The sequence below is a fragment of the Pseudomonas sp. BF-B-15 genome, from assembly GCF_019946675.1.
GTDB lineage: Bacteria > Pseudomonadota > Gammaproteobacteria > Pseudomonadales > Pseudomonadaceae > Aquipseudomonas > Aquipseudomonas migulae.
On record NZ_JAGYFZ010000027.1, the window covers coordinates 1 to 57,671 of the forward strand.

Here is a 57,671-nt window from a genome sequence, read left to right on the forward strand (position 1 = left end):
GTTCGGGGTTGGGGTCGGGGTGGGAGAAGTGTCACAAACGCGCTGCCAAGGAGTGCAAGGGCGCTGGCTACAAGGTGGTCACGAGATCTGATGACGCCAAAGACGAAGATGAGTATCCCTTTGGCTTCAACCCGGCAGGTTATGTGACACGCACCATGCTGGTTATCTGCAGATGAGCAGGTCGGGCTTGATCAGGCTTCTGTTCTGAAATCGGCATCCCATTGCTGGCGAAGATATGTCAAAGCTCGGGCTGTTCAAATTCCTTCGGGCATGCTAAAACCTTTGAAGCGCTTTTCCTAGCTGCTTGAAAAAGAAGGGAAAAATATGACGAAGTCGGAGTTGATCGAACGAATTGTCACCCATCAAGGGCTGCTCTCATCAAAGGATGTGGAGCTGGCTATCAAGACCATGCTTGAACAAATGTCCCAATGTCTGGCCACCGGTGATCGCATCGAGATCCGTGGATTTGGCAGCTTCTCCCTGCACTACCGCGCACCGCGCGTAGGCCGCAATCCGAAAACCGGTCAGTCCGTGAGCCTTGACGGCAAATTCGTTCCCCATTTCAAGCCGGGGAAAGAGTTGCGGGATCGGGTAAATGAAGAAGAGGAAGAAGTTTGAAATCCAGACAGGGAGGGGCTCATGAGTAGCTTGAAGCGCGTGCTGGTTATGGTCGTTCTACTGTTGCTGGTGCTGGCGATACTGGCTTTTGTGCTTGAGAACCAGCAGTCGGTTTCCTTGCTGTTCCTTGGATGGGCTGGGCCGCAGCTACCAGTTTCCGTTGTCGTGGTGGTTTCATTGCTGATAGGGATGGTCGCAGGGCCTGCGATTGGCTGGATCGTTGGTCGCACCGCAAGAGCGCGGCGCAAGCGTCTGGTTTGATCTACAACGATGGAAGCGTCACCGGTTACTTCCAGTGGTTGGCCGGAGGAGGGGGCTAGTGCCATCCCCCATCCCCCATCTCCATTTTCTGACTCGGCTGTTAAGCCTCTTTTTCCCCAGCCTTGAACTTGACGGCTAAAACTACCAACGGCAGATAAGCCAGGCACACTCCCGACAGGCCATCCAGTTTGCCGCTCCCGACCACCAGGGCGATCGGTAACAGCCAGCACAGATTGATCGCTGCGACCGTCAGGGTGACTGGCAAGTGCTTGCCAAACTGGCGGGAAGCAAATTGATAGGCATGGCTACGGTGGGCTTCATAGACCTTGTCACCCCTGAACAAGCGGCGAAGCAGAGTCCACGTAGCATCAACAATGAATACGCCGAGCAAAATCAACCAGCTCCAGAGAAGCTGTGGTGCCGTCCAGGCAGCCTGCAACGACAGTACCCCCAAGGTAATGCCCAGGAAGCCGCTGCCGGCATCACCCATGAAAATCCGCGCCCTGGGGAAGTTCCAATACAGGAAGCCTGCTACCGCAAAAGCCAGTAACAGAGGCAACAGCGCCGCCAGTTCATTCCCCGCCAGCCAGTACAACAGCGCACCGCTCAGGCATACACAGATAGCTTCGACACTGGCAATGCCGTCAATCCCGTCCATAAAGTTGTACAGGTTCAGCAGCCACACCAGATAAACGGCAGCCAACGCATGACCGATCCATCCCAGGTCGAGCGCGAATCCAAACAGTGTCAGCGGCGGCAAGCCACCTATCCAGAACAGCGCCCAGGTGGCTGCAATGAAGTGGCCCAGCAAGCGCCAACGAGCGCTGATATGGCCGTGATCATCCAGAAACCCCAGTACCGCAATACCGACGCCTGCGCCCAGTAATGCCCAGGTCAGAGGCCAGGCAACGAAGCCCAGACTGGCCGTCCACATCAATGCCAGCAGAAAGCTCACTACGATCGCTACACCACCACCTCTTGGTGTCGGCACGACGTGCGAGCTGCGCGCATTCGGTATGTCGATCAGGCTTCGAGCCAATGCGTACCGGCGCAGGGCGCCAGTCAGAAAAAGTGCGACAACGGCCGCAGCCGGTAACAGCCACCACATATTCATTGAGTGTGTAGTTCCAAAAAGTGTTTAGCCGTGTTGCGCAGCGCTTCGTCGACGCTGACCGGCGGTTTCCAATTCAATAGTTCACGAGTCTTGCTGATATCGACCTGAAGTGAACCGCACAAACGCTGGGCCAGTGCTTGCTTGCCCAGGAGTGTCGCGCCGGTTTCAAGCATCCAGCTCGGCACCGGCAGCAAGCGCGCAGGCTTGCCCAGGGCCGTCGCCATTCGACGCAACAACATGGTAGTCGAAAGATCCTCACCATCACTCACGAGGAAGGTCTGGTTTGCTGCTGCGAAGTGCTCGGTGCACGTCACAATCAGGTCAACCAGGTTATCCAGGGCAACGAGGCTGCGTTGGTTGTGAATGGCGCCAAACGGCAGGGGGACGCCTTTGTCCAGCCAGCGCATCATGCTGAGGAAGTTGGCTCGCACGCCAGGCCCATAAACCAGCACCGGACGAATAATCACCACTTCCATGCCGGTTTCAGCCGCCAGCGCTCTCAGGGCATGTTCCGCTTCCATTTTGGAAATGCCGTAAGGGTCGCTTGGCGCCTCCTCTCCATCGGCAACGTAAGGCTTGCCGAGAGCCGTGCCTTCGCCATTGACCTTGATTGAGCTGAGAAAAATGAAGCGCTTGACCCCGGCGTCAGCGGCCTGCCGAGCCAGATTGAGCGTTCCTTCGACGTTAACCTTGCGATATTCGGCAAGGGGGTCGGAGGATTCGTCACTCATGACGTGTACGCGAGCAGCCAACTGGATGACCAGATCCTGGTCCTTCAACAATCCCTGCCAATCCTGATCGGCCGACAGCCCATTGACCAGGCTCTGTGTCACACGCGAGTCGAGATCAACCTTCAACTTGCGTACGGCGGCGGTAATTTCGTGGCCACGCTCAAGCAACGGAGCGACCAGCCCGCTGCCGACAAAGCCGCTGGCCCCTGCCAGAAGAATGCGCATGATTAACGAGCCTCCTTCAGGGAAAGAATGTCTTGCGACATTTCGCGCATGATATTGCCGCGGGCAAAACGCTCGACGAAGGCATGCCGCGGGCTGGTCAGAATATTCAGGTTCTCGAAAGATCTGGTTGCAGCATCCACATCGCAAGGTTCGAAGACGGCTGTATTTTCGATATGTTCAGCGACAAAGCTTGCCGCGTAACCCGAAATACCGGCCCAGATCGGTTTACCCAGCGCGGCGTATTCAAACAGTTTGGACGGCAAGACCTTACGGAACGCGTCGTAGTCATTGAGGTGCAGGAACAGCACATCTGCCGACTGATAGACCTGAATCAGTTCATTGCGCTTGACCGGGTTCAACAGCTCAACGTTAGTGCAGCCGGCTGAACTGATAGCCTCCTTCAGGTGAGCGAGTCTCCCTCCATCACCGATCACTCGAAATCGCAACTTCCCCTCAAGGCGTTTGGCTAGCGCAGGAATGATCGTGTGCAGCCCTTGGCCTTCACCGATGTTTCCGGCGTAGACCACGTCCAGGACCGGATTCAGACTCGCAGAGCTCTCGACAGGCTGGACATCCAGGAACTCGTCATCGATACCGTTTGTGAACAGCGAGTAGTGCTGGTCCGGATACCGGGATTTGAAGTAAGGGAGAAAACCGGCGGAAACCAGATTGACCTTCTTGGCCGACTTGATGGTAAAACTTTCAAGTAGCGAAAGCATGGGCTTGAGCAGCCAGATCAGCTTCTTCGGCAGAATATCCTTGATCGTGTCGACAAAAATATCGCGAATGTCCAGATAAAGCGGAGTCTTTTTCTGGCGGGCGATGAGGGCGCCCAGCGACGCGGTCATCAGGCGCGAAGAGGTCGCATAGATAAGGTCATATTGTTTGTTCTGAACAATTTTGCGCACGCCGTTCGCGTAAACCAGAAAAGCCTTGGCTTGATCTGCCATACCGCTTTTGTGGGCCGGCAATGCGATTCGGCGAATGGTCAGGCGAGGATGCTCTTCCAGTTCCGGCGCTTCGCTGCTGAACGAGCTGTAGCGGTTTGGCAAGGTTGTAATCAGCTCGATATGCGCGTGCGCTGGCAGTTTCTCGAGAAGCGCCTTTACCAATGCCGTCGTACGAAACGATCCGGCAGATAAATCAGGCTGGTAGTAAAAGCTCAGGATTAAAAGTTTCAAATAAACCTCACCAAGTTATACGGGTGGTCAGCGTGTTCGACGACAGCTCAGCGACGATGCACTGGTTCGGAACAGACTTGCCAAATTCTGGATGCCACGTTGAAGTAACTACGTTGATCTTGGTTGCACCCTCCAGGAAAACGGAAGCAACCTGGCCGCCGGGAAGGGTGATCGTCAATTGCCCGCCATTTTGAACAACCAAGGCCTCGGGGTGTACAAAAAACCTGGCTTTCGCTCGGTTAAAACTTCCTGTGAGCGAATCCGTGATCTGCAACTCGTCAACTTTTGCGAGCCATTCACGGGTGTGCAGGTTTTTCCCTTTCAAACGCTTGTAACCATCATGACTACAGCGGACGCGGACGATGCCATCGGCCTGGTCGAACGTATCCAGCGCAACACGCGCACGCCGGGCAACCCTGAAGCCGGCCCAGACTTCGGAGGAACTCTCGCCGTCCACTTCGACGGTGTTGTGTGCTGCTGTACTGCGTTGGCGGTGACGTTCGGAGTCTTCGCCGTACTGCGATGTTCCGGAGTTAACGAAGACGCGCTGACCAAAGAGGCTGAGTTCGAAACTCAGGGTATCGGCATGGGTATGCCCCGGTTGGTAGTCGGGGGCCACCTGCGCAAGGTTCAATAGCGCCTTGCATTGATTGCCAAAATCAATCGAGACGTAGCCGCTTTCGACGTGATGTTCGACCGAGACAGTAGTGGCAGTGCTGTTTTTTTGCTCTGGCAGGCAATTGAGCAGGCGTGCGTACGTTTCGATATCGTGCAGCGCGGGAGCGATGCCGAACGCCGAATCGTTAAAGAAAGGGATGCCACCGTCGGGGTGCTGGAGGCTGCGTAGCCAGACGATGCCTCGTTCGACAACGTGCTTCCATTCGTCCAGTCGGTTTCTTAGTGGTGCAAGTTTGGTATGGGTGGCCAGGTTCACCAGGTCGCACATGTCCCACAGCAGGGAGGCGTGGTACATGGGGGACAATTCAAAGTGCGCGCCGTCCGCCAGAAACTGCTCCTTGACCTCGCTATCCAGAATCTCCAGTCCCAGCGACTGCCAGCGTTCAGCATGAGCGCCTTCCAGGAAGGTGCCGGCAAACACGAGCGCCTTGCCGTTCACGAACAGATGGTTTGCCAGGATGTGATATTCCACCTGTTCGGACAGGGCATGGGTTTGCATGGCCAGGCTGTCCAGCCAATTGCCTTCCAGGCTCGGCTGTCTCTGCAGCCACTTCACCAGGTTCACGATGCGCAGAGAGAGCGTATAGGGTTCCCATCCGCAACCGCCGAAGGGAGGGTTATTCACAATCCAGCTGTTGACCAGGCGGGTGTCGAATGCAGTGGATGCCTGGTCGGATGCTGCCAAATGGTCGAGGTAATGCAGGTTGTATTGCCAGATTTTCGGGAGTGTCGTGTTGCTCCACTCGATGGGCGCTTTCATGCCCATGAAGTCGAACTGCTCGTCCGTCGTAAAGCGGGACGCACTCCAGCCAGGGGCTTTTGCCAGATCAAAGGCCGATCGCTTGCCGAATCCGGTTGCCGTAAAGGGTTTTACTTTGGCGAAACGGTAATAGATCCGGTAGAAAATCTGCTTCAACCGTAACATTTTGGCTGTGTGGTAGAGCTTGAAAAGCCGAGATGTCAGCGCATTGCCCATAAAAATCACTTAAATAATGAAAGATGTCGTCGTTTACAAGCGGACCTGGAAGCTTTTACGCAAAGTTCAGTTTCAACCAACGTTCAAAGTACAGCACCTGCCACAGCTTGTACGTGTTGTTGATTGCGCCCGAAAAATGATTCGTCACCAGCTTTTCCACTTCTTCGCGCTCTAGATACTGATAAATCCGCTCGAACTCGCTGAGCAATCGCTCCGCCCCTATCCGACGGATAATGCCGTCGAGGGGAGGGTTGAAGCCGGTTTTCGGGCGATCCACAAGAGCGGCTGGAAGCAGGCTTTTCAATAGGCTCTTCAGAGGGGCCTTTGGCGCGCCATCCTTCAGCAGTTCTGCACTTGAGGTGGCGAAACCATTAGCAACGACTCGCTCATCGAGCAAAGGCACACGCAACTCGATACTGGCGAGCATGCTCGCTTTATCGGAAACACTGAGGTTGTGGCTTAGAAAGCCTGTCAGGTCAAAGTGTTGTGCACATTTTACTTTGTCTGCGGGATCGCCCTTGTAATTGACGAGCACGGACTCAAGGCGTTGCTTGTAATGCTGTTCCCGTTTCGAGTAATCGGGGAAAAAGCCTTTCAACTCCTGCCTGGAGAAATATCCCAGCATTCGTGAATACGCCAAAGGCCAGTAACTTTCCTGGGCATAGGACACCAGTCGTTCGAATTTTTTGTCGAGCTGCTTGGGAAACAGCTTGAATTTCAGCAGAGCATTCAGCACTGGGTAGAGCCGCCGAATCAGCCCGTGATGCTTCAGGACTTTGTAGCGTGGATAACCGGCGAATGCCTCGTCCCCACCCATCCCGCTGAGCATTACGGTGTAGCCGCTCTTCCTGGCTTCTGTTGATAACCGATAGGTAGCCCAGAATGTGTAATCGGAAACCAGCTCTTCCGTATTCGCTGCGACGAAATCGATCGACTCGAACACGTTGGTGTTCGAATCGAGAATCTCTGTCACCACAAGTTTCTTGCCCAGGTGTTCAGCGATATCAGCCGAGAACTTCATATCGACAGCAGAATCTTCCGTCGCTTCGTACTTGGCGAAGAACAGATCTGCCTCACCCGTGTAACTGGCCAGAATACTGGAGTCAGCGCCGCCACTGAAAAATACGCCAACCGGAACATCCGCCTCCAATTGCCGTGTCACCGCGCTGCTCACATCTGCGGCGAGGTTTTGCTCGGTCTTGAAGTTCATCACGGTCTGGTAACGCTGGGTCTCGCAAGCGCCCGTGAGCAGATCGAACTCAAGGTAAGTCCCGGGCATCAATTTTTTGATGGCTTTGTAGCCGGTGTTCGGTTCGTAGAGGAAACCGTTATTGAAGAACTCGAAAACGTCATCGTGATCAATATCGGCGGTGACCTCCGAATAACTCTTGAGGCCGCGTATTTCCGAGCAGGCGTAGATGCCGTTCGTGCTGGAGTAGCAGTACACAGGCTTGATCCCGATAACATCTCTTACCAGGAAGAATTTATTTCTGGCTTCATCCAGGATGACAAAAGTGAACATGCCTTCAAGCAGTTTGAAAGCGTGTTCCTTGTGCTCAACATAAAGCTGAAGAATGACCTCTGTATCCGAGGTGCCCTTGAATGAGTAGCCTTTTTCGATCAGCTGATTACGCAGTTCATGATGGTTGAATACCTCACCATTGAATACGATGCTGACGCCATTGCCGGCGAACATTGGCTGACTGCCGGTCGGCGAAAGGTCCAGGATGCTGAGCCTGTTATGTCCGAGGCCTACCTGGTAGTCCCCGACACTGGCGAAGTAAGTACCAGACGCATCCGGGCCGCGATGTTTGGTGACGGCCAGGCTTGATTCCAGCTGGCTCTGAACTCCGAGGACCTCGCGTTTAACAGCAAAAAAACTTAGGCCGCACATTATACAGATAGCTCCACATTTTTTTGATCGGCAGGCTCATGCCCAACAGGCTTTTCTTTGGTTTGAGTCGAGGCCGTGTGTGAATGTACGGCATGGGCGCTAGACGCAGGGTTCTCTCGGGACCACTTATGCGCGAAGACCACTCCCCAGGCAGCAGCAAGCAACAGGTTGAACGAAATCAGACGGAATACCGCGAAAAACAAACCATAGACCGCCAGTGTCATGACGGCTGCACGAACAACTGTTAAATGTGCAGACTCAGATCTGAGGGACGTAAGACGATAGAGAACGGGGCCTGCGATGACCAACGAATAAACCAGAAAGCCCAGCAGTCCGCCAACCATCAGCATGTAGAGCGGCCAGTTGTGTATGTACGCAACCATCTCGGTGAAGGAGACACCTTCAGAAGTTTCCCAGCGCATTCCATGCTTGATACCCATCCCGTTGCCCAGCACTGGATGGCTCAAGAACATTTCCCAGGCGATTTTGTATTCTTCAAGCCGGGACATTACGTTGAAGTCACCTTTTCGTTTCCAGGCGGCCCCCGATAACAAACTCAAGCGTCCGAGCCAAACCTGATCCATGCCAGTGGAAAAGATGAATGCAACGCCAAATACGCCCTGAGTGGCCAAATTGGCCGACAACTTCACGCGCAAGTTTTTATGGGCGAAAAATGCATAGAGCGAAAAGAGCAGCATGACCAAAAGGGCGCTGATCAGCATGCTTCTTGTGAAGGTGATCAGTACGGCTGCCATGCAAAGCATGGCCACCAAAGCGCCGACAATAGTAATCCGCCGGTCTCGTGCCAACGTGCTTACAACGAACCCCACAACCATGCCGACAGGCAGCAACGCATCTGTTGCCTGTGCCAGCAGCATGGTGATCCGGTCGCGCATCGGCCCCATGGCGTTGACGTTGTTCAAGGCCGCTTCTTGAGAGATTTTGACTTCCTCTCCGTTAGTCAGGATGAGCCAGTACGGTTGCCACATGTCGTGGTAGAAGTAGTAGAAAACGATGTAGCCGGCGGTCAGGAAAATCAGGGTTCCCACTGAAGCGCCGACCCAGCGAATCTTGCTTTCGTCACCGCTGACCAGTGCGCAGACAGGTATCAGTGCATATATAAACAGAAAGGGAATGACGCCCCTGATCCAGTCCAGCATCGGCACATGATTGTGCATGGCCACGGCCAGGTTGATGCTCAATATTCCCGCGCCTATAAGCAGCGGGATACCGAAAAGGCGCAGTACGGACCTGATTCCGCAAGTGCGAAGCAACTTGATCAATGCAGCAATGAATATCACTGCCAGCAAAGCGGCGAACGATATTTCTTGAGCCCCTACTGACGGTGGGGCCGGGCGCAAGGCAAAGGCCAGCGGGAATAGCGCCAACAGGCCCAGCCAAGGCGAAATAATGGCCGTCAGCACAAGCAGGGAAACACCAACAATGCCGGTGTAGAAAAGAACGCCAGGATCCTGCATAAGCAGAATGGAAATGCACGCGGCCGCTGCAATTGCCATGCTGTTTTTCATGCAGTCGTTACTACTCATTGCGATACTCCGTTCGCCATTTCAGGGGCGTATAGCTTTATAGTCTACAGAGGTCTGTCCAATCACTCGGGCTGGAATGCCGACAACGATTGAATTGTTGGGTATGTCTTTCAGTACTACGGCCGATGCTCCAATCTGGCAGTTATCCCCGATTGTAATATCGCCAATGATCTTTGCACCCGCACCGATGTAGCAGTTGTCTCCAATCACCGGGCACTTGTTGATCTCGCTGGTGACATAGCCTTCTGCAGCACCAATCGTAATTCCTTGGCCTAATACACAGCCCGTCCCGACTTTAGCGTTCGCGTGAAGTACGACACCAATGGCGCCGTAAGCGAAAATGGTGCCTTTTCCAAGATTGGCGGACACCGGAATGTATGAATTGAACAAAAGAAAAATCAGGTTGCGAATCAGGCCAGGTACGACGGGTACACGACGCTGATAAAACCAGTTTCCTACGCGATACAACTTAACTGCGTTCATTGTCAAAACCTCAAGGTGCGAAAGTCAGCCGGACGAAGCCGAAGTATCCCAACCGCAATGATCAAAAGAGAAAGCATATAAAGAACGCCCCAGATCAAATTGACGTCTTTCAATACGATTGCGAAAGGGGAGAGTACAGAGACCCAGAATATGACCGGTAGACGGATTCCTGGTCGGCACAGCAAGTGCAAAAACAATAAATAGGCAGAGAACCCAAGCGCATAAAACAGTTCTGCCTGTTTCAGGCCTTGAACGAACAGGATCATCCCGGCCACAGCCAGTGCGCCCAGGACGAGGTTGGCGATGATTACTTTACGATGAAGCCCGGAAGCAACGAGATACCTTTCTGTCACCACGGCCCAGTACAGGACTGGCAGGCAAGGAAGCATCGCCAGGTAAGCGGAGTATTGCGGGAACAGCCATCCCATCGCATAGCCGGACAAGCCAACCAGTGCGAAGTAGAAAAGGGCGACGGACATGATGATTCTGTATTGCTCTTGACGCTGCCCCCCGGAGACAAACGCAACAAATACAGCCCTGACATTTATAGGAAACAGGCTCGTCGCTGACTGAATGATCGACACGATCACCCGGAAGAGTCCAAGGTCCCGAACGGGCAGACTCTTCGAAAGAATGTAGGGCAGGATATTGGTAAACAGATTGAAGACCAGAGTGATGGATACCATTCTAGGCAACAAAAACAAGACGTTCTTGCAGGTGGACAATAACTGCCTGCCCACTGGCAGTTTTGCGCCATGGCTAAACAGCACCGCCACGGCAAACAGGCACGGTATCAAATTCGTCAGCAGCAGAATGTCCACGATACTCAGCGGCAGGATCTGTTGATAACTGATGAACAAGAGGACGAAAAAAACACACAGGAAGAGAACGAGGTATCCGACTATCCAGCGTTGCAAACGTAGCCCGAACAGGGAAAGCAGGCACGCTGAGCTGAGCAGCATGACACTCAGCAATAAAGGATTACCGATGTCGTCTACCAGGCTGACCACACTGAACAGTAAAAAAATCAACGTCGCCATAAATAATGAGGTGACGAGGATGTACTCGGCTTCGACACTGGCAATAAGCTGCTCGTTAACGATGTCGAGAAGTTTTTGAAATAAAAATACAAGCACATTGGCCTTGATGAACGCGCCATACGCATCCAGTCCATACAGGCCAGGAATAACAAAGTTTACAACCAGGCCACTTATCAGCGTCAGCACCTGAATTAGTAGATTGACCATGCCGGAACCTCTTAAACCTCATCATGACAAATTCGAGCACACGATCATCTAGAGTAAAAATCGCTGTCGCTTTATAGCGCAAAAAAATCAGGTGAGTGTATGACCCACCTGATTTCTGTACGCAATCAAGTTACCCCTGATTTTTCAGGTCCAGACTCCGCGGGTATCGATAACTTTCAGCGATGACAAGCGGGTTTTCGGGATGGTTTTAAATGCACTGTGATCTACGAGCAGAACGATGACGTTGGCCGAAGACAGGGCCTGATCGACTGGGCTCAGGGTTGCGATGCCTTCCAGGCGAGCAGGGAGGCGCTCGATGTTCGGCTCAACGGCCAGAACGGTGCCCGGATGATTTTTTGCAATCTGCACAGTGATCTCAAGGGATGGGCTTTCGCGCAGATCATCGATGTCCGGCTTAAACGCCAGGCCCAGACAGGCGACAGTGACGTCCTTCGCTGTTTTAGCCGGGTTCTCTTGCAGATACTTGCCGATTGCGAGCGCGACCTGATCGAGTACCCATTGCGGCTTGCTGTCGTTGACCTCCCGCGCGGCGCGAATCAAGCGCGCTTGATCCGGTGTCTTGCTCACGATAAACCAAGGGTCGACAGCGATGCAGTGACCGCCTACACCAGGGCCAGGTTGCAGGATGTTGACTCGCGGGTGGTGGTTTGCCAGGCGGATCAGTTCCCATACGCTGATGTCGAGCTTGTCGCAGATGATCGACAGTTCGTTGGCAAAAGCGATGTTGACGTCGCGGAAGCTGTTTTCGGTCAGCTTGCACATTTCTGCAGTGCGCGCGTCGGTGATGATGCATTCACCTTCCACGAACGTTTTATACAGACGCATTGCAGCATCCGAGCACTTGGCGGTCAGGCCGCCGATGATGCGGTCGTTCTCGATCAGCTCGCGCAGCACGTGACCCGGCAAGACGCGTTCAGGGCAGTGTGCAATACGAACGTCAGAGTCTTCGCCATGCGTTTGCGGGAAGCTCAAGTCCGGACGCGCTTCAGCCAGCCATGCGGACATTTGTTCGGTTGCGCCGACCGGAGAAGTCGATTCAAGGATGACCAGATCGCCTTTCTTCAAGACTGGAGCGATGGCTTTGCTGGCTGACTCGATGTAAGACAGGTCCGGTTCGTGGTCGCCCTTGAAAGGGGTCGGTACCGCAATAAGGAACGCATCGGCCGGTTCGGCAGTGGTGGTTGCGCGCAGATAACCTTCGGTTACCGCTGCCCGCACGACAATGTCCAGATCCGGTTCGATGATGTGAATTTCACCGCGATTGATCGTTGCAACGGCGTGAGGATTAACATCGACGCCTATGACTTTTTTCTTGCGTGCGGCAAAAACTGCGGCAGTGGGCAGTCCGATGTAGCCGAGGCCGACTACGGAAATGGTTTCAAAGCTCATAGGTTAGCCTCTTTTAAATTGGGAAAGAGTTTCAAGAATCCGCGCGCACGCCTTGCCATCACCGTAGGGGTTGTGAGCGAAGCTCATCTGGCTGTAAGCGTTGGAGTCCGTCAGCAGGCTGCGCAAGTTGCTCGTGATAACGTCGATGTCAGTGCCAACCAGTTTGACAGTGCCTGCCTCGACGGCTTCCGGGCGTTCAGTGGTGTCACGCATGACCAGAACGGGTTTGCCCAGCGAAGGTGCTTCTTCCTGGATGCCGCCCGAATCGCTGAGGATCAGGTAGGAGCGGTCCATCAGGTACACAAAAGGCAAATAATCCAATGGTTCAATCAAGTGAACGTTGTCGATGCCGGCCAGGAGTCGATTGACGGGCTCGCGAACATTCGGATTGAGGTGGACGGGGTAGACGATTTCGACGTCGGGAAATTCTTTCGCCGTCGTGAGCAGTGCCTGGCAGATTTTTTCAAATCCGTCACCGAAGCTTTCGCGGCGATGGCCGGTGACCAGGATGATTCGCTTCCCTTCACCCAGGAAGGAGAATTGTTGGTGAAACTGTTGCTGCAGGGTGGCGCTGTTTTTAATTCTCGCCACGACGTCCAGCAGGGCATCGATCACTGTGTTGCCCGTGACGTGAATGCTTTGAGCGGCTACCCCTTCCCGGAGCAGATTCTGACTGGAGGTGTCTGTCGGGGCAAAGTGCAGGGCTGCCAGAGCGCCGGTCAACTTGCGGTTGGCTTCTTCTGGCCAGGGCGAATAGAGATTGCCCGTGCGCAGGCCGGCCTCGACATGAGCGACAGGGATCTGTTGGTAGTAGGCCGCCAGGGTAGTGGCGAACGTGGTAGCAGTGTCGCCATGCACGAGGACGATGTCGGGCTTGAACTCGGCGAAGACCGATTTCATGCCTTGCAAAATAGTGGTGGTGACGTCCGTCAAGTCCTGGCCAGACTTCATGATGTTCAGATCGAAGTCAGGCGTGATCTCGAAAAGATTCAGTACCTGGTCCAGCATCTCGCGATGCTGGCCGGTTACACATACCTTGGCTTCGAAGCGTTCGTCCGCCGCGAGGCTTAACGCCAAAGGGGCCATTTTGATTGCTTCGGGGCGCGTGCCAAACACACACAAGGTTTTCAAAGTCATAGCTACACCGCTATTAAAAAATAAAAAAAATTATTGCGTGCACAGGCCTATCACGCGAATGAGAGAAGGGCGAATTCGATTGGTTTTTGCACTGTTTCCTTGTGCTGCACAGAACCGCTATTTACCGCTAACGGAGTAGCGGCGCAGGCACGCAGGGTTTTGCCGGGAGTCTGATCCACAAGCAGCCCGGTGTGCGGGCGCAGGATCATTGTCTGGCGCAGATTGTCTCTGGTTGCCAAGCGGCCATCGCCGAACCCTTCCAGTATCAGAGGAGCAAAAAACATGGGCGTCGGCGAGTGTAGGAGATGGATATCATTGTCCTTTGGGGCGCGCTGTTCAATCGATCTAATCCACCCCTTCCTGGAGACAGCCTGATCCCTCTCGAGAAGGTGCTCGCAGCGGGTCTGTTTACTTCCGCTGGCATGATCTCGATCGCGGAGTGACATCTTTGTCATCGGGGGTCAACCGTTCAGTTCGTGTTAGCCGGGTCTTTCGTCGGAGACAGAAGTTTCTTACAGCGTGTCCCTGCTCGCTCTTCTTTATCGCTAAGAACTGGAAAGCTTTTTAGGCGCCGCGGATTATAGCCTTCTTTGTTCGATGCTTTCCAAGGTTGCAGCTTGATGCGTCTTCGATGCAGTGAATTTTCTTCCGGATTGGTTGTCAGGGTGCCGGCCGATTGCCAGATGTGCCTCGCCAATCGTGAAAGGCCTGATGGCGAGAGACTATTCCTTGTGGTCATCTTGATCAGTTTTGATACAACACCGGAGGGGTGTAGCTGCGATTCTTATAGGCTGCGTGCAGTTCGGGGCATTGTATCAGGTAGGAACCGCGATTCCGGCACGTTCGTCATTTTTTACCGGCACCTGCCGGGGTAACCGAGGCCGCCCGGGTTGCCCTTGCGTTTGATGGCAGTAATTTTGCCTGCAATCAGGGATTTCTGCCGCAACACAGGTATTATATCGGGATTGCCTTCGGTAGCCTGTCAGGCCCTGCCTCCCTCCAGCTGTTTTGGTACAAGGGTGCCTGATCGAAGTTTATTTTTTGATGCAGTCCTTACGCTGGTGCGGCATTTGCCCGCGCTGGTATTTCATCGTAAATCGGCCGGTTTTCTTTGCGGGTTCAAAGGCAATAGTTTATTTTTTGATTTCAGGAGCTTGGTGAGGTGTTCGATAGGGTTATGGATAAAATAAGAGCTTTTTTGTTGAGCCTTCCGCGCCGACACAAGCGGGTCCTGCAGGTAGTTGCCGATGTTGGTTTGGTTTGGGTCTCGTTATGGATGGCTTTTGTCGTTCGTCTAGGGATCGACGAAATGAACAGCCCTGTTCAACAGCACCTCTGGTTATTTCTTAGTGCTCCCGTCGTTGCCATCCCGTTGTTTATTCGATTTGGCATGTATCGCGCCGTGATGCGTTATTTCGGTAATGATGCACTTATCGCGATAATTAAAGCCGTCAGCCTTTCTTCGCTTATTCTTGGCGTCATCGTCTATTTATATAGCAATCATCAAACGGTCGTGCCCCGCTCGATTATGTTCAACTACTGGTGGTTGAGCCTGATCATGATTGGTGGCTTGCGTTTGGCAATGCGCCAGTACTTTTTGGGTGATTGGTTCGCGGCGGCGCAACATGTGCCTTTTGCCAATCGTGATAATGGTTTGCCGAAAGTGGCCATTTACGGCGCTGGCGCCGCAGGCAACCAGCTTGTTGCGGCGCTGCGCATGGGCAGGGTGATGCGCCCGGTTGCGTTCATCGATGATGACGGAAGTATTGCCGGTCGTGTCATTTCCGGGTTGCAGGTGTTCAAGCCCAAGCATATCCAGCAACTGATTGATACGACAGGCGCCCAGGAAATCCTGCTTGCAGTCCCTTCGGCCAACCGTGGGCGCCGCCGGGAAATTCTGGGCTACCTGGAGCGCTTCCCGCTTCATGTGCGCAGCGTGCCCGGATTCATGGATCTGGCCAGTGGCCGGGTCAAGGTCGACGATATCCAGGAAGTGGACATTGCCGACCTCCTTGGGCGTGATGCGGTACCGGCTCAAGAGGACCTGCTGGAGCATTGCATCACCGGCCAGTCAGTGATGGTTACCGGTGCGGGCGGATCAATCGGTTCGGAGCTGTGCCGGCAGATACTTGCTTTAAGGCCTACGACCCTGTTGTTGTTCGAACACAGCGAGTTCAACCTTTACAGCATCCTGTCCGAGCTTGAGCAGCGAATTGCGCGTGAATCGTTGTCCGTCAAACTGCTGCCGATCCTGGGTTCTGTCCGTAACGAGAACAAGTTGCTGGACGTCATGAAGACCTGGCATGTCGATACGGTTTACCACGCCGCAGCGTACAAACATGTACCTATGGTCGAGCACAATATTGCAGAAGGCGTGTTGAACAATGTCATGGGCACGTTAAATACGGCCCAGGCTGCACTTCAGGCCGGAGTTGCAAACTTTGTACTGATTTCCACCGACAAGGCTGTTCGCCCCACCAATGTAATGGGGAGTACCAAGCGACTTGCAGAGTTGACATTGCAGGCGCTCAGCCGTGAAAAAGCACCTGTGTTGTTTGGCGACAAGTCCAGCGTGTCTCGCGTCAACAAGACCCGTTTCACCATGGTCAGGTTCGGTAATGTGTTGGGCTCGTCAGGTTCCGTGATCCCGCTTTTCCACAAGCAGATCAAGGCTGGCGGACCGTTGACCGTCACACACCCGAAAATCACCCGGTATTTCATGACCATTCCCGAGGCCGCTCAGTTGGTGATCCAGGCCGGGTCGATGGGGCAGGGCGGGGACGTTTTCGTGCTGGACATGGGCGAGCCGGTAAAAATCATCGAGTTGGCAGAGAAAATGATTCATCTGTCAGGGTTGAGTGTCCGGTCGGACAAAAATATCCACGGTGACATTTCGATCGAATTCACCGGCCTGCGCCCGGGTGAAAAGCTCTACGAAGAGCTGCTGATCGGCGACAACGTTGCGGCGACCTCGCATCCGATGATCATGACGGCCAGCGAAGATTACCTGACCTGGGATGTGCTGAAGGCGCGGTTGGGCGAATTGCTGGCAGCGGTTGATCAGGATGATTATTCAAGAGTCCGCCAGCTTCTGCGCGAAACGGTCAGCGGCTATACCCCTGACGGCGAGATCGTCGACTGGATCTATCAGCAGCGTCGCCTCGAGCCCTGATTGTTTCACATCCTGTAACTGACACATTTTTGACAGGCTCCAGACATCGCCTAAGTTTGGAAGGCAGCTTCGGAAAAGCTGCTTTCCCAATTGATGTCATGGAGCTTCATTTATGCGTACTGGCTACTTCTACTCTCTGATTTTTGCCCTCCTGAGCACTGCCTCTGTCGCCGCTATTGCTGCACCTGCGGCCAAGTCGGAGGCGGGCACTGCACCTCTGGTCATGGAGGTCGCTCCCAAGGTTCAGTCCGAAAAGGTTGATTTGAATCAGGCCGACGCGTCGACCCTGCAACGGGAGTTGTCCGGCATCGGGGAAGCCAAGGCCAAGGCGATTGTTACCTATCGTGAGAGTAATGGGCCGTTTGCATCGGTGGACGAGCTGCTCGAAGTGAAGGGAATCGGCAAAGCCATTCTGGATAAGAACCGCGAAAAGCTTGAGGTGAACTAAGCTTGTAATTCAGCGCCATGGGCCGGTCATTGACCGGCCTTTTTGCATTCTGGCGTACGTGGTGATTTAGCGCCTTCCGTCGGCAGGTGAAAAATTACGGCTATCATATTGTTATTAAATTATGCCTATAATAAATTCGTCATCCGGCTTGGCGCTCTGAAGCGCAAGCGCTTTTCTTTTTCCTTACGCATTCCAGGAGCACGTCATGAATTCTGTCCAGACCCAAGGTACGGCTCTTGTTACCGGTGCTTCATCCGGGATTGGTGCCATTTACGCTGAGCGCTTGGCCGCGCGCGGTTTTGATTTGTTGCTGGTCGCACGTGACGAACAGCGTCTTCAGGCCGCGGCGAGCAAGCTGCGCGCCGAGCATGGTGTTCAGGTCGAGGTGCTGAAAGCGGATCTCACGCAAAAGGATGATGTGCTGAAACTTGAGCAACGCCTTCGCAGCGATTCGAGTATCAGTCTGCTGCTGAATAACGCGGGTGTCGCGGCAGATGGCTTGCTGGCCAACGCCGATCTGGACCAACTGGAACGTTTGATTCAATTGAACGTAACGACGGTCACGCGCCTGGCTTCGGCGGCGGCCGCCAGTTTTGCCAAAGCCGGCCGGGGTACGATCATCAACATCGCCTCGGTGGTGGCGTTGTTCCCCGAGCGCTTCAACGCCACTTACAGCGCCAGCAAGGCTTATGTGTTGAGCCTGACCCAGTCGTTGAATGCCGAGCTGGATGGCACCGGGGTCAAAGTGCAAGCGGTGTTGCCAGGCGTGACTCGCACCGAAATCTGGGAGCGTTCCGGTATTGACGCAAGCCAGATCCCGGCGGACATGGTCATGGAAGCGGGCGAGATGGTCGATGCATCGTTGTCGGGGCTGGACCAGGGAGAACTGATCACCATTCCTTCGTTGCCGGATGCCTCCGACTGGGATGCGTTTGTCGCGGCGCGTCTGGTGATGGCGCCGAATCTTTCCAAAAGCAAGGCCGCTTCGCGTTACAAGTGAGGCACCCTCCATTGGCTTGAGGTAGTTGCGGTATGAGTGAACGTCGAGTGGTTGTAACGGGCATGGGTTTGGTGTCTCCGCTGGGTAGCGGGGTCGAAGCCGTCTGGGAGCGTCTGTTGGCCGGACGTTCGGGATTGCGCAACCTGCCGGACGAAGTCGTGGCTGATCTGCCGGCCAAGGTCGGTGGCGCAGTGCCGACGCTGGCCGAAGATGCCGAGGCGGGTTTTGATCCGGATCGTGCGACGCCACCCAAAGAGCAGAAGAAGATGGACCGCTTCATTATGTTTGCCATGGAAGCGGCACGTCAGGCGCTTGAGCAAGCCGGTTGGCAGGCACAGGACGCCAATGCCCAGGAGCGTACGGCGACCATTATCGGTTCGGGGGTCGGTGGTTTCGGCGCGATTGCCGATGCGGTCCGCACCACCGACAGTCGTGGCCCGCGGCGTTTGTCGCCTTTCACCATTCCCTCCTTTCTGGTCAATCTGGCCGCGGGCCATGTGTCGATCCAGCACGGATTCAAAGGCCCCCTGGGTGCTCCGGTAACGGCGTGCGCGGCCGGGGTTCAGGCGATTGGCGATGCGGCGCGGCTGATCCGTTGCGGGGAGGCGGACATTGCGGTGTGTGGCGGTGCGGAGGCGTCGATCGATCGTGTCAGTCTCGCCGGGTTCGCTGCGGCTCGCGCGTTGTCCAGTGGATATAACGAAACCCCGGAGCGGGCTTCGCGTCCGTTCGACCGTGACCGCGATGGTTTTGTCATGGGTGAGGGCGCAGGCCTTCTGGTGATCGAATCCCTGGAGCATGCACTGGCCCGTGGTGCGCAACCGCTGGCGGAACTGGTCGGTTACGGCACCAGCGCCGACGCCTATCACCTGACCGCTGGCCCCGAAGATGGCAGTGGTGCGCGACGGGCGATGTCACTGGCGCTGGCTCAGGCGGGCGTTGCTGCGGCACAGGTGCAGCACCTCAATGCTCACGCAACCTCGACGCCGGTTGGAGATCTGGGCGAGTTGGCTGCGATCAAATCGTTGTTCGGCACGGATAACAAGATTGCGGTCACGTCGACCAAGTCGGCCACCGGGCATTTGCTCGGCGCGGCGGGCGGGATCGAGGCGATCTTCACGCTGTTGGCGATCCGTGATCAGATCGTGCCGGCCACCCTCAACCTGGATAACCCGGATCCGGCGGCGCAAGGCGTGGATATCGTCCGTGGTCAGGCGCGACCGATGGCCATCGAGTATGCGCTGTCCAACGGTTTCGGCTTTGGTGGGGTCAATGCCAGCGTGCTCTTTAAACGCTGGCAGGGTTAATCCCGAGGCTTTTTGAGAAAATCGCGCGTGACGTCGAGAATCCGCTGGGCCAGATCGGCGCTCTCGACACTGCGCGACAACAGCAGCGCCCCGACCATTGCGGACATGATGAAGATGCTCTGGTCGGCGGCATCATCACCTTCAAGGGTGCCTTGTATTTGTTCGAGCCGCGCATTGAGCACCACGTCGGAGGTCGGACTTGGCTGTCCGCGCAGGCCGAGTTCCGATGACATGGTCGGCAACGGGCACCCTTCATGGGGCGAAGTCTGGTGCCATTCGGACAAGTACGCGTCAATGAATGCCTCGAGTGGGCGTTCCTGAGCGAACAGTTCGGCGCAGATGACTTCCACCTCGGCGCCTGCAGCCTGCAGGGCCTTTTCTACCAGCTCATCCTTGGACTTGAAATGCGAATAGAAGCCGCCGTGAGTCAAGCCCAGCGCTTTCATCAGAGGCTGCAAGCCGGTCGCGCCAATACCGTCGCGGCGAAATCGCGCTGAAGCTTCCTTGATGATGCGTTTGTGGGTCTGAGCTTTATGGTCCTGCGAGTAACGCATCTGGTATCTCCGCAACAATGCGCCATCTTAACCAATGGAAATGGGATGGTGACTGTACTTCTATTTCTAAAAAGCATGCAGATGCGTCCAACTCCTTCATGACGTCTCGACCGAACTGGCACGGATAGTGATTACCCGTTAGCTGACGATTGTTGAACAATCATGAGGCGATAAGTATGAACAGCGGACTGTCCCTAGCCGACCACATCACCCTGGAGTTACGCGCCGACATCATTGGCGGTCGTTTGCTGCCCGGCATGGCGCTGGTGGAAAACGATCTGGTGTCAGCCTACAACGCTTCCCGCAACACCATCCGCGAAGCCTTGCATCGATTGGGGCAGGAAGGTCTGACCCGTTATGTGCGCAACAAAGGTGTGATGGTGCGTCGCTTGGGCGTCGACGATGTGCGGGATCTGTTCAACGTCCGCCGCACGCTAGAGTTGCAGGCCATCAGTGCCAGTCAGCCGCTGCGCGATTATCAGTCCGACCGGATGCTCGAAGCCCTGGAAGCCACCGAACTGGCCCGGGAGCGCGAGGACTGGCGCGCCGTGGGCACGCACAGCCTGGCGTTTCATCAACACATCGTCGGGTTGCTGCGCAGCCCGTTGTTCGATGAGTTCTTCACCAATGTCGTCGCGCAACTGCGCCTGGTGTTTTGCGCCGCGCCCGATGAATCACGGTTTCAGGCGCCCTGGCTGGCGCGTGACCGGCAGATTCACGAGCTGCTGGCCGAAGGCGACAAACGCGCCGCCGAGGACGCCATGAGCCGCTATCTCGACGATTCCGAGCACCTTCTGTTGCAAATGCTTGCCCCTTCTTCCCATCACTGATCGAGGATTCGTGCCATGTACAAAGACTATCCAGCGGCCTACCAAGTCAGCAAAGGTTCGGCCTTGCAGGTGGACAAAGCCTTCTATGAAAAGATCCGGGATACGAAGGAGGGGCGCACGCTGATCGAGCAGTTCGAAGTGCCGATCCGCACCGGCCGCGCTTGGCATGTCCCGGCCGGGCACGTGTTTCGCGTGACCACGCCGGTCGGCCCGCAAGTCGGGGATTTCAACGTCTGGAATGCCAACGATCCGCGTGAACGCTTGTGGGCTTCGCGCACGCGGCAGTTGCAGGGGGCGCATGTCAGCACTCACGACCGGCTCTGGTCGAACCTGCCATTCTTGCGGCCGCTGGTGACCATCACCGATGACAGCCTGGCCGACTACGGCATTGACGAACATGGTGGGCGCCTGCACGACTTGCTCGGCACCCGCTGCGATCCCTATGTGAACAAAATGCTCACCGGCGAAGACTTCCACCATCACTGCCACTCCAACCTGACCCGCGCAGTGTTGCCCCATGGCCTGACCGAGTTCGACGTGCATGACGTGCTGAACATTTTCCAGTGCACCGGCCTCAATCACGACGACATGTACTTCATGAAAGCCTGTCCGGCGCAGAAGGGCGACTACCTGGAATTCTTTGCCGAGATTGATCTGTTGTGTGCGCTGTCGACCTGCCCGGGGGGCGATCTGTCGCTGGCCATGTGGGGGCCGGACGCGCAGGACCCGCTGAGCGTGTGTCGCCCGCTTGGGGTGGAGATCTACAAACTGGAGGATTCACTGCTCGAAGGCTGGAGCCAGCCGGAGCGTGCGGCGTACAAAGGGCTGCATGGCTTGCACATCGCCAAGGCCGATTGGGAAAAATAGCCGTCACCTGTAGGAGCGAGCCTGCTCGCGATGGACGTTAACGATAACGCGTTTATTCTGAATAAACGCGTTGTTCTCAGGTGCATCGCGAGCAGGCTCGCTCCTACAGGGATCAGGTTTTTTCAGCGGTCCTGCGCATCCTTGGCATCCGCTTGCGCGTTGCGTTCAGCGACGCGTTTGCGTTGCTCATCGGTCAGTTCGACCTTATGGGCGGTGTCGCGCAACAACATCAAACCACCCACGATCGAGCCGATTGCAACGATCAGAATCAACCAGGCATACCAGGGCATAGGGCTCTCCTTGAAGGCAGGCCGATTGGCGGGTTTCGCCAATCGATCGTGCATACCACTTTGAGCGATTCAATTTCGCAGTGGTTCCATTCTATGCCTGATCGACCCGCAACACCTGCTGCGATTCAGAGCCCGGTCAACATCGCGTCCGCCGGTGCATCGGCGCGCAATTGCGCGGTCAGCATGAAGTACACGAAACCCACGGCCATGAAGCCGAGGAAAATCGCGCCGATCAGCGCGTTGAACCACGCCATCGCCACCAGGCACACCACCGCCAGCACCAGTGCAATGGCCGGCACCAACGGGTAGCACGGCGCGCGGAAAGTGCGCTCCAGGTTCGGCTCGGTTTTACGCAGCTTGAACAGGCTCAGCATGCTCATGATGTACATCACGATCGCGCCGAACACTGCCATGGTGATCATCGCGGCGGTCAGCGTCATGCCGCCGAGGTTGATCAAGCCGTCGCTGTAGATCGCCGCGATCCCGATGACACCACCGGCGATGATTGCCCGGTGCGGCGTCTGGAAACGCGAGAGTTTGGCCAGCGACGCCGGCAGGTAACCGGCTCGCGCAAGGGCGAAGAACTGCCGCGAGTAACCGAGGATGATCCCGTGGAAACTCGCCACCAGACCGAACAGGCCGATCCACACCAGCATGTGCAACCAGCCGGAGCTTTCACCGACCACGGTTTTCATCGCTTGCGGCAGCGGGTCGTTGATGTTCGACAAAGTGCGCCAGTCGCCGACGCCGCCGGCAAAGAACATCACGCCCATGGCCAACAACACCAAGGTCAAAATGCCGCTGATGTACGCCTTGGGAATCGTGCGTTTCGGGTCCTTGGCTTCTTCGGCAGCCATGGCGGCGCCTTCGATGGCGAGGAAAAACCAGATGGCAAACGGAATCGCCGCGAACATCCCGGCAATCGCCGGTGCGCCGAACACATCGGAGCCGGCCCAGCCGTTCAGCGCGAAGTTACTGAAGCTGAACGCCGGCGCAACCACGCCCATGAACACCAGCAATTCAGCCACCGCGAGTACGCAGACCACCAGCTCGAAGGTGGCCGCCAGTTTCACCCCGAGGATGTTCAGGCCCATGAACACGATGTAGGCGCCGACCGCTGCGTGTTTCGGGTCGAGGGCGGGGAATTGCACGTTGAGGTAGGCGCCGATCGCCAGTGCGATGGCCGGTGGGGCGAAGACGAATTCGATCAGCGTCGCCAGCCCGGCGATCAATCCGCCTTTCTCGCCAAAGGCGCGGCGGCTGTAGGCAAAGGGACCGCCGGCGTGGGGGATCGCCGTGGTCAGCTCGGTGAAGCTGAAGATGAAGCAGGTGTACATCGTGGCGACCATGAAGGACGTCACCAGAAAACCAAGTGTGCCCGCCACGCCCCAGCCGTAACTCCAGCCGAAATACTCACCGGAAATCACCAGCCCGACCGCGATGCCCCACAGGTGCAGCGTGCCCAGCGTGGGTTTGAGTTGTGTGTTCATGCGTTTGCTCCCTGAACGGTTTGGACAGCTCGGGGAGGGCGTGTGCAGTGGGCGTGCCAGTGTGGTGATGGCCGTCGTAAAGCGCAAAAAGGTGTCGTATCGGGGATGTTCGGCGCTGGATGGATGGGTTTTATGCATCAGTTGGGGGCGTTGGTGTCTGTTATGCCGTCTTCGCGGGCAAGCCTCGCTCCTACAGGGGATCGGCGCATTCAAAACTGTAGGAGCGAGGCTTGCCCGCGAAGGGGCCCGCCCAAACACCGCTGTAACAAAGGCATAAACCCACTCTTTACACTTTCTTTATGCCCAGCCAACCCCCTCGATCTCGCTCCTTTACAGCCTTCCTTCCGACAATGACTCCACACGCGGCAATACGCCGTAACACGGAGAACTTCCATGAGCGTTCTGGACGGGGTGTCACTGCTGTTGGCAGTGGGGCTGTTCATTTATCTGTTGGTTGCGCTGTTGCGCGCGGACCGGAACTAGGAGCGGCTATGCACAGTTATGACTATTGGCTGATCCTGGCCTTCTTCGCCGTGGTGCTGATCCCGGCACCGTTTCTCGGGCGGTTCTACTACAAGGTCATGGAAGGCCAGCGCACCTGGCTGACACCGATCCTGGGACCTGTGGAGCGTGGCTGTTATCGGGTGGCCGGCGTTGATCCGCAAGCCGAACAGAGCTGGCAGAAATACACCCTGGCCTTGCTCGCCTTCAACCTTGCGGGCTTTTTGCTGTTGTTCGCGATCCTGTTGTTCCAGGACCACTTGCCGCTCAACCCGCAAAACCTGCCGGGTCAGGAGTGGACGCTGGCGTTCAACACCGCCGTCAGTTTCATGACCAATACCAACTGGCAGGGCTACAGCGGCGAAGCCTCGTTGAGCTACCTGAGCCAGATGGTCGGCCTCACCGTGCAGAACTTCGTCAGCGCCGCCACCGGCCTCGCTGTGCTGGTTGCGTTGTGTCGCGGCATCGGTCGCAAATCGACCAAAACCCTGGGCAATTTCTGGGTCGACATGACCCGCGCCACCCTCTACGGCTTGCTGCCGCTGTGCCTGCTGCTGGCGCTGTACCTGGTCTGGCAGGGTGTGCCGCAAACTTTCGCGCAGTACGTGAATGCGGTGACGATGCAAGGCGTCGATCAGGTGATCCCGCTCGGCCCGGCCGCCAGCCAGATTGCGATCAAGCAACTGGGCACCAACGGTGGCGGCTTCTTCGGCGTCAACTCGGCGCACCCGTTCGAGAACCCGACGGCGTGGAGCAACCTGTTCGAGGTGGCCTCGATCATTCTGATCCCGGTCGCCCTGGTATTCACCTTCGGTCATTACGTCAAAGACCTGCGTCAGAGCCGCGCGATCATCGCCTGCATGCTGGCGCTGTTCCTGATTGGCGGCGCGACCTCGCTGTGGGCTGAATACCAACCGAACCCGACCCTGAACAACGTCGCCGTCGAACAGACCGCGCCGCTGGAAGGCAAGGAAGCGCGCTTCGGCACCACCGCCACAGTGCTGTGGTCGGTGACCACGACCGCCGCGTCCAACGGCTCGGTCAACGGCATGCACGACAGCCTCAACCCGCTGAGCGGCATGGTCGCGATGGTCAACATGATGGTCGGCGAAGTGATCTTCGGCGGCGTCGGTGCCGGGCTCTACGGCATGTTGCTCAACGTGCTGATCGCGGTGTTCCTCGCCGGCCTGATGATCGGCCGCACCCCGGAATACCTCGGCAAGAAACTGCAGGCCAAGGAAGTGCAACTGCTGGTGGTGACTTTGCTGGTGATGCCGGTCGGCGTGCTGGTGCTCGGCGCGATTGCCGCGAGCCTGCCGGGCCCGGGCGCCTCGGTGAGCAACCCCGGTGCCCACGGTTTCAGTCAGTTGCTGTACGCCTACACCTCGGCGAGTGCCAACAACGGTTCGGCGTTCGGCGGCTTCGGTGCAAACACCGCGTTCCATAACCTGATGCTCGGCCTGGGCATGTTGATCGGTCGCTTCGGTTACATCCTCCCGGTACTGGCCCTGGCCGGCAGCCTGGCGATGAAGAAAACCGCACCGATCGGCCAGAACAGTTTCCCGACCCACGGCCCGCTGTTCGTGACGTTGCTGACCGTGACCATATTGCTGGTGGGTGGTTTGACCTTCCTGCCGACCCTGGCGCTGGGCCCAATCGCTGAACATCTGAGCATGGGCTTCTAAGGAGTCAATGATGAATATGCCCGTAAGTAAAGCCGCCACCGTCAAGGCGCCGGAACAACCGAAAACCGCGATCTCGGCCCTGTGGCGTCCGGCGCTGGTGCAAGCCTTCGTCAAGCTCGACCCACGGCAATTGCAGCGTGCGCCGGTGATGCTGGTGGTCGAACTGACCGCCGTCCTGACCACCGTGCTGTGCTTCATTCCCGACAGCGCCGTGCCGACCTTCGTCGCTGCGCAAATCGCCTTGTGGCTGTGGTTCACCGTGCTGTTCGCCAACTTCGCCGAAGCCTTGGCCGAAGGTCGCGGCAAGGCTCGCGCCGACAGCCTCAAGGCTGGCAGCGAAGGCTTGAGCGCACGCCGCAAAACCGGCAGCGGCGCCTTTCAAGTGGTGCCGGCCACCAGCCTGCGCAAGGGCGATGTGGTGCGCGTCGAAGCCGGGGAAATGATCCCCGGTGACGGCGAGGTCATCGAAGGCATCGCGGCGGTCAACGAAGCGGCGATTACCGGTGAATCCGCGCCGGTGATCCGTGAATCCGGCGGCGACCGTTCGGCCGTCACCGGCAACACCCGACTGGTCTCCGACTGGCTGCTGGTGCGCATCACCGCCAACCCTGGCGAGTCGACACTGGACCGCATGATCGCTTTGGTCGAAGGCGCCAAACGCCAGAAAACCCCGAACGAAGTGGCGCTCGACATCCTGCTGATCGGCCTGACGCTGATCTTCCTGCTGGTGGTCGTGACCCTGCAACCGTTCGCCCACTTCGCCAACGGCAGCCTGCCGCTGGTGTTTCTGGTGGCGTTATTGGTCACGCTGATTCCAACCACCATCGGCGGTTTGCTCTCGGCCATCGGTATCGCCGGCATGGACCGTCTGGTACGCCTGAACGTGATCGCCAAATCCGGGCGCGCCGTGGAGGCGGCGGGGGACGTGCACGTTTTGCTGCTGGACAAGACCGGCACCATCACCTTCGGTAACCGTCGTTGCACCGCGGTGTATGCCGCACCGGGTGTGAGCGCCAAAGAGTTGGCCGAGGGTGCGCTGTTCGCTTCGCTGGCCGATGACACCGCGGAAGGCAAGTCCATCGTCGAGTACCTGCGCGGCATTCATCCACAACCCGAGCCTGCCACCGAAGTGCTGACGGCGGTGCCGTTCAGCGCCGAGACTCGCTTGTCCGGTGTCGACTATCAGGGCCGTGTGTATCGCAAGGGCGCGGTGGATTCGTTGCTGGCGTTCGTCGGACTGAAACGCGCCGATCTCGCCCCGGCACTGTCCCGGGAAATCGACAAGATCGCCCAGAGCGGCGGCACGCCGTTGCTGGTGTGCGCCGACGGTAAATTGCTCGGCGCGATCCACCTCAAGGACGTGGTCAAGCCAGGCATCCGTGAGCGTTTCGCCGAGCTGCGCAAACTGGGAATTCGCACCGTCATGGTGACCGGCGACAACCCGCTGACCGCCGCGGCGATTGCGGCCGAAGCCGGTGTGGACGACGTGCTGGCTGAAGCTACGCCGGAGAAAAAACTGGCGCGCATTCGTCATGAGCAGAACGACGGTCGTCTGGTCGCCATGTGCGGCGACGGCGCCAACGACGCCCCGGCCCTGGCCCAGGCCGACGTCGGCATGGCGATGAACGACGGTACGCAAGCGGCGCGCGAAGCGGCCAACATGGTCGACCTCGACAGCGACCCGACCAAGCTGCTGGACGTGGTGCAGATCGGCAAGGAATTGCTGGTGACTCGCGGTGCGCTGACGACTTTTTCCATTGCCAACGACGTCGCCAAATACTTCGCGATTCTGCCGGCGCTGTTTGCCTCGATCTACCCGCAACTGGGTGTGCTCAACGTCATGCAACTGAGCAGTCCGCAGAGCGCGATTCTGTCGGCAATCGTGTTCAACGCCTTGATCATTGTGGTGCTGATTCCACTGGCCTTGCGTGGCGTGCGTGTACAGGCGGCGAGTGCGGCGGCGTTGCTGCGCCGCAACCTGTTGATCTACGGACTGGGCGGAATTCTGGTGCCGTTCGTGGGCATCAAGGCGATCGACATGCTGTTGACGGCGTTGCATTTGGTTTGACCCTTGGCGAGCGCTTCGCGCTCGATCGCCGGCAAGCCGGCTCCTACAGGTGTGACACCGCCCTGTAGGAGCGAAGCTTGCTCGCGAAGAATGCACCACGGTTCATCTATATGAACACCGAATCTGTTCACCGAATTCGAGGATTTTGAAATGTCCACAATGATACGTCCGGCCCTGAGCCTGCTGGTCCTGATGACCCTGATCACCGGCGTCGCTTACCCGTTGGTGGTCACTGGCGTCGCGCAGGTCGCGTTCCCGGATCAGGCCAATGGCAGCCTCGTGCGTGACGCCGACGGCAAAGTCCGCGGCTCTTCGCTGATTGCCCAGGATTTCACCGGTGACGCGTGGTTCCATCCGCGCCCGTCGGCCGGTGCTTTCGCCACGGTATCGAGCAGCGCCAGCAACCTGTCGCCAAGCAATCCCGCGCTGGCCACTCGGGTGATCGACGATGCCAATAAACTGCTGGTGCCAGGCCAGGGGCCGGTGCCGTTGGCGCTGTTGACCACTTCTGGCAGCGGGCTTGATCCGCACTTGCCACCAGCGGCGATTGCCTATCAACTGGCGCGTGTTGCGGCGACGCGGAATCTGCCGGTGTCTACGCTTCAGAATCTGCTGGCCGCGCACATCGAACAGCCGTTGGTAGGCCCGCCGGTGGTGAATGTGTTGGCGCTGAATATGGCGCTGGAAAAGTTGTAAATCGGTGGCGCTGCCAATCGCTAGCAGGCTAGCTCCCACATGGAATGCATACCCCCTGTGGGAGCTAGCCTGCTAGCGATGGCGATAGAACAATCACCACATCAACACCTGAAAAAAGAGAACTTCAAGCATGAGCGACTCCGGCCGCGCCGACGCGCTGTTAGCAGACCTGCCCCGCGATGGCCGTGGCCGGCTCAAGGTTTTCCTCGGTGCCGCGCCCGGTGTCGGCAAGACCTACGCCATGCTGCAAGCGGCCCACACCCAACTGCGCCAGGGCGTAAAAGTCATCGCCGGCGTGGTCGAAACCCACGGCCGTGCCGAAACCGAAGCGCTGCTCGGCGGCTTGCCGCAGCAACCGCTGGTGCGCTCGGAATACCGTGGCGTGATGCTCGAAGAAATGGACCTCGACGGCCTGCTCGCGGCCAAACCGAAACTGGTGCTGGTCGACGAACTGGCCCACAGCAACGCGCCCGGCAGTCGTCACGCCAAGCGCTGGCAAGACATTCAGGAATTGCTCGCCGCCGGCATCGACGTCTTCACCACGGTCAACGTCCAGCACCTGGAAAGCCTCAACGACCAGGTGCGCGGCATCACCGGTGTGCAGGTCCGCGAAACCTTGCCGGACTGGGTGCTGCAAGAAGCCTATGAACTGCTGCTGATCGACTTGCCGCCACGCGAGCTGCTCGAACGACTGCGCGACGGCAAGGTCTACGTGCCGGAGCAGGCGCGGGCGGCCATCGATGCGTTTTTCACCCAGACCAACCTCACCGCCCTGCGCGAATTGGCGATGCAGACGGCAGCGGCTCAGGTCGATAACGATCTGGCGCAAGGGTATCGCCAGCTCGGCCAGGCGGCACCTGCTGTACGCGGTCGGCTGCTGGTCGGTGTCGATGGCGATGCTCAGGCCGAACGCCTGGTGCGTCACGCCAGTCGTGTCGCCCAGCGCCGGCATTTGCCGTGGAGCCTGGTGCACGTGGACAACGGCAGCGTGCGCGACGAGCAATCGCGCCTGCGTCTGCAAAGTGCCCAGCAACTGGCCGAACGTCTCGGTGGCGAAGTGGTGTTGTTGCGTGCCGGCGAAGTTGCGAAAACCCTGATCCAGCACGCCGCCGAACGCCGTGCCAGCCTGGTGTTGGTCGGTCAGTCCCGGCAGCGTTTGCGTCGGCGCCTGTTCGGCGGTGGTCTGGCCTCACGCTTGCTGCGCGATGCACGTGGACTGGAAATCAACGTCCTCGACAGCGATCACGAACAGCATCAGCCGCGCCAGCGTTCGGCGCAGTCACTGGTGTGGTTCGACTATGCGCTGGCGCTGGTCGCAACCGTGCTCGCCAGCGCACTGGCCTGGGCCGTGGCGAGTGTCTTGCCGCTGCCGAACATCTCGCTGGTGTTCCTCGCCGCCGTGTTGCTGGTGGCGGTGCGCAGCAGCCTCGGCCCGGCGCTGGCCTGTGCGGCGCTGTCGTTTCTGACCTACGATTTTCTGTTCATTCCGCCGAATTTTTCCTTCAGCATCCAGCGCGAAGAAGACGTACTGACGCTGCTGTTTTTCCTGCTGATGGCTGCGCTCACCGGCAACCTCGCCGCGCGCCAGCGCCGGCAATTGCAGGCGTTGCGCGATACGCAGGAAGAGACCACCGAACTGCTCGACCTGTCGCGCAAACTCACCGCCGCCACCGACCGCCAGGCCGTGGTCAGCGCCGCCGCGCAGCATCTCAACGGCTGGAAAGACGTGCAGCTGTGCCTGCTTAATCGCGACGGTCAGGCGGGCTGGAAAGTCGAAACCGGTGGCCCCCTGGAATTCACCGAAGCCGAACGCGCCGCCGCCGATTGGGCCTGGCAACACGATCAACCGGCGGGCGCGGGCACCGGCACGTTGCCGTTCGGGCGTTGGTGGTGGTGGCCGCTTTCGGTGGAAGACGGGCCGCTGGCGTTGCTCGGCGTCTGTGCCAAAGAAGGGCAGACCTTGAGCGGTCAGCGTCGACGTTTGTTGACCGCGCTCAGTCAGCCGCTGGCCCAGGCGCTGGCACGCGCACAACTGGCCGAAGACCTGGAAGCGGCGCGGCTGCACGGCGAAACCGAGCAACTGCGCAGTGCCTTGCTGGCCTCGGTGTCTCACGATCTGCGCACGCCGCTGACCTCCATGCGCGGCAGCATCGACAGCCTGTTGGCGCTCGGCGAAGCCATCCCGCTGGAGGATCGTCGCGAACTGCTCGAAGGCACGCGCGATGAAGCCGAGCGCCTCGATCGCTACATTCAAAACCTGCTGGACATGACCCGCCTCGGTCACGGTGCGCTGAAGCTCGCGCGGGACTGGGTGTCACCGGCCGACATCGTTGGCAGTTCGCTCAATCGCCTGCGTGCGGTGCTGGCACCGTTGCAGGTCAGCACCGATGTGCCCGCGCAACTGCCGCTGCTGTTCGTTCACGCCGCGCTGATCGAGCAGGCGCTGGTCAACGTGCTGGAAAACGCCGCACGGTTTTCACCGGTGCATGGGCGTTTGCAATTGCGCGCTGGCGTGGATGAAAACGAGCTGTTCTTTTCGGTCAGAGATGAAGGCCCGGGCATTCCGGAGGAGGAGCGGGCGAAGATTTTCGACATGTTCTACACCGCCGCACGCGGTGATCGTGGCGGGCAGGGGACCGGGCTGGGGCTGGCGATCTGTCAGGGCATGGTCGGCGCACACGGCGGGCGCATCAGCGTCGATGACGGCATCGACGGGCGCGGCACCTGCATCACCCTTCACTTGCCCTTGCAGGAACAACCTACCTTTGAAATCGAGAGCGGACAGTGAGCACTGAAAGTGAAGCCTGATACCCTTTGGACATCTCCATGCCGCGACCGGAAACCATGAGCCAGACCGCGACCATTTTGGTCATCGACGACGAACCGCAGATCCGCAAGTTCCTGCGCATCAGCCTCGCCTCCCAAGGCTACAAAGTGCTGGAGGCCGGCACCGGCACCGAAGGCCTGGCGCAAGCCGCATTGAACAAACCCGATTTGCTGGTGCTCGACCTCGGCCTGCCGGACATGGACGGCCAGCAAGTGCTGCGCGAGTTCCGTGAGTGGTCGACGGTGCCAGTGCTGGTGCTGTCGGTGCGCGCCGGTGAAGGTCAGAAGGTCGAAGCGCTGGATGGCGGGGCCAATGACTACGTGACCAAGCCGTTCGGTATCCAGGAATTTCTGGCGCGGGTGCGTGCCCTGTTGCGTCAGGCGCCGGTGGGCGAGGCGCAACAAGCGGCGTTGACGTTCGGCCCATTGACGGTGGATCTGGCGTATCGCCGGGTGCTGCTCGAAGGCGTCGAAGTGGCGTTGACCCGCAAGGAATACGCAGTGCTGGCGCAACTGGCGCGGCATCCGGGAAGGGTCATCACCCAGCAGCAATTGCTCAAGGATATCTGGGGGCCGACCCATACCGAAGACAGTCACTATCTGCGGATTGTGGTGGGGCATTTGCGGCAGAAGCTGGCGGATGATCCGACGCAGCCACGGTTTATCGTGACCGAGGCGGGGGTTGGGTATCGGTTGTTGAGTGAGGGTGGGGTTTAGTTTTTTGTGTTGGATGATCCGGTCCCATCGCCGGCAAGCCGGCTCCTACAGGGACCAGAGTCGTTTGCAAATCTTGTGATCACCTCAACCTTTGTAGGAGCTGGCTTGCCGGCGATGAGGCCCTCACATTCACCCGAGACCCTCAGGAATCCCGCTCATTCTCATACCGATCCAAGGTGTCCCGCGCAATCTCGCGCCCCAGCGCGATCAACTCCGGGGCCTTGTAAAACTCGAAGAACCGGCACACCCGCTTCGGCACGTTGATCAGAATATCCGGCGGATAGCCGGCGATCTTGTACTGCGCCAACGACGTCTGCATCACCTCGAAACTCTGGTTGATCAAATCCAGCAAGGACGCCGGTCCCACGTTGTCGATGATGAATGAACCGGTGGCCGACTTCGGCGCACCGTCGCGTTCAGGGGCGGCTGCCGGTTGCTGGGCTTCGGGTTCGGCGGACTCGACCCAGGGATTGATCTCGGCCGCCTCGGCCATCAACGCTTCCTTTTCCAGCAACAGCAATTGTTCTGCCTGTTTGCGGCGGAACGGCATTTTCGAACCCAGCGAGTTGATCAGGCTGTCGAACCGGGTCCTGAACGCGGCAGGGCGCTGGATCACCGGCAATTGATAGTGACGCTGGTTGGTGGAGTTGAGGTTGACCGCGATGATCAGGTCGCAATGGCTCGACACCACGGGCACGATCGGCAAAGGGTTGAGGATGCCGCCGTCCACCAGCATGCGATTGCCTTGCATCACCGGGGTGAACAGGCTCGGGATGGCCGCCGAGGCGCGCATCGCCTGGTGCAGACAACCTTCCTGAAACCAGATTTCCTGCTGGTTGGTCAGGTCGGTGGCCACCGCCGTGTAGGGGATGCGCAAGTCTTCGATATTGATTTCGCCGACGATCTTGCGGATCTGCCCGAAGACCTTCTCGCCGCGAATCGCCCCCAGCCGAAAACTGACGTCCACCAGGCGCAACACGTCGAGGTAATCCAGGCTTTCGATCCAGTTACGGTATTCGTCCAGTTTGCCGGCGGCATAAATCCCGCCGACCACCGCACCCATCGAACAGCCGGCAATGCAGGAGATGTCGTAGCCACGCCGTTCGATCTCTTCAATGACCCCGATATGGGCATATCCTCGGGCCCCACCTGAGCCCAGCACCAGTGCGACGCGCTTTTTCATGAATCGCCCTCGTCTGACAAGGTTCAACAATGCACCCATCGAGGGGCGCGCTTCAATCGTCAAGGTCGCTTGGCAGGGTGAAGGCGTCGTTTTTTCGACACTCCATGGCGGCAGATGGTTATTCTCCCGAGCGCTATAGTTTCGGCGGCGGGAGCAAGGCACTTTTCACGCGCCGGACCGTCTTACGTGCACGACTGTTTTCCTATTGTTGAGGTGTGAGTGATGAAAGCCTGGATCTGTGTGCCCTTGATTGCGCTGGCACTCGCCGGTTGTGCCGGCAAAACCGCTTACCGTGACAGCTGCGGTAACGGGCTCGATGCAGCGTGGCGTGAGCTGGACCTGGCCAAGGCCGAAGGTTTTGCCGGCACCGTCAGCTACTCCAAGGCCCTGTCGTTGCTGACCGGCGCCAAGACCCAGCAGCAATTCGAAGCGTTCGAAGGCTGCGCCAGGAAAGCCGAGAAGGCGCGCTTTTATATTCGTGAGTCACGCGCTGGCCGTTAAACAAGGCGCTAATCTGTAGGAGCCGGCTTGCTGGTGAAGGCGTCATCACGGCTGCCATCGCCAGCAAGCCGGCTCCTACAATTGGAGTCAATCACATGATTAATCGGTTGGTGGCTCAAGTTCTGGGCCTGGAAGTCCGTTTGCTGGCCTGTCAGGCCCGGTTGAATGCCCGCACCGATCCAGAAGCGTTGCACGATCTGCGCACCACGGTTCGCCGTTTGCGCAGCCTGCTGCGACCATTGCGTGGCTTGCCCGGTGTCGAGCAACTGGAAGCGGCAGCATCGGCCGTGGGGCAATTGACCACGCCGTTGCGCGATCGCGAAGTGCTGGCGGCGTATTTGCTCGAGCACGATCAACCCGAGGCGGCGCAACGGCGCATGGCGCAGATGGCCGAGGCTTACCCGGCGGTTGCGGCGAGTCCTGAGCTGTTGCAGTTGCTGATGATCCTTGACGCCTTTCCGCGCTTTATACGCGCCTCGCAGCGTCAGGGTTTGCTCAAGGGCTTGCGTCAACGGATCGAGAAACGCCTGGCCAAACAATGGAAGAAACTCGACCAGGCACTGCACGATCCCGCCCATGATCGCCATCGCCTGCGCTTGCTGATCAAGCGCGTGCGTTATGGCATCGAGGCGTATCCCGAGCTGGATCGCTTGCCGAAACCGGCGCTGCCCAGATTGAAGTCGGCCCAGGCCGCGTTGGGCGATTGGCACGATTGCTGGCAATGGCTGGCCCGGGCCGAACAGGAAGCCGATTTGCAGCCTTGCGTGGCGGTCTGGAAAACCACCATGGCCCAGGCCGAGGGACGCGCGGACCGTGTGCTCGACAAACTAAGTGCCACCTGTTTCAAATCCTGAAACCACCATGGATGACTTGATCACTAATTGGCTGGACAACACAGAACCTTGTGGGAGCGAGCCTGCTCGCGATCGCGGTAAATCAGCAGCATCAATGTCGGATGTTGTACCGCTATCGCGAGCAGGCTCGCTCCCACATGGGTTCGGTGTGGAGCCGAGCCATGCGCGGCCCATCTGTCCGTACTTTTGGCCGGAATAAGCGCTGTGCCGTTTTAGCTGGCTGGTTAAGATCTCTTTATTCCTTTTCTGCCCTTGAGGTTTCCATGCGCTTTTCCGATCTGCTCGACGCCGTCCGCAGCCAGCCGCTGGAGCTGTCTATTCCGGCCGAATGGGCGCAGGGTCGCGCCAGTTTTGGTGGCCTGGTGGCCGCCTTGCAATACGAAGCCATGCGCGCGAAGGTGCCGGCGGATCGTCCTGTACGTTCGCTGGCGATCACCTTTGTCGGGCCGGTCGAGCCTGAAGTGCCGGTCAGTTTTGAGGTCGACGTTCTGCGCGAAGGCAAGGCGGTCAGCCAAGTACTGGGTCGGGCGATGCAGAAGGGCCAGGTGGTGACACTCATCCAGGGCAGCTTCGGCGCTTCGCGACCGTCCGAAGTGGCGGTAACAGCCACGCCGGCTCCCGAAATGAAGCACTGGGACGATTGCCAGGAGCTGCCATTTATCAAAGGCGTACTGCCGGAATTCATGCGCCATCTGGCGATGCGCTGGAGTGTTGGCGGCCTGCCGTTCACCGGCAATAAATCCCGCGAGATGGGCGGTTGGGTGCGCTTGCGCGGGGATGTGAAGGAAGAGGCGGTCAGTGAGGCGCATATTCTGGCGCTGGTGGACGCCTGGCCCCCATCCTTGATGCCGCACCTGACGAAACCGGCGATGGGCAGCACGCTGACCTGGACAATCGAATTCGTCCAGCCGGTGCTGGAATTGAGCACGCTGGACTGGTGCAAATACCTCGTTGAAATCGAACATGCCGCTGACGGCTACGGTCACGCGGCGGCGCAGCTGTGGAACGCAGAAGATCAGTTGATTGCCATGAGCCGGCAGACGGTGACGGTTTTCGCCTGATCAGTGACGACGGTGGCGCTCACGCCAGGCGCGCCACCAGCCGCCGCTGAGGAAAAACCGTGGAAAGGTCAGGAACTGCTCGACCAGCAGGCGTGACACCGCGTCTTTGCGATCACTGAACGGCTCGGAGGCTTGCGCCTCCAGGCTGTGACCGTGGCGCTGCAGGCCCAATGCCGCGAGCAGGCCGATGACGCCAATCGCGAAATTCGCAAAGCTCAGGCTGAACACCCCGCAAACCAGCAGCAGAAACGCCACGATGAACAGCGGTACGGCAATCAGGTGCAACACCAGATTGGCCGGGTGCTGGTGATTGTCCGGGTAAGCGCGCCATTGCCAGGCGGGAAGGTTGGGGTGACGTTTGCCCATGATGCTGATCCTCGATCCATGTTGAACACATGATTGAAGAATAGGCGCGGCATGGGCGGGCGGCGAATCAAGGATGGCTATCGGAGTGATAGGTGTTCATGTTCGGAATTGATGTTGCTCACACAGACGTCTTCGCGGGCAAGCCTCGCTCCTACAAAGGCTGCGCACGACTTGTAGGAGCGAGGCTTGCCCGCGAAGAGGCCCTTAAAGTTTCAACTGACCTATAGCCTTACTCAGTTCCCCGGCCAGCGCCGCCAACTCATTACTGGTCGTCGCCGAGTCCACGGTCTGCTTCACGGTGTTCTCGGTCACATCGCGAATACTCACCACCGCCCGATTCATCTCTTCCGCCACTTGGCTCTGCTGTTCCGCCGCCACGGCGATCTGGGTATTGCTTTCGCGCATCTGCGCCACTGCGCTGGTTATTTCGGCCAGTGCGGCGCCAGCCTCTTGCGCCTGTTGCACGCAATCGTCAGCCTTGAACGAGCTTTCCTGCATGAAATCCACCGCGTCCCGCGTTCCGGCCTGCAACGCCGAAACCATGAGGGTGATCTCGTCGGTCGAGGTCTGCACGCTTTTGGCCAGGTTGCGCACTTCATCGGCGACCACGGCAAAACCACGACCCATTTCCCCGGCCCGGGCTGCTTCAATCGCCGCATTCAGCGCCAGCAGATTGGTTTGCTCGGCGATGCTGTGGATCACATTGACCACGCCGTTGATCTTCTGGCTGTCTTCGGCCAGACGCTGAATCATCTCGGCCGTCTGCTGGACGCCAGTGGACAACCCGGCAATCGACTTCTGCACGCGGCTGACCACTTCCTGGCCGCTGCCAGCCAGGGTGTCGGCGGTTTTCGAAAGGTCGCGGGTGGCACCGGCGTGCTGGGCGATGTGGTAGACGGTGGCGGTCATTTCGTTGATCGCCGTAGCGGCCTGATCGGTCTCGCTTTGCTGACCGAGCATGCCGTGGCGCACTTCGTTCATGCTCGATGCCAGCCGAGCGGCACCGTCATCCAGTTGTCGTGCGGTGCTGGCGACGGTGTTGACCACCCGTTGGTAACCGGCCTGCATCGCGTTGAACGCACCGGCCATCTGCCCGACTTCGTCCGTGCAGGCCAGCGGCACACGGGCCGAGAGGTCGCCGGTTTTTTCGACGTGGAGCATGACGTCTTTCAACGTATTGAGCTGGCTGAGCAGAAAGCGGATCAACAATTGCGACGCACCGAGCATCGCCAGCATCAGGATGAACACCGCCACGGCGTAGTTGGCGAAACGTTCTTCGAACACCTGGCTCAGGCTCGGGCCATAGGCAATCACGGCGATGTGTTGGCCGTCGGCACGCGCGAACACTTCGGCGCCCATCAACGGGTTTTCGCCGAACAGCGGCATCGAGTTGATCTCGACCCAGCCGTTGCTGTCCGTCAGTTCCAGCACGGGTTGATCGTTGAGCAACGGCGCGTGCCCGCGACTGAACGTCAGCAGGTTGTCGGCCTTGGGCAGCGCTTGCCCGGCCGGCCAGGCGCCGAGCAGGCGTGCCTGTGCCTGGGCGGACACTTTGGATGCGTGACTGCGGGCCTGTTGTTCGAGCTGTACGGCATACAGCACCAACAACAGGGTCGTGACGAAGGCGACAGCGTTGACCGCCCAAAATTTATATTTCAGCGAGATGTTGCTAAGCCAGGCACCCATGGAGGTCTTCTCTGATAGCGGAAACAGTATTGGCAAGGTGCCAGCATTGTGCCGCGGCCCCGTGCGCCGGATCTTGATATGGGTCAACATTCCCGGTCACGCTCGCGCACAGGAACTGCGGGACGTAATGCGCTATCCTTCGCGCCTTCAAAATTCCCTCGCTACAGGATTCCGCCCCCATGAAAGCCGCACTCGTCGAACTCATCAGCAAAATCAGCTCCGGGTGCATGAGCGAAGACGAAATCCTCAAAGTCGCCGACGAAGCGGCCCAGGCCTACGCCGATCCAGAGGCTTTTCTGACAGCCAATCCGGACATTAACTACGACGACACCTTCCCGATTCCGTTGGGCGAGTGGGTCGTCGTCGGCAGCCTGCCGGAAACCGTGCTGTTCCAGGCTGACACCTATATGGACCTGTTCGCGCAGATCGTCGCTTCGTTTGGCCCGGGCGTGGATTTCAACATCAAACCCAAGCAACTGGCCAAGACCGAAGCGCTGACCGCGCTCAATCGCATCCAGGTGCAAATGGGCAGCATGAACAAGGAAAACGGCGGTTATACGCTGATGAATTTCAGCCAGTTGCTCGACGACGAGCTGCAAGTGGTGCTGGTGTACGGCAACGATGTACCGCGTGTGCTCGAGCTGTGCGCCGAGGTCGGCATTGCTGCCGCGCCTTCCCTGGAAGCCCTGAAAGTCGCCATCCACGTTTGATGGCATGAAACGAAACCCCTGGGGCCGACTATCCTGAGAGGGCACACAACGCTTAGGGAGCGACACCATGGGTTCCACGTTCAACGGCCTGGTGGGCCTTATCATCCTTGTCCTGGACATCTGGGCAATCATCAACGTGCTGAAAAGTGGCGCCGACACCGGGATGAAAATCATCTGGGTCCTGCTGATCCTGCTGCTGCCGGTCCTGGGCCTGATCATCTGGGCCATCGCCGGGCCAAGGGGCAACGTGCGTATCTGACCCAACGAACACTGCCCCCTGTAGGAGCGAGGCTTGCCCGCGAAGCTTTTGGCGATCTCACGGACGCCTTCGCGGGCAAGCCTCGCTCCTACAGGTATGTGGAGTCAGAAGGTTCGACCTGTCATCTTCCGCGACGTAGAATGCGCGCCTTTCCCGGGCAATCGAGCTGATCGATTGGCCATCATGGGCGGGTAACCGTCCGTTGCCACCGCATTCATCGGAGCACTTCCCATGAGCAACACTCCTACCAGCGATTACCTGGAAACCCTCTACGAAGGCTATGGCCAGCGTTTTCGCATGGAAAAACTGCTGCACGAAGTGCGCACCGAACACCAACACCTGGTGATTTTCGAGAACCCGCGCATGGGCCGCGTCATGGCGCTGGACGGCGTGATCCAGACCACCGAAGCCGACGAATTCATCTACCACGAGATGCTCACCCACGTGCCGATCCTGGCGCACGGCAGCGCCAAGCGCGTGCTGATCATCGGCGGTGGCGACGGCGGCATGCTGCGTGAAGTGGCCAAACACCGTAACGTCGAGCACATCACCATGGTCGAGATCGACGGCACCGTGGTCGACATGTGCAAGGAGTTCCTGCCGAACCACTCCAAGGGTGCATTCGATGATCCGCGCCTGAACCTGGTGATCGACGACGGCATGCGTTTCGTCGCCACTACCACTGAAAAGTTCGACGTGATCATTTCCGATTCCACCGACCCGATCGGTCCGGGCGAAGTGCTGTTCTCGGAAAACTTCTACCAGGCCTGCCGTCGTTGCCTCAACGAAGGCGGCATCCTGGTGACCCAGAACGGCACGCCGTTCATGCAGATCGAAGAAGTCAAAACCACCGCCGGCCGCCTGCGCAGCCTGTTCCCGGACTGGCACTTCTACCAGGCCGCCGTGCCGACTTACATCGGCGGTTCGATGACTTTTGCCTGGGGCGCGACCAACACCGCTTATCGCAAATTGTCCCGCGAAACCCTGCAACAGCGCTTTGCAGGTAGCGGCATCGTCACCCGCTACTACAATCCGGAAATCCACATCGGCGCGTTCGCCTTGCCGCAATACGTGTTGCAGGCCGTGAACAAGCCAAGCAACGACTAAAGAAATACGCAAAACCCCTGTAGGAGCGAAGCTTGCTCGCGAAAGCGGTGTTTCAGTCGACATTTTTATTGACTGATATGCCGCCTTCACGAGCAAGCTTCGCTCCTACAGGGACCGTGTTTTTCATGCTTGCACGGCGTAATCTGTTTGAACGATCGGTCTGGGTAAAAGTCCAGATGGATGTAAGCCCATTTACGGGTTTGTTCGAGGAGGCAGTGATGCAAAAGTGGAAAATCACTTTCGTGGATGATCACGGTGAAACAGCCAACGAAGTTTTTGAGTGCGACGAATGCCCGGACAACGAGCACGCCGCCAAACTGATCAAGGAACGTCTCCTTCCTGTCGTCGCCGAACTGGATCTGAACGATCTGGAAGGGCGAACTGCTGATGCAAGCGTCAAGAATCTTAAAGCCCAGAACAGCATCCAGATCCTCGGCATTACTCCCGTCTGATACCCCCTCTGGAACACTCGTGAAATAACCAGGCCTTGGCAGCGGCTCCGACTTGGGGCTACTCTGCAAGCGAGATCAGCGAATGGATCGCTAAGGTCTGGTCTTGTCAGCTACATGCTTGTTTCCCATCGGCAATTTGCTTGCCGCAGCGCTCGCACCCTTCGGTTGCCGGCGTCGGGAGTACGGAAAGTCTATCCATCGGTATCAGGAGGACGTTTCATGAGCACAGCCTATCAAGAAGACATCAGCAGCTCGGTTCTGCGCCGCATGAAAGAAGGCGGTTTCGACTTTTCACGTTTCCATCCCATCGAGTTCTACGCCATTTTCCCGGACGAGGAGCGGGCACGCAGGGCGGCAGGGCATTACTGCGGTGAATCCATGAATGCACAAATCAGCGTGCGCGACGACGGCGCCTGGTCCCTGGAACTGAGCAAAGTGATGTACGCCACCTATGACGGCATCGGCGACTTTGAGCAGGATTTCGAGGCGGTGGTCGAGCCTTTGGGTGGCATCATCGAAGGATGGGGCGTCAAGCAGGAGGTACGAGGGCTACTCGCATAACACTATGAACAGCGACAACATCCACTAACGGCTGACCTTCGGGTTGGCCGTTTTCGTTTGCGCAGAATTCGAGGGCCGATCGCCAGCAAGCCGGCTCCTACAGAAATCCGGTATGCCATAAATCACCGCCCCCTGTAGGAGCCGGCTTGCTGGCGATGGCGTCCTCCCAATCACCGCCAAACCATCGCCCACAAATCCCGAAACAAAAAAAAGCCGCCTGAGCAAGGCGGCTAAAAGGGAAGTTCGGTGAGCATTTCCAGCGAATGCGCGAATTATCCGCATCCCCCTCCGGGCAGTGAAATCAACTCTGACTATGCTGGTGATAGGCGACAGCATTGCTTCGCAATGAAGCGGGGGCGATCAGGTTGGGGCATTTGCCGCACAGGATTGGTGCGGTGTTAATCATGTGAATATCCAACCGATTGATATCAAAGCGTTTCTGCCGATGGCACGGGCCTTGCGAAGGCCTGGATGTCCGGGTGACAAGGAGTACGGCATGATCCGCACCTATTTTGATGAGATGTACGATGCCGGCGGCCAGGTCCGCCCGCATTATCGGGAGTTTGCCCGTTGGCTGGCCGAAACGCCTGACGAGCTTTTGGCACAACGGCGACGCGAGGCCGATCTGCTGTTTCATCGCGCCGGGATTACTTTCACGCTCTACGGGGACGAGCAGGGGACAGAGCGCCTGATTCCCTTCGACACCATTCCGCGCAGCATCCCCGCCAGTGAATGGCGGATCGTCGAACGCGGCTGCATCCAGCGGGTCAAGGCGCTGAACATGTTCCTCGCCGACCTCTATCACGAGCAGCGCATCATCAAGGCCGGCATCATCCCGGCCGAACAAGTGCTGGCCAACGAGCAATACCAGTTGGCGATGCAGGGGCTGGATCTGCACCGGGATATCTATTCCCACATTTCCGGTGTCGACCTGGTGCGCGATGGCGACGGCACGTACTACGTGCTCGAAGACAACCTGCGTACACCCAGCGGCGTGAGCTACATGCTCGAAGACCGCAAGATGATGATGCGCCTGTTCCCCGAGTTGTTCTCGGCCCAGCGCATCGCCCCGATCGATCACTATCCGAACCTGTTGCTAGACACCCTGAAAAGCTCAAGTCCCCTCGATAACCCGAGCGTGGTGGTACTGACGCCGGGTCGCTTCAACAGCGCGTTTTTCGAGCATGCGTTTCTCGCTCGGGAAATGGGCGTGGAGTTGGTGGAAGGCGCGGACCTGTTCGTGCGTGACGACAAGGTGTTCATGCGCACCACGGACGGGCCGAAAGCGGTGGATGTGATCTACCGCCGTCTCGACGATGCATTCCTCGATCCGCTGGCGTTCAATCCGGACTCGATGCTCGGCGTTCCGGGGCTGCTGTCATCGTACCGCTCGGGCAATGTGGTGCTGGCGAATGCCATCGGTACCGGGGTGGCGGACGATAAGTCGGTGTATCCGTTTGTCACCGACATGATCCGTTTCTACCTCGACGAAGAGCCGATCCTGAAGAACGTTCCGACGTTCCAGTGTCGTAATCCCTCCGAACTGTCCCACGTGCTGGCCAATCTTCCAGAACTGGTGGTCAAGGAAACCCAGGGCTCCGGCGGCTACGGAATGTTGGTGGGACCGGCGGCGACGGCGGCGGAAATCGAATCCTTCCGCGAGCGAATCAAGGCCAAGCCCCACGCGTATATCGCGCAACCGACGTTGTCCCTGTCGACCTGCCCGACCTTTGTCGAAAACGGCATCGCCCCACGCCACATCGACCTGCGTCCGTTTGTATTGTCTGGCCGCGAAACCCGGGTTGTGCCCGGCGGTTTGACCCGTGTCGCCCTGCGTGAAGGCTCCCTGGTGGTGAATTCCTCCCAGGGCGGCGGAACCAAGGACACCTGGGTGGTCGAGGATTGAAGGAAGCCTGCCATGTTAAGTAGAACTGCCTCGGATTTGTATTGGATGTCGCGTTACCTGGAGCGGGCGGAAAACCTCGCACGGATGCTCGACATCAGTTATTCGCTGTCGCTGATGCCGCAGGATGGCCGCGGTGACGGTCTGCATGAACTCGCCATGCCGCTGCTGATCACCGGCACCCTGGACGATTACCTCGAACGTCACGGCGAGTTGCATGCCGAACGGCTGCTGCACTTTTTTGCCCTGGACGCGGCCAACCCGGCGAGCATCTACAGCTGCCTCGGTTCGGCACGGGCCAGTGCGCATGCCGTACGGGGGCGAATCACCGCGGACATGTGGGAGAACATCAACGCCACTTGGCTGGAAATTCGCGGTATCGCCGATCAGGGCTTGAGTCGTTACGGCATGAGCCGTTTCTGCGAGTGGATCAAGGAACGTTCCCACCTGTTTCGTGGCGCGTCCTACGGCACGATCATGCGTAACGATGCGTTCCGGTTTATTCGTCTGGGCACCTTTATCGAAAGGGCGGACAACACCTTGCGCCTGCTCGATGCTCGCTACGAAATGGCGGGCGATCAGGCCGAAGCGGTCAGCGACGGTACGGCTCACGCCTATTACCAGTGGAGTGCCTTGTTGCGGGCGTTGTCGTCATTCGAGGCCTACACCGAGATCTACCGCGACGCGCCCGGCGCCCGGCATGTGGCCGAGCTGCTGTTGTTGCGCGCCGATGTCCCGCGATCCCTGCGTGCGTGCACCGAAGAAATCGACCAGATCCTCGCTCAACTGCCGGGGGCCAATGGTCGTCCTGCGCAACGTCTGGCCGCCGAGATGGACGCACGCCTGCGCTACACCGGCATCAACGAAATTCTCGACGAAGGCCTGCACGCCTGGCTGACCGAGTTCATCCCGCTGGTGCGCCAGTTGGGTAACGCCATACACAGTTCCTACCTGGAGGCTGCATGAGACTTTCCATTAGCCACGAAACCACCTATCACTACGAAGATCAGGTGCGGGCGAGCATCCAGTACCTGCGACTGACCCCTCACGACAGCGAGCGCCAGCACGTGCTCAGCTGGCAGCTCGACCTGCCGCGCCCGGTGCGCGCGCAACTCGATCCGTTCGGCAACATCCTGCACGTTCTGACCATGGATGAGCCGCATGAAGCGATCATCATCGGCGCCCGTGGCCAGGTCGACATCGACGAACTGCGTGAAGCCGAGCACGAGAGCCAGTCGGCGCTGCCGTTCCTGCGCTTCACGCGCCTGACCGAGGCCGACGAAGCCTTGCGTGAGTTCGCCGAGAAGGCGTGCAAAAAGCGCCGGGACCGCGCGGCATTGATCGACTTGATGCATGGCCTGAATTCGCACATGACCTACACGCCGGGCTCCACCGAAGTGGACACCAGCGCCGCGCAAGCCTTCGCCGGGCGTTCGGGTGTCTGTCAGGACCACACCCACGCGTTTCTCGCCTGCGCCCGCAGCCTGGGCATTGCGTCGCGTTATGTGTCGGGCTATTTGTACAGCGAGAACAGCGAGCATCTGGCCAGCCACGCGTGGGCGGAAGCCTGGCTGGATGACGCGTGGTACAGCTTTGACGTGACCAATGAACTGGCGCGACCGGAGCGGCATTTGAAACTGGCGGTGGGCCTGGATTACCTGGATGCCTGCCCGGTACGCGGGATGCGTCGGGGCGGCGGGTGCGAGCAGATGCACGCGAAGGTGTTTGTGTCGCCGACGCCGCTGCCGATGCCGGTGATTTCAGTCCAGCAGCAATAGGTCTGTTCGCCGCAAAAACCTGTGGGAGCGAGCCTGCTCGCGATAGCGGTCTGTCTGTCACATTCATGTTGAATGTGCCACCGTCATCGCGAGCAGGCTCGCTCCCACATGGAAATAGTGTCAGGGCTTGGTTTTGCGCCCGGCCATATGCTTCAAATACCCCACCAACATCTCCAGATCCCCATCCGGCAAAACCGCCGCCGAAAACCCCGGCATCTTCGCCTGCGGCCACTGCCGCAAACTCTGCGGATCGCGGATGTAGCGCTTCAAAAAGTCCGCCCCGAAATACTCGGTCGGGTTAAACGGAATGTTCAGATCCGGCCCGAACTGCGCATCCCCGGCACCGTTCAATCGATGACACGCCAGACAGTTCTTCTGGAACAGCGCAAACCCCACATTCACCGGGTCGCCCGCCTTCAGCGCCGGATCCGGCAGCAGGGCAGGGAAGCGCTCGGCCACCGGCGCCATGCGTTTGATGTCAGCCACTTGAAAGGGCCATTGCTCGGGGCTGATATTGCCCGCCTGCGGATCCGTCCACACCAGATAAAACGGCCCGGCACTGGGCTTGTCTGCCGACAGCGCCGGCCACGGTTTGGCCGGGTCTTCAATCGCCAGCCACGCTCGCGCACCTTGGCTGTTGAGCAACGGCGCGGCAGCCAGTTCGGCAGCAAAACCATCCAGTGCCACAGCTTGCAGGTGATCGTCAGGCTTGATGCCGCTCAACAACGCCGCCAGGGGCACGGCGCGATAGCTCATGTCCCGTTTGTAGGAAACGTCGTTGGTAATGGTGATGGTCTGAACCAGAGGATGCTTGAGCAACTCCTCGGTCTGCCAGGTGCGGCTGTGTGCGCCCAGCTCCAGGTTCAGCTGTGCGGCATAAAGGGGCGAGCCGAACAGCAAGGCCCCGAGCAGAATGAGCGTTTTCAACAGATCGCCGTCCATGTCGTGGAAGTGCCGCAAAGGTTGGCACACCCACGCCGGCCCGGGTAGCGAGCCAGTCACATTTTTAAGAGGCGATGGAAACTGTGCGCCGATTTTTTAATAAAGACTCAGCCGATCACCTTCGTCAGGTTCGGCAAAATCAACAGCAACGTAGTAGCGAAAAGAATGAGCCCGGCTTGACGTACTTTCGAATGTTTGAACATGGCTTGACCGCCTTTTTTGTTATTTCCTGATGCCTGCCTGCATATCTCCATGACGGCAGAGCGTTGCACTTCCTGTAAGGCGAGCGCCTCGGCAAAACCCGACGACAACTTCGCATATGTTCACCTTAGGGCCCGCGTCACTCGTGACTTAGATCCCTTTCGTATGGAGCGCGCACTTATTGCTTTAAAAAAGGCATGAGGCCTATTGCCAGCTTCTTTGCCGCCCTTTTGCTAGACATCTCGGTGTCCTGAAACGATCAATCCGGTAGCACACTACCGTCCGTCTGAGCGTGTCCGTCAACGTCAGTGAGCATTGCGGTCATTGAATCGGCGGTGGCTCGGCATAAGGTGAGGGCTCAGTATTTTCACCGCCAGGTTCGAGGACGTCATGACCCAAGCTTTGATTTTCGACGCGTTACGCACGCCCCGTGGCAAGGGCAAGTCCGATGGTGCCTTGCACAGTGTCAAACCGGTGAACCTGGTGGCGGGGTTGCTCAAGGCGCTGCAACAGCGCACGGCGCTGGACACTAGTCAGGTCGATGACGTGGTGTTGGGGTGTGTGACGCCGGTCGGCGATCAAGGTGCGGACATCGCCAAAACGGCCGCACAGGTGGCCGATTGGGACGTCAGCGTCGCGGGCGTGCAGATCAACCGCTTCTGCGCGTCGGGGCTGGAGGCCGTCAACCTCGGGGCGATGAAAGTGCGTTCCGGCTTCGAAGACCTGGTGGTGGTCGGTGGCGTCGAGTCGATGTCACGGGTGCCGATGGGCAGCGATGGCGGCGCCTGGGCGCTGGACCCGGAAACCAATTTGCACAGCCATTTCACCCCGCAAGGCGTCGGCGCCGATCTGATCGCCACCCTCGAAGGCTTCAGCCGCCAGGACGTCGATGCCTACGCGCTGCACTCCCAGCAAAAAGCGGCGCGTGCCCGGGCCGACGGTTCGTTCAGCAAATCGCTGGTGCCGGTGCAGGATCAGAACGGCATCATTTTGCTCGATCACGATGAGTTCATTCGCGCCGACTCCACCCTGGAAGGCTTGGGCAAACTCAAGCCAAGCTTCGAGATGATGGGGCAAATGGGTTTCGACGCCACGGCATTGCGGGTCTACAGCCACGTGGAGCGGATCAACCACGTGCACACGCCGGGCAACAGTTCGGGGATCGTCGATGGCGCGGCGTTGATGCTGATCGGCTCCGAAGCCAAGGGGCGTGCGCTCGGCTTGCAGCCACGGGCGCGGATCGTCGCCACGGCGGTCACCAGCACCGACCCGACGATCATGCTCACCGGCCCGGCGCCGGCCACCCGCAAAGCGCTGGCCAAGGCTGGGCTGCGGGTCGAAGACATCGACCTGTTCGAGGTCAACGAGGCGTTTGCCTCCGTCGTGTTGAAATTCATCAAGGACATGGCCATCGACCCGGACAAGGTCAACGTCAACGGCGGCTCCATCGCCATGGGGCATCCACTGGGTGCTACAGGCTGCGCAATCCTCGGCACGCTGCTCGATGAACTGGAAACCCGGCGCCTGCGCTTTGGCCTCGCGACCCTGTGCGTCGGCGGCGGCATGGGCATTGCCACCATCATCGAACGCCTCTGAGCCACGATTTCAAGGAATTCTCTTCATGACTGAAGCCATTCGTTACGAAAAAGGGCAGGACCAGATCGTCGTCCTGACCATCGACATGCCGGGCCAGAGCGCCAACACCATGAACGCGGTCTACCGCGAGGCCATGGCCGCTTGCGTCGCCCGACTGGTTGCCGAGAAAGACAGCATCGCCGGCGTGATCATCACCTCGGCGAAGAAGACCTTCTTCGCCGGCGGCGACCTCAATGAACTGATCAAGGTCGGCAAGCCTGAAGCCAAAGCGTTCTACGACATGGTGCTGACGCTGAAGGGCCAACTGCGCACCCTGGAAACCCTGGGTAAACCGGTGGTCGCCGCAATCAACGGCGCGGCGCTGGGGGGAGGTTGGGAAATCTGCCTGGCCTGTCATCACCGCGTGGCGCTGGGCAATTCATCGGTGCAGCTCGGCCTGCCGGAAGTCACCCTCGGCCTGTTGCCGGGCGGTGGCGGGGTAGTGCGCATGGTGCGGATGCTCGGTCTGGAAAAAGCCCTGCCGTATCTGCTTGAAGGCAAGAAAGTCCGTGCGCAACAAGCCTTGCAGGCGGGCTTGATCGATGAGTTGGCGCTGGATCACGATGAGCTGCTGAGCAAGGCGCGCGCCTGGATTCTGGCCAACCCGACAGCGGTGCAACGTTGGGATGTGAAGGGCTATCAGATTCCGGGCGGTACGCCGTCGAACCCGAAAGTCGCGCAGATGCTGGCCATTGCGCCGTCGATCCTGCGCACGAAAACCCAGGGCTGCATGCCCGCACCAGAGAAGATTCTTTGCGCCGCAGTGGAAGGCGCTCAGGTGGATTTCGACACGGCGCACCTGATCGAAACCCGTTACTTCACCGAACTGACCACCGGCCAGATCTCGAAGAACCTGATCGGCACGTTCTGGTTCCAGCTCAACGAAATCAATGCCGGCGGTTCGCGACCTCAAGGGTTTGCACCTTACGTGACGCGTCGCGTGGGGGTTCTGGGCGCGGGGATGATGGGAGCCGGCATTGCCTTTGTCAGCGCCTCGGCCGGTATCGAAGTGGTGCTCAAAGACATCAACCTCGCTGCGGCGGAAAAGGGTAAGGCTCATTCGGCGGCGTTGCTGGACAAGAAGATTGCCCGGGGGCAATTGAGCATCGAACAGCGGGACGCAGTGCTGGCGCGGATCAAAACCACTGAAAGTGATGCCGATCTGGCCGGTTGTGACCTGATCATTGAAGCCGTGTTCGAAGACCGCGAACTGAAAGCCAAAGTCTCTTCAGCCGCGCAACAGGTCGTCGGCCCGGACGCGGTGATCGCTTCCAATACCTCGACTCTGCCGATCAGCGGGCTCGCTACCGCCGTACCGGATCAAAGCAAATTCATCGGCCTGCATTTCTTCAGCCCCGTGGAAAAAATGCCGCTGGTGGAAATCATCAAGGGCGCCCACACCAGCGACGAAACCCTGGCCCGCGGTTTCGATTTCGTCCTGCAAATCAAGAAAACCCCGATTGTGGTCAACGACAGCCGCGGCTTCTTCACCTCACGCGTGTTCGGCACCTTCACCAACGAAGGCATTGCCATGCTCGGCGAAGGCGTGAGCGCCGCGATGATCGAGACCGAAGCGCGCAAGGCGGGCATGCCCATCGGGCCTCTGGCGATCTCCGACGAAGTTTCCCTCAGCCTCATGAGCCATATCCGTCAACAAACGGCCAAAGACCTGCAAGCGGAAGGGAAACCACTGATTGAGCACCCGGCGTTTGCCGTGATTGACTTGCTGCTCAACGAATACAAGCGTCCGGGCAAAGCGGCAGGCGGTGGTTTCTACGAATACCCGGCCGGTGGCCAGAAGCACTTGTGGCCAGCGCTGAAAAGCCGTTTCGAGAAGGCAGACGGGCAGATTTCACCGAAGGACGTGCGTGATCGCCTGCTGTTCGTGCAAGCCATCGAAACCGTGCGTTGTGTGGAGGAGGGCGTGCTGACCTCGACTGCGGATGCCAACGTCGGCTCGATCTTCGGCATTGGTTTCGCGGCCTGGACCGGCGGCGCGCTGCAGTTCATCAACCAGTACGGCGTGAAGGACTTCGTCGCGCGTGCGCAATACCTGGCCGAGCAGTACGGCGAGCGGTTCGCGCCACCCGCGCTGCTGCTGGAGAAAGCGGCCAAAGGGGAGGTGTTTTAAGGGACCGATGACAACTCGTGGGGCTTGCCTTGGAACGGTGTTTCGAGGCAGGCTCTGGGGTGTGCATTATTCCCATCACGTGTCAGGTATTTTTTATGTCGTTACGCATCTGCATTCTGGAAACCGACATCCTGCGTCCGGAACTGGTCGATCAATATCAGGGTTACGGGCAGATGTTCCAGCGTCTGTTTTCGCAACAACCCATCGCGGCCGAGTTCACTGTCTACAACGTGATGCAGGGCGAATACCCCAGCGATGATGAGGCCTTCGACGCCTATCTCGTCACCGGCAGCAAGGCCGATTCCTTCGGCACCGACCCGTGGATTCAAACCCTCAAGGCTTACCTGCTGACCCGCTACGAACGCGGCGACAAACTGCTGGGCGTGTGCTTCGGCCATCAGTTGCTGGCGCTGCTGCTGGGCGGCAAGAGCGAGCGTGCGACCCAGGGCTGGGGCGTCGGCACCCACAGTTACAAACTCGCCGCCAAGGCGCCATGGATGAGCCCGGTGCGCGAAGAGTTGACGTTGTTGATCAGCCACCAGGACCAGGTGACGTCGTTGCCGGAAAACGCCACGGTCATCGCTTCCAGCGATTTCTGCCCGTTTGCCGCGTACCACATCAACGACCAGGTGTTGTGCTTCCAGGGGCACCCGGAATTCATTCACGATTACTCGCGAGCCTTGCTGGATATTCGTCAGGAAGCGTTGGGCGAGCAGGTGTATACCAAGGGCATGGCGAGCCTTGAACATGAGCATCATGGCGCAACCGTTGCGGAGTGGATGATGCGGTTTGTGGCGCATAAACCAGAAACTGTTTGAAGCTGAAAAGCATCGCTGGCAAGCCAGCTCCCACAAGGGGTACACGGATCCCTGTAGGAGCTGGCTTGCCAGCGATTGTGTTGTTTACAACCACCCCGATTTCTTGAAACTCGCCCACAAACTCACACACCCCACCGCAATAAACCCCAGCACCGCGAAATACCCGTAATGCCAGGTCAGCTCCGGCATGTTCTGGAAGTTCATCCCATAGATCCCGGCCACTGCCGTCGGGAACGCCAGAATCGCCGCCCACGCCGCAAACTTGCGCTGCACCACGCTCTGCCGTGACGCCTCCAGCAACACCCCGACTTCAATGGTCTGGCTGGCAATGTCTGCCAGCGTCGTCAGGTCTTCCATCTGCCGGGTCACATGGATCTGCACATCGCGGAAGTACGGGCGCATGTTCTTGTCGATGAACGGAAAACTCAGCTTCTGCAGCTCTTCACCGATTTCCACCATCGGCGCCGCATACCGCCGCAAACGCAATACATCGCGGCGCAGACTGTGGAGTTTTTGAATGTCGCGCTCGTTCAGGGAGCTGCACATGACGTTACGTTCCAGCTCATCGATCTCTGCATGGATCGCTTCGCCCATCGGCTGATAGTTTTCAATCACAAAGTCGAGGATGGCATAGAGTACGAAATCTTCCCCGTGCTCCAGCAACAGTGGACGCGCCTCACAACGCTGGCGGACATAAGCGTAGGACGCCGAATGACCGTTACGCGCAGTAATGATGTAACCGTTGCCGGCAAAGATATGAGTTTCGATGAACTCAAGCTTTCCTTCATGGCGGATCGGCGAATACGTGACGATAAACAGCGCATCGCCAAAGGTTTCCAACTTCGGTCGACTGTGTTTTTCCAGGGCGTCTTCAATGGCCAGTTCGTGCAGGTTGAACTGGCGTTGCAGATTGAACAGCTCCTGGGCATTCGGCTCTTCGAGGCCGATCCAGACAAAGTGACCAGGCTTGGCGGCCCAGGCAGCGCCTTCGTCGAGGGTGATATTGGTGACCTTCTTACCAGCGCTGTAAACCGCAGCAGCAACAACTCTACCCATGATTCAGCTTCACTTCTTATTAGTAGCAGGCAGTGTTCAGCTTATCCTTCTATACCGCTTGAGAGTCAGTGAAATCTGCAGAGATCGCCGGCAAAAGTTCGCAGGCAAAAGAAAACCCGCACAGGGCGGGTTTCGTTTCATGCGGCTTGCAGTTGCCGATCCATCGAGGCGATGCACTCGCGCATCTGCTCGCGGCACTGGGCGATCAGCAGCGGCATGTCGTCCAGGCTCAGTCCGGCAGTTGGAATGGCCGGCAAAGAACGGATCAGAATTTTCCCACTGCGCCAGCGGTTCAATCGCATGTGTTTGACGTAACTGCTGACACACACCGGGACGATCGGCACGCCCGCCGCGATCGCCATCTGGAACGCGCCTTTCTTGAAGGGCAGCAGGTCTTCACCGAGATTGCGCGTGCCTTCCGGGAACACCCAGATCGAGGTGTCTTCATGCTGCAAGGTGTGTGTGGTGGTCAGCATCGACTGGCGTGCCTTGTGCGCATTGCCACGGTCGATCAACACATTACCGGCCAACCAGAACAGCTGACCGAACAACGGCACCCACTTCAGGCTCTTCTTGCCGATGCACACGGTGCGGCGGGGCACCACGTTGCCGAAAACAAACAAGTCATAGTTGGACTGGTGGTTGGCGATGATCACGCAGCTCTCGGGTTTATCCATCAATGGCCCGACGTCGGCCTTCACTCGCAAACGCAAAATGCACATTGCCGGCCACGCATACAGGCGCGCGCACAAACGGCTGTTGTCCGGGTTGAACGGGCGAAACAGCCCCAGAATCACCCCCAGCACACCAGCGAGAATAAAGTGCAGGCCCATCAATAACATACGAAACACGAACAGCATTTACAGGCCCCACCGGGACAAAAGGTGGCGCAGTGTACGGATGTGCACTGTTTTCGGCAATTGCCTCTATAGAGGTAGGAGATAGCCGATGTTTGAGCGCATGTTTCCGACTAGTTGGTCAGATCTGTTCTAGAGGGGTTGTAGACTTTTCCACAGAGCGTGTATGAAAAAGCCCGACACGATGGTCGGGCTTTTCGGTGCAGCATCTTTGGGTTAACCCAAATGCTCCTGATCCTGGATGATTGCGTTGTCCAGGGTGTCCAGCAGTGCCTTGCGCACTTTCAGCTTGGTGTTCTTGTGCGCGGTCATGTTGATCTTCTTCAACTGACGAGCCGCTGCCAGCGCCGCGCCTTGCAGCTCTTCGGGCGACACCACCAAGTCGAGGAAACCGGCATCCACGGCACTCTTCGGGTTGAACATCTCACCGTTGATCACCGAACGATGCAGCGCTGCCTTGCTCAGGCGATCACGGGCGATCTCAATGCCGGCGTGGTGCATGGTCATGCCGATCTGCACTTCGTTCAGGCCAATGCTGAACGGGCCGTCGACACCAATGCGGTAATCCGCCGACAACAACAGGAACGCGCCCTTGGCCACTGCATGCCCAGGGCACGCAACAATCACTGGAAACGGGTGCGACAACAGACGACGGGACAATGTCGAGCCAGCCGTCACCAGCGATACGGCTTCTTTAGGGCCTGCTGTCATCACCTTCAGGTCATAACCGCCCGACAGAATTCCTGGCGTACCGGTGATGATCACCACTGCACGATCAGTCACTGCCTGATCCAGCGCAGCATTAAACGCAGCAATCACGTCCGGAGAGATGGCATTGACCTTGCCGTTGCTCAAGGTCAGGGTCGCGATACCGTCTTCGAGGTGGTAGGAAATCAACTCACTCATGACGCTATTCCTTGTATGAAAGTTGGGGCAGACGTTACCCACCGCCGCAGGCCAGGTAAAGCGCCGTGACTGACCCGCCAGTCACCCTTTCCCCGCCGGGCAAGCGTAGCCCGCCGCTCCCGCCGTGCATTCCCCTCTCTATATAGGAGAGCACGAAGCCAGAGATTGGCAGGTTTGCCATGGCCCGGAATGCTCCCGGAACCTCCAAACCGCTAAGCACATGAAAATTCTGCAAAAAAAGTTTGCCATCAGAAAAGCTTTCGACTACATTAGCGCGCCTCGACAGACAGAACATGTTTGACGAGATACGGTGAAGTGTCCGAGTGGCTTAAGGAGCACGCCTGGAAAGTGTGTATACAAGAAATTGTATCGAGAGTTCGAATCTCTCCTTCACCGCCAAATTCGCAAGGCCCCGGTAGCTAATAGCTCCGGGGCTTTTTGCTGTCTGGCGTCCACAAAACTCGCCCGAATTGCATACATCAGACGAGTACACCTTATGGTTTTAGCTAAGGGGCGACCGACGTTAGATTCCTGTGGACGTTACGAATATCGCCGTAAATTTACCTAGCCGCTACCTCATCAATTACGCGTGCTGGTCGGCTGTTTGCATTTTTCTTGGCCGATACACTCGGTAGTGATGACCGGTAGAGCCCCTCACATTCCAGACGTGGGGAGAGGCCCGCTCTTCGGTAGATTTTTGATGTACGGCTTTGCGTCCCCCTTCGACTAAATCGGCAAGAGGTCAGTCGGAGTAGTCTTCAATCTTGTGTACTTTCGTCTGGTAGTCCACGCGCACGTTTCCAACGCTCCCAAAATATAGTTGGCTTCATTATTTCGTAGTCAATAAATTTTGCCAGTTCATAATACGATCGACGGATATCGTCGGTCTTAGCTTGATTGGAGAGTCGTGGTTGCGTCCATCGACACAATGCGTCTATCTGATCCGATGTTGTTTCGATATGAACTCCACCAGGCTTGGGTTCGTCAAGAAATAGAAACGGAAGCAAAACACAATTTCCGCTAAAAGCGAGCATAGGGAATAATTTTTGTGCCGTGAGTTTGGTATCATTTCTAAGCGCAAGAAGTTCGAATGAACCGTCGACGCAAAGAATGTACCGTCGGTTACCATGTGATCTTCTCATGGCGAGTGAAAGTTCAGTAGCCAGAGCATTTTTGCTCCAAGGCTCTTGGGGTTCATTGCGTAATCTGTAACGAATGCGAAGATGTTTATGCTCTTCTTGTAATCGTTGCAATTTTTCAGCAGTTGTCGTGGGAGCGTTATATACCGGCGAGGGGCCGCATATGTGCTCTGGACCGACGGCCTGTATTGTGTTTCCGGTAATTTTTACCCATTCAGAAAGTATAATGCTTAGCGTAAGCTCGTATCTCGACTCGCTTACAATCAAGTCGCATCCGGGCAAGGGCGAGTCTTGCTCTGAATATTTGGCACCAAGTGTCCAGTCGGGTTGTTCGAAAAAGGATCGGATTTTTTTTCCATCATTATTTGCGACATGGTCAAGCCATGCATCATCGAGTCTATTAGAAAGATCTATCCAATCACCGCCAAACTCAAGCGCCATGCCCTTGAGGAAAAGTGAATAAGTCGCACGTTTCTCTCCAGTGTCATCGGTAAGAAGCGGGCAGTTTTCGGGAATCTGTAGATCTTCTTTTACCGCGTATTGAAGGCATGCTAGTGCAGTCTTCTGGAGCATTTCGTGTGCGCTAGAAGAGGCCTTGTCGCGATTGAAATTGAGCCAGCTACCGGCTTTACCCGACATCAGATCAATTTCAATGCGTACATTCGGTAAGTAAATATTCTTAGTTTCGAATTCCTGCCCTCGATAGAATGTATGGATCGAGTGCGCCGGATGAGTTCCGATATTCGGCTCATACCAAAATCTAACTTCCGTTTGCTCAGTCTTGATAAATCTCCACATTTTTCGATCTGTATCGTCATCCTGCACTGGATTTTCGCCATCGATATTGAATCGACCATCAAGTGTGGTCAAGGCGCCGCTAATGGGTATAAGGGAGTGTTGGCCAAATGCGGCGACTTGGTCTGCAAGTAGTGCAGCTTCATACGGGAAGTTTTCGTCAAGAACTGGGTCCAGCGCTTTAACGAGTCGAGACGCGATAGATGCGTCATTTAGGCCTGAGATGTACCATGACTTCGCAAAAGCATCCAACTCGAAGGTGAGTTTGACGGTTGTGCCATGAGAGGTGGATATGTCATCGTTCAACTTGCGAAGTACGACAAGGCCTTCTTTTGGTCCAGTTGGACTGTGCATTGTTATGTCGAAAATTTCGTTCGTGAAAATACTTTTAGTTTGCAAGGACAGTTCTTCACAAAGCATGAAGGCGCTTTGTAAACCTATGCCGAAGGTGCCAGAGGGCTTCATCCACTCCGGCATTTTAATTATCTCTCGTTGGCGCTCCGTGTTGCGTTGAGAGCCCCCGATTCTAAGCATATGCTCAAGGTCGTTCCGGCTGATGCCTGTTCCAGTGTCTCGAATCGTAAGCGTCCAAACAGATTTTTCGCTTGTAGTGTCTTTCTTAAGAGTTGACTCTACGAGTTCTACAGAGATTTGAGCGCTTTTAAACAGCGCTCTCATTTCTGCATCGTCCGGTGTTTCCCAGGATTTCGTATTGTTCCTGTTCGTTAGCCAGATCCGAAGCAATGTTGCGTCTACGGCGTTCTGTAGCAGCTCTCGTACACAAACAAATCTGCTGTCATAGAGATTATTCCCTTGAAGTAGCTCAATAGCTTTACCAGTATCAACAGAAAAAGCTGGTCGCTCCCCAGCCTTCAGAATTTGTAGATTCCCGCCTAAACGCACAGAAATAGGGCCGAGCATTGGCAATAGACCGAGTTCTCTGTTCGGGACAATGTCACGCCAGTTTGCCCTTTGGTCCTGAACCTCTTGTTTCAGCCAATCGAACCAACGAAATGCTTCGAGGTAACCATCAATCGTCTCGCATTCAGCGACAACTTCTATGCGTTCCTGATCGATTCGTAAGTGCCGCATTCCTGCGTGCTTGTCTTCGTGGGCTTTGCTGACGCTCGATCTATCATCGCCGGCGATTCGCTGCATTACTGGACAAAATCTGTTGTCATCTAGGTCAAGTAAGTCGCCCATCCGGAGTAAGCAGGCGACAAACCGAGGATGGCAATCCTCTTGGGCCAAGCCGGCCTCCCGGAACGGTAAGCCATTTTCCGCGAGTAGGTCTCCGAAAGGGGCGCCGTGTATCTGGCAAATTCGCCCAAGTAGCTTGAAGAGACGGGCGGGGATTAGCTCTGTCCGAGGGGAGCTAATTCCGACTGTGCTCATAGGTGCGCGCACAATCTGTTCTGCCCGAGCTGGATGTTTCCGTCGGAACCACTCCGCCATGAATTCGCGAAATTTCGACACCATCTCAAGAGGGGTGCTGTACTCAAATATCAGGGCAGGGTCCGCCTTTAATTTGAACGCACAAGCGAAGGAGTGCAGTTCATGATTCTGCTGAGCACAGATGGATTCAACGAACTCTTGAAACTCCGGGTCATCAATAGCATCTTGCATATCTGCTTGCGGGACGACCATCCCGATGTCATGCCAGTAGGCTGACTCAAGTAGCAACCAAGTGTCAGTTGCCGTTAACAGGCTTATGTTGTCGCCCAACAATCGTTCGATGTTGACAAGTATCTGTTTGCTGTGTGACTCGTCATGGCGACTGTAATGGGGAAACAAACTGCCGACCGTTTGTAACGCTTTGGGAATCAATTTTTCGTCGAAGTCCCATTGGCTATACAGCGAGCGGAGAGCGGAGTGATCTTCAGCTTTCAATTTCAGGTGTTTCACAAGCAGATCGGCCATGTAACTGAACTCGTATTTTTTTGATTTTTTGATTTGGGAGCATGCCCCCAATCTTGGATACGCTGCTTTCTGGTGATTACTGTCGCCTGCATCATACCTGTTGCTCGTTGCAACGTATGGTTATATGGCGTTCCCTGTCTTTTTATTAGCCAGTCAGCCGATAAAATTCACCAGTCCATCTTTATCGGTCCGTTCCATTCGTTCAAGAAGTTGAAAGTGGACTGATTGCCGACGTCCACCACGGGGGCATTTGCTCCTCCCAATGACACAATGGTCAGCATCGGGCACAAGGTCCTTCGCCTCAGGGAGAGTGGATCTCCGGATACGCCGGAGAAAAACACGCTGACAGCGACCACGTCTGTTTTCTGCGAATCTGCGGACCGCATTGATCACGTTATGTCGGTATCCGTTACTACGCCATAGCATCGCCCGAAGTCAGCTCTACTATGCTGCTGGCGTTGTGTACCTTGAGTTTCTACCCCAGCAGGTGCCCGGAATGGCCCGTGAATGCTGGGCTTTACAGGTCGTTGATGGAATCGAGAGTTCGAATCTCTCCTTCACCGCCAAATTCGATGTAACCAGAACCCCTGATTTCGAAAGAAGTCAGGGGTTTTGTGGTTTCTGGGTGTCTGGATTTCGAGGCGGCACGTTGGCCGCGCCAAGGGTAAAAAATGCTCGCCTGGTGGGGTGTCAATTTGCCAGCGTATGATATATTGGCGCGGTTTATGTGATCAGGATCAAAGCTTTACTATTGATTTTCAATGAAAATTAATACGACTTTAGTCTGATTCGCTTAACAACAAGGATGTACACGTGCGAAAGGGATATGCACTTAGGCAGGATCAAATGCTTTTCCCTTTTTTGCGCGTTTACTTGGCCTGAGCCTGGCTTGCCTGG

Annotated in this window: 49 protein-coding genes and 1 tRNA gene; 29 read left to right on the plus strand and 21 right to left on the minus strand. The window is 57.6% G+C overall.

Annotated features, from left to right (window positions below; all coding sequences use genetic code 11):
- Window positions 1–324 precede the first annotated feature (324 nt).
- Both ihfB and KGA97_RS11260 read left to right on the plus strand, forming a co-directional pair.
- On the plus strand, window positions 325–618 hold the full coding sequence (gene ihfB / locus KGA97_RS11255; RefSeq protein WP_008042113.1) for an integration host factor subunit beta: 294 nt from the start codon (window positions 325–327) through the stop codon (window positions 616–618).
- A gap of 21 nt (window positions 619–639) precedes the next feature.
- Entirely contained in the window at window positions 640–879 is a 240-nt protein-coding gene (locus KGA97_RS11260) for a lipopolysaccharide assembly protein LapA domain-containing protein (RefSeq protein WP_192226150.1), read from the plus strand.
- A 100-nt stretch (window positions 880–979) separates the two neighbouring features.
- Here the strand turns inward: KGA97_RS11260 and KGA97_RS11265 are convergent, their stop codons facing one another.
- The 10 genes from KGA97_RS11265 to wecB all read right to left on the minus strand — a co-directional run bounded on the left by KGA97_RS11265 (window position 980) and on the right by wecB (window position 13,502).
- Window positions 980–1,993 (minus strand): MraY family glycosyltransferase, encoded by a 1,014-nt coding sequence (locus KGA97_RS11265; protein WP_008042115.1) that lies wholly within the window; start codon window positions 1,991–1,993, stop codon window positions 980–982.
- Window positions 1,990–2,949, minus strand: a complete 960-nt coding sequence (locus KGA97_RS11270) for a UDP-glucose 4-epimerase family protein (protein ID WP_223480788.1) — start codon at window positions 2,947–2,949, stop codon at window positions 1,990–1,992. Before KGA97_RS11270 ends, KGA97_RS11265 begins: the two co-directional genes overlap by 4 nt.
- A gap of 2 nt (window positions 2,950–2,951) precedes the next feature.
- Window positions 2,952–4,130, minus strand: a complete 1,179-nt coding sequence (locus tag KGA97_RS11275; protein ID WP_008042130.1) for a glycosyltransferase family 4 protein — start codon at window positions 4,128–4,130, stop codon at window positions 2,952–2,954.
- A gap of 7 nt (window positions 4,131–4,137) precedes the next feature.
- On the minus strand, window positions 4,138–5,784 hold the full coding sequence (locus tag KGA97_RS11280) for a heparinase II/III family protein (RefSeq protein ID WP_223480789.1): 1,647 nt from the start codon (window positions 5,782–5,784) through the stop codon (window positions 4,138–4,140).
- 55 nt (window positions 5,785–5,839) lie between these two features.
- Window positions 5,840–7,678: an asparagine synthase (glutamine-hydrolyzing) gene (gene asnB, locus KGA97_RS11285; protein WP_008042146.1), complete on the minus strand. Its 1,839-nt coding sequence runs from the start codon at window positions 7,676–7,678 to the stop codon at window positions 5,840–5,842.
- Window positions 7,678–9,225, minus strand: a complete 1,548-nt coding sequence (locus tag KGA97_RS11290; protein WP_223480790.1) for an O-antigen ligase family protein — start codon at window positions 9,223–9,225, stop codon at window positions 7,678–7,680. Before KGA97_RS11290 ends, asnB begins: the two co-directional genes overlap by 1 nt.
- A 21-nt stretch (window positions 9,226–9,246) precedes the next feature.
- Entirely contained in the window at window positions 9,247–9,708 is a 462-nt protein-coding gene (locus KGA97_RS11295; RefSeq protein ID WP_223480791.1) for a serine O-acetyltransferase, read from the minus strand.
- A 2-nt stretch (window positions 9,709–9,710) separates the two neighbouring features.
- Window positions 9,711–10,955 (minus strand): hypothetical protein, encoded by a 1,245-nt coding sequence (locus KGA97_RS11300; RefSeq protein WP_207285330.1) that lies wholly within the window; start codon window positions 10,953–10,955, stop codon window positions 9,711–9,713.
- A 144-nt stretch (window positions 10,956–11,099) separates the two neighbouring features.
- Entirely contained in the window at window positions 11,100–12,365 is a 1,266-nt protein-coding gene (wecC, locus tag KGA97_RS11305) for a UDP-N-acetyl-D-mannosamine dehydrogenase (RefSeq protein WP_008042168.1), read from the minus strand.
- Between the two features lie 3 nt (window positions 12,366–12,368).
- A complete protein-coding gene (gene wecB / locus KGA97_RS11310; RefSeq protein WP_223480792.1) occupies window positions 12,369–13,502 on the minus strand; it encodes a non-hydrolyzing UDP-N-acetylglucosamine 2-epimerase in 1,134 nt (377 codons plus the stop codon).
- Window positions 13,503–14,679: 1,177 nt separating this feature from the next.
- On the opposite strand from wecB, the gene KGA97_RS11315 reads away from it, so the two are divergent.
- From KGA97_RS11315 to fabF, 4 genes are all read left to right on the plus strand, one after another.
- On the plus strand, window positions 14,680–16,674 hold the full coding sequence (locus KGA97_RS11315) for a polysaccharide biosynthesis protein (RefSeq protein WP_032832695.1): 1,995 nt from the start codon (window positions 14,680–14,682) through the stop codon (window positions 16,672–16,674).
- A gap of 112 nt (window positions 16,675–16,786) precedes the next feature.
- Window positions 16,787–17,122: a ComEA family DNA-binding protein gene (locus tag KGA97_RS11320; protein WP_192416958.1), complete on the plus strand. Its 336-nt coding sequence runs from the start codon at window positions 16,787–16,789 to the stop codon at window positions 17,120–17,122.
- A gap of 205 nt (window positions 17,123–17,327) precedes the next feature.
- Complete coding sequence (locus tag KGA97_RS11325) at window positions 17,328–18,122, plus strand: SDR family NAD(P)-dependent oxidoreductase (RefSeq protein ID WP_008031779.1); 795 nt, start codon at window positions 17,328–17,330, stop codon at window positions 18,120–18,122.
- A gap of 32 nt (window positions 18,123–18,154) precedes the next feature.
- Entirely contained in the window at window positions 18,155–19,429 is a 1,275-nt protein-coding gene (gene fabF, locus KGA97_RS11330; protein WP_008042175.1) for a beta-ketoacyl-ACP synthase II, read from the plus strand.
- Here the strand turns inward: fabF and KGA97_RS11335 are convergent.
- Window positions 19,426–19,983: a TetR/AcrR family transcriptional regulator gene (locus KGA97_RS11335; protein WP_008042176.1), complete on the minus strand. Its 558-nt coding sequence runs from the start codon at window positions 19,981–19,983 to the stop codon at window positions 19,426–19,428. The genes fabF and KGA97_RS11335 overlap by 4 nt on opposite strands.
- A gap of 176 nt (window positions 19,984–20,159) precedes the next feature.
- Between KGA97_RS11335 and KGA97_RS11340 the strand changes: the two genes are divergently transcribed.
- A complete protein-coding gene (locus KGA97_RS11340) occupies window positions 20,160–20,813 on the plus strand; it encodes a GntR family transcriptional regulator (RefSeq protein WP_008042177.1) in 654 nt (217 codons plus the stop codon).
- A gap of 15 nt (window positions 20,814–20,828) precedes the next feature.
- Window positions 20,829–21,680, plus strand: a complete 852-nt coding sequence (locus KGA97_RS11345) for an urea carboxylase-associated family protein (protein WP_008031773.1) — start codon at window positions 20,829–20,831, stop codon at window positions 21,678–21,680.
- A 122-nt stretch (window positions 21,681–21,802) separates the two neighbouring features.
- Here the strand turns inward: KGA97_RS11345 and KGA97_RS11350 are convergent, their stop codons facing one another.
- Window positions 21,803–21,970, minus strand: a complete 168-nt coding sequence (locus KGA97_RS11350; protein WP_008031772.1) for a DUF2897 family protein — start codon at window positions 21,968–21,970, stop codon at window positions 21,803–21,805.
- Window positions 21,971–22,095: 125 nt separating this feature from the next.
- Window positions 22,096–23,460: an ethanolamine permease gene (gene eat / locus KGA97_RS11355; protein WP_192226174.1), complete on the minus strand. Its 1,365-nt coding sequence runs from the start codon at window positions 23,458–23,460 to the stop codon at window positions 22,096–22,098.
- Window positions 23,461–23,853: 393 nt separating this feature from the next.
- On the opposite strand from eat, the gene kdpF reads away from it, so the two are divergent.
- The 6 genes from kdpF to KGA97_RS11385 all read left to right on the plus strand — a co-directional run bounded on the left by kdpF (window position 23,854) and on the right by KGA97_RS11385 (window position 31,953).
- Window positions 23,854–23,943: a K(+)-transporting ATPase subunit F gene (kdpF, locus tag KGA97_RS11360; RefSeq protein WP_007899818.1), complete on the plus strand. Its 90-nt coding sequence runs from the start codon at window positions 23,854–23,856 to the stop codon at window positions 23,941–23,943.
- Between the two features lie 8 nt (window positions 23,944–23,951).
- Window positions 23,952–25,646, plus strand: coding sequence for a potassium-transporting ATPase subunit KdpA (gene kdpA, locus KGA97_RS11365; protein ID WP_223480793.1), 1,695 nt, complete (start codon window positions 23,952–23,954; stop codon window positions 25,644–25,646).
- Between the two features lie 10 nt (window positions 25,647–25,656).
- Complete coding sequence (kdpB, locus tag KGA97_RS11370) at window positions 25,657–27,714, plus strand: potassium-transporting ATPase subunit KdpB (protein WP_223480794.1); 2,058 nt, start codon at window positions 25,657–25,659, stop codon at window positions 27,712–27,714.
- A gap of 150 nt (window positions 27,715–27,864) precedes the next feature.
- On the plus strand, window positions 27,865–28,410 hold the full coding sequence (gene kdpC / locus KGA97_RS11375; RefSeq protein WP_008027289.1) for a potassium-transporting ATPase subunit KdpC: 546 nt from the start codon (window positions 27,865–27,867) through the stop codon (window positions 28,408–28,410).
- Between the two features lie 130 nt (window positions 28,411–28,540).
- Window positions 28,541–31,198: a sensor histidine kinase gene (locus KGA97_RS11380; RefSeq protein WP_223480795.1), complete on the plus strand. Its 2,658-nt coding sequence runs from the start codon at window positions 28,541–28,543 to the stop codon at window positions 31,196–31,198.
- A gap of 56 nt (window positions 31,199–31,254) precedes the next feature.
- A complete protein-coding gene (locus KGA97_RS11385; RefSeq protein ID WP_192226570.1) occupies window positions 31,255–31,953 on the plus strand; it encodes a response regulator in 699 nt (232 codons plus the stop codon).
- 142 nt (window positions 31,954–32,095) lie between these two features.
- On the opposite strand, the gene KGA97_RS11390 is transcribed toward KGA97_RS11385, so the two are convergent.
- Complete coding sequence (locus tag KGA97_RS11390) at window positions 32,096–33,136, minus strand: patatin-like phospholipase family protein (protein WP_008042183.1); 1,041 nt, start codon at window positions 33,134–33,136, stop codon at window positions 32,096–32,098.
- A 222-nt stretch (window positions 33,137–33,358) separates the two neighbouring features.
- Here KGA97_RS11390 and KGA97_RS11395 point away from each other — a divergent pair, with 222 nt between their 5' ends.
- From KGA97_RS11395 to KGA97_RS11405, 3 genes are all read left to right on the plus strand, one after another.
- On the plus strand, window positions 33,359–33,637 hold the full coding sequence (locus KGA97_RS11395) for a hypothetical protein (protein WP_008027298.1): 279 nt from the start codon (window positions 33,359–33,361) through the stop codon (window positions 33,635–33,637).
- A gap of 95 nt (window positions 33,638–33,732) precedes the next feature.
- Window positions 33,733–34,491 (plus strand): CHAD domain-containing protein, encoded by a 759-nt coding sequence (locus tag KGA97_RS11400; RefSeq protein WP_008042184.1) that lies wholly within the window; start codon window positions 33,733–33,735, stop codon window positions 34,489–34,491.
- 263 nt (window positions 34,492–34,754) lie between these two features.
- A complete protein-coding gene (locus KGA97_RS11405; protein WP_192226186.1) occupies window positions 34,755–35,552 on the plus strand; it encodes an acyl-CoA thioesterase in 798 nt (265 codons plus the stop codon).
- On the opposite strand, the gene KGA97_RS11410 is transcribed toward KGA97_RS11405, so the two are convergent.
- Both KGA97_RS11410 and KGA97_RS11415 read right to left on the minus strand, forming a co-directional pair.
- Window positions 35,553–35,918 (minus strand): Mpo1-like protein, encoded by a 366-nt coding sequence (locus tag KGA97_RS11410; RefSeq protein WP_008027303.1) that lies wholly within the window; start codon window positions 35,916–35,918, stop codon window positions 35,553–35,555. It lies immediately after the preceding gene.
- 204 nt (window positions 35,919–36,122) lie between these two features.
- Window positions 36,123–37,604 (minus strand): methyl-accepting chemotaxis protein, encoded by a 1,482-nt coding sequence (locus KGA97_RS11415; protein WP_008027306.1) that lies wholly within the window; start codon window positions 37,602–37,604, stop codon window positions 36,123–36,125.
- A 179-nt stretch (window positions 37,605–37,783) separates the two neighbouring features.
- Here KGA97_RS11415 and KGA97_RS11420 point away from each other — a divergent pair, with 179 nt between their 5' ends.
- From KGA97_RS11420 to KGA97_RS11455, 8 genes are all read left to right on the plus strand, one after another.
- Window positions 37,784–38,314, plus strand: a complete 531-nt coding sequence (locus tag KGA97_RS11420) for a hypothetical protein (protein WP_008042186.1) — start codon at window positions 37,784–37,786, stop codon at window positions 38,312–38,314.
- Window positions 38,315–38,381: 67 nt separating this feature from the next.
- Entirely contained in the window at window positions 38,382–38,573 is a 192-nt protein-coding gene (locus KGA97_RS11425; protein ID WP_008042187.1) for a PLDc N-terminal domain-containing protein, read from the plus strand.
- Between the two features lie 231 nt (window positions 38,574–38,804).
- A complete protein-coding gene (gene speE, locus KGA97_RS11430; RefSeq protein ID WP_008027310.1) occupies window positions 38,805–39,680 on the plus strand; it encodes a polyamine aminopropyltransferase in 876 nt (291 codons plus the stop codon).
- A 218-nt stretch (window positions 39,681–39,898) separates the two neighbouring features.
- Window positions 39,899–40,132: a hypothetical protein gene (locus KGA97_RS11435; RefSeq protein WP_008042188.1), complete on the plus strand. Its 234-nt coding sequence runs from the start codon at window positions 39,899–39,901 to the stop codon at window positions 40,130–40,132.
- Between the two features lie 219 nt (window positions 40,133–40,351).
- Complete coding sequence (locus tag KGA97_RS11440) at window positions 40,352–40,693, plus strand: ribonuclease E inhibitor RraB (protein WP_008027314.1); 342 nt, start codon at window positions 40,352–40,354, stop codon at window positions 40,691–40,693.
- 496 nt (window positions 40,694–41,189) lie between these two features.
- Window positions 41,190–42,599 (plus strand): circularly permuted type 2 ATP-grasp protein, encoded by a 1,410-nt coding sequence (locus KGA97_RS11445; RefSeq protein WP_223452049.1) that lies wholly within the window; start codon window positions 41,190–41,192, stop codon window positions 42,597–42,599.
- A gap of 12 nt (window positions 42,600–42,611) precedes the next feature.
- On the plus strand, window positions 42,612–43,562 hold the full coding sequence (locus tag KGA97_RS11450) for an alpha-E domain-containing protein (protein WP_008042189.1): 951 nt from the start codon (window positions 42,612–42,614) through the stop codon (window positions 43,560–43,562).
- Window positions 43,559–44,374, plus strand: coding sequence for a transglutaminase N-terminal domain-containing protein (locus tag KGA97_RS11455; protein WP_223480796.1), 816 nt, complete (start codon window positions 43,559–43,561; stop codon window positions 44,372–44,374). Before KGA97_RS11450 ends, KGA97_RS11455 begins: the two co-directional genes overlap by 4 nt.
- Window positions 44,375–44,494: 120 nt before the next feature.
- On the opposite strand, the gene KGA97_RS11460 is transcribed toward KGA97_RS11455, so the two are convergent.
- Window positions 44,495–45,316, minus strand: a complete 822-nt coding sequence (locus tag KGA97_RS11460) for a c-type cytochrome (RefSeq protein WP_223480805.1) — start codon at window positions 45,314–45,316, stop codon at window positions 44,495–44,497.
- 591 nt (window positions 45,317–45,907) lie between these two features.
- On the opposite strand from KGA97_RS11460, the gene KGA97_RS11465 reads away from it, so the two are divergent.
- The 3 genes from KGA97_RS11465 to KGA97_RS11475 all read left to right on the plus strand — a co-directional run bounded on the left by KGA97_RS11465 (window position 45,908) and on the right by KGA97_RS11475 (window position 50,101).
- Window positions 45,908–47,113 carry an acetyl-CoA C-acetyltransferase gene (locus KGA97_RS11465; RefSeq protein ID WP_008042192.1) on the plus strand — a complete coding sequence of 402 codons (1,206 nt, stop codon included), beginning with the start codon at window positions 45,908–45,910 and terminating at the stop codon, window positions 47,111–47,113.
- Window positions 47,114–47,138: 25 nt separating this feature from the next.
- Window positions 47,139–49,283 carry a 3-hydroxyacyl-CoA dehydrogenase NAD-binding domain-containing protein gene (locus KGA97_RS11470; RefSeq protein WP_223480797.1) on the plus strand — a complete coding sequence of 715 codons (2,145 nt, stop codon included), beginning with the start codon at window positions 47,139–47,141 and terminating at the stop codon, window positions 49,281–49,283.
- Between the two features lie 95 nt (window positions 49,284–49,378).
- Complete coding sequence (locus KGA97_RS11475) at window positions 49,379–50,101, plus strand: amidotransferase (protein WP_008027324.1); 723 nt, start codon at window positions 49,379–49,381, stop codon at window positions 50,099–50,101.
- Window positions 50,102–50,185: 84 nt separating this feature from the next.
- Here KGA97_RS11475 and KGA97_RS11480 read toward each other — a convergent pair whose 3' ends face one another.
- From KGA97_RS11480 to KGA97_RS11490, 3 genes are all read right to left on the minus strand, one after another.
- Window positions 50,186–51,157 (minus strand): magnesium and cobalt transport protein CorA, encoded by a 972-nt coding sequence (locus KGA97_RS11480; protein ID WP_008027325.1) that lies wholly within the window; start codon window positions 51,155–51,157, stop codon window positions 50,186–50,188.
- 137 nt (window positions 51,158–51,294) lie between these two features.
- The gene (locus KGA97_RS11485) at window positions 51,295–52,017 is read right to left on the minus strand and encodes a 1-acylglycerol-3-phosphate O-acyltransferase (RefSeq protein ID WP_008027326.1); all 723 of its coding nucleotides are present in this window, start codon (window positions 52,015–52,017) and stop codon (window positions 51,295–51,297) included.
- Window positions 52,018–52,230: 213 nt separating this feature from the next.
- Window positions 52,231–52,920, minus strand: a complete 690-nt coding sequence (locus tag KGA97_RS11490) for a crotonase/enoyl-CoA hydratase family protein (RefSeq protein WP_008027327.1) — start codon at window positions 52,918–52,920, stop codon at window positions 52,231–52,233.
- A gap of 309 nt (window positions 52,921–53,229) precedes the next feature.
- Between KGA97_RS11490 and KGA97_RS11495 the strand changes: the two genes are divergently transcribed.
- Window positions 53,230–53,319, plus strand: a tRNA-Ser gene (locus KGA97_RS11495).
- A 359-nt stretch (window positions 53,320–53,678) separates the two neighbouring features.
- Here the strand turns inward: KGA97_RS11495 and KGA97_RS11500 are convergent.
- Window positions 53,679–56,774, minus strand: coding sequence for an ATP-binding protein (locus KGA97_RS11500; protein WP_223480798.1), 3,096 nt, complete (start codon window positions 56,772–56,774; stop codon window positions 53,679–53,681).
- Between the last annotated feature and the right edge of the window lie 897 nt (window positions 56,775–57,671).

Excerpts from the sequence above, each read along its gene's own strand:
- ihfB (WP_008042113.1), top strand. The coding sequence starts at position 325 with ATGACGAAGTCGGAGTTGATCGAACGAATTGTCACCCATCAAGGGCTG.
- KGA97_RS11260 (WP_192226150.1), top strand. The coding sequence starts at position 640 with ATGAGTAGCTTGAAGCGCGTGCTGGTTATGGTCGTTCTACTGTTGCTG.
- KGA97_RS11265 (WP_008042115.1), bottom strand. The coding sequence starts at position 1,993 with ATGAATATGTGGTGGCTGTTACCGGCTGCGGCCGTTGTCGCACTTTTT.
- KGA97_RS11270 (WP_223480788.1), bottom strand. The coding sequence starts at position 2,949 with ATGCGCATTCTTCTGGCAGGGGCCAGCGGCTTTGTCGGCAGCGGGCTG.
- KGA97_RS11280 (WP_223480789.1), bottom strand. The coding sequence starts at position 5,784 with ATGGGCAATGCGCTGACATCTCGGCTTTTCAAGCTCTACCACACAGCC.
- asnB (WP_008042146.1), bottom strand. The coding sequence starts at position 7,678 with ATGTGCGGCCTAAGTTTTTTTGCTGTTAAACGCGAGGTCCTCGGAGTT.
- KGA97_RS11290 (WP_223480790.1), bottom strand. The coding sequence starts at position 9,225 with ATGAGTAGTAACGACTGCATGAAAAACAGCATGGCAATTGCAGCGGCC.
- KGA97_RS11295 (WP_223480791.1), bottom strand. The coding sequence starts at position 9,708 with ATGAACGCAGTTAAGTTGTATCGCGTAGGAAACTGGTTTTATCAGCGT.
- KGA97_RS11300 (WP_207285330.1), bottom strand. The coding sequence starts at position 10,955 with ATGGTCAATCTACTAATTCAGGTGCTGACGCTGATAAGTGGCCTGGTT.
- wecC (WP_008042168.1), bottom strand. The coding sequence starts at position 12,365 with ATGAGCTTTGAAACCATTTCCGTAGTCGGCCTCGGCTACATCGGACTG.
- wecB (WP_223480792.1), bottom strand. The coding sequence starts at position 13,502 with ATGACTTTGAAAACCTTGTGTGTGTTTGGCACGCGCCCCGAAGCAATC.
- KGA97_RS11315 (WP_032832695.1), top strand. The coding sequence starts at position 14,680 with ATGGATAAAATAAGAGCTTTTTTGTTGAGCCTTCCGCGCCGACACAAG.
- KGA97_RS11320 (WP_192416958.1), top strand. The coding sequence starts at position 16,787 with ATGCGTACTGGCTACTTCTACTCTCTGATTTTTGCCCTCCTGAGCACT.
- KGA97_RS11325 (WP_008031779.1), top strand. The coding sequence starts at position 17,328 with ATGAATTCTGTCCAGACCCAAGGTACGGCTCTTGTTACCGGTGCTTCA.
- fabF (WP_008042175.1), top strand. The coding sequence starts at position 18,155 with ATGAGTGAACGTCGAGTGGTTGTAACGGGCATGGGTTTGGTGTCTCCG.
- KGA97_RS11335 (WP_008042176.1), bottom strand. The coding sequence starts at position 19,983 with ATGCGTTACTCGCAGGACCATAAAGCTCAGACCCACAAACGCATCATC.
- KGA97_RS11340 (WP_008042177.1), top strand. The coding sequence starts at position 20,160 with ATGAACAGCGGACTGTCCCTAGCCGACCACATCACCCTGGAGTTACGC.
- KGA97_RS11345 (WP_008031773.1), top strand. The coding sequence starts at position 20,829 with ATGTACAAAGACTATCCAGCGGCCTACCAAGTCAGCAAAGGTTCGGCC.
- KGA97_RS11350 (WP_008031772.1), bottom strand. The coding sequence starts at position 21,970 with ATGCCCTGGTATGCCTGGTTGATTCTGATCGTTGCAATCGGCTCGATC.
- eat (WP_192226174.1), bottom strand. The coding sequence starts at position 23,460 with ATGAACACACAACTCAAACCCACGCTGGGCACGCTGCACCTGTGGGGC.
- kdpF (WP_007899818.1), top strand. The coding sequence starts at position 23,854 with ATGAGCGTTCTGGACGGGGTGTCACTGCTGTTGGCAGTGGGGCTGTTC.
- kdpA (WP_223480793.1), top strand. The coding sequence starts at position 23,952 with ATGCACAGTTATGACTATTGGCTGATCCTGGCCTTCTTCGCCGTGGTG.
- kdpB (WP_223480794.1), top strand. The coding sequence starts at position 25,657 with ATGAATATGCCCGTAAGTAAAGCCGCCACCGTCAAGGCGCCGGAACAA.
- kdpC (WP_008027289.1), top strand. The coding sequence starts at position 27,865 with ATGTCCACAATGATACGTCCGGCCCTGAGCCTGCTGGTCCTGATGACC.
- KGA97_RS11380 (WP_223480795.1), top strand. The coding sequence starts at position 28,541 with ATGAGCGACTCCGGCCGCGCCGACGCGCTGTTAGCAGACCTGCCCCGC.
- KGA97_RS11385 (WP_192226570.1), top strand. The coding sequence starts at position 31,255 with ATGAGCCAGACCGCGACCATTTTGGTCATCGACGACGAACCGCAGATC.
- KGA97_RS11390 (WP_008042183.1), bottom strand. The coding sequence starts at position 33,136 with ATGAAAAAGCGCGTCGCACTGGTGCTGGGCTCAGGTGGGGCCCGAGGA.
- KGA97_RS11395 (WP_008027298.1), top strand. The coding sequence starts at position 33,359 with ATGAAAGCCTGGATCTGTGTGCCCTTGATTGCGCTGGCACTCGCCGGT.
- KGA97_RS11400 (WP_008042184.1), top strand. The coding sequence starts at position 33,733 with ATGATTAATCGGTTGGTGGCTCAAGTTCTGGGCCTGGAAGTCCGTTTG.
- KGA97_RS11405 (WP_192226186.1), top strand. The coding sequence starts at position 34,755 with ATGCGCTTTTCCGATCTGCTCGACGCCGTCCGCAGCCAGCCGCTGGAG.
- KGA97_RS11410 (WP_008027303.1), bottom strand. The coding sequence starts at position 35,918 with ATGGGCAAACGTCACCCCAACCTTCCCGCCTGGCAATGGCGCGCTTAC.
- KGA97_RS11415 (WP_008027306.1), bottom strand. The coding sequence starts at position 37,604 with ATGGGTGCCTGGCTTAGCAACATCTCGCTGAAATATAAATTTTGGGCG.
- KGA97_RS11420 (WP_008042186.1), top strand. The coding sequence starts at position 37,784 with ATGAAAGCCGCACTCGTCGAACTCATCAGCAAAATCAGCTCCGGGTGC.
- KGA97_RS11425 (WP_008042187.1), top strand. The coding sequence starts at position 38,382 with ATGGGTTCCACGTTCAACGGCCTGGTGGGCCTTATCATCCTTGTCCTG.
- speE (WP_008027310.1), top strand. The coding sequence starts at position 38,805 with ATGAGCAACACTCCTACCAGCGATTACCTGGAAACCCTCTACGAAGGC.
- KGA97_RS11435 (WP_008042188.1), top strand. The coding sequence starts at position 39,899 with ATGCAAAAGTGGAAAATCACTTTCGTGGATGATCACGGTGAAACAGCC.
- KGA97_RS11440 (WP_008027314.1), top strand. The coding sequence starts at position 40,352 with ATGAGCACAGCCTATCAAGAAGACATCAGCAGCTCGGTTCTGCGCCGC.
- KGA97_RS11445 (WP_223452049.1), top strand. The coding sequence starts at position 41,190 with ATGATCCGCACCTATTTTGATGAGATGTACGATGCCGGCGGCCAGGTC.
- KGA97_RS11450 (WP_008042189.1), top strand. The coding sequence starts at position 42,612 with ATGTTAAGTAGAACTGCCTCGGATTTGTATTGGATGTCGCGTTACCTG.
- KGA97_RS11455 (WP_223480796.1), top strand. The coding sequence starts at position 43,559 with ATGAGACTTTCCATTAGCCACGAAACCACCTATCACTACGAAGATCAG.
- KGA97_RS11460 (WP_223480805.1), bottom strand. The coding sequence starts at position 45,316 with ATGGACGGCGATCTGTTGAAAACGCTCATTCTGCTCGGGGCCTTGCTG.
- KGA97_RS11465 (WP_008042192.1), top strand. The coding sequence starts at position 45,908 with ATGACCCAAGCTTTGATTTTCGACGCGTTACGCACGCCCCGTGGCAAG.
- KGA97_RS11470 (WP_223480797.1), top strand. The coding sequence starts at position 47,139 with ATGACTGAAGCCATTCGTTACGAAAAAGGGCAGGACCAGATCGTCGTC.
- KGA97_RS11475 (WP_008027324.1), top strand. The coding sequence starts at position 49,379 with ATGTCGTTACGCATCTGCATTCTGGAAACCGACATCCTGCGTCCGGAA.
- KGA97_RS11480 (WP_008027325.1), bottom strand. The coding sequence starts at position 51,157 with ATGGGTAGAGTTGTTGCTGCTGCGGTTTACAGCGCTGGTAAGAAGGTC.
- KGA97_RS11485 (WP_008027326.1), bottom strand. The coding sequence starts at position 52,017 with ATGCTGTTCGTGTTTCGTATGTTATTGATGGGCCTGCACTTTATTCTC.
- KGA97_RS11490 (WP_008027327.1), bottom strand. The coding sequence starts at position 52,920 with ATGAGTGAGTTGATTTCCTACCACCTCGAAGACGGTATCGCGACCCTG.
- KGA97_RS11500 (WP_223480798.1), bottom strand. The coding sequence starts at position 56,774 with ATGGCCGATCTGCTTGTGAAACACCTGAAATTGAAAGCTGAAGATCAC.